This is a genomic window from Verrucosispora sp. TAA-831 (assembly GCF_050780145.1).
Classification (GTDB): Bacteria; Actinomycetota; Actinomycetes; order Mycobacteriales; family Micromonosporaceae; genus Micromonospora.
Genome location: NZ_CP192240.1, coordinates 2803471 through 2861141, shown reverse-complemented (window position 1 = coordinate 2861141; position 57671 = coordinate 2803471). Strand labels below are relative to the sequence as shown.

The window sequence follows — 57671 nt, the reverse complement described above, 5'->3', positions numbered from 1 at the left end:
ACCGAACAGGGCGGGCCAGCCGCCGTCGCGTTCCACGTGTGCCCCGACGACCACCGGAGGTCGGGTCGCCACCGACCGGACGGTGCCGCCGGGTCGCCGGGTCGCACCGGTCACGCGCAGCGGGGCGGTCGCCGAGAGCCGACCCTCCATCGTGCGCACCCGCACCTGACAGGGGCAGCCGTCCGGCGGGGCGGCGACGGTCAGCGGCGTGCCACCGGCGCCGGTGCCGGGCAGGTGGATCTGGGCCGAGGTGTCCACCGCGCAGCGGGACGGCGTACCGGTGTCGCACAGTTCGATCACGACGGTGCCGGCGGGCCAGCCGGTGAGCCGGACCAGCACCTGCTCCCCCGGGCTGGCCTCGGCCCGGTCCAGCGTCACCCGAGGCTCCGGCGTCGGCGCACCGGTCAGGGTGAGCGCGGCGAGCAGCGCGACGGCACCGTACGCGGACCACCTCATGCCGGCGTCGACCTACGCCGCCGGATCGCCCGTACCCGGCTGACCAGCAGCGCCCCCAGGGCGACGAGCAGCACCGCCGTCCACACCCACGGCACGGCCCAGGTCGCGGTGGTGCGGTGCACGGTGGGCAGCATCCGGTCCGGGGTGGCCGGGTCGACGGCCACGTCGGCGGCGAGCCGTCCGGCCGGCACCACGCCGTTGATCTGTTCGGTGACGGTGATCGCCGCGCCGGGCAGCAGCTCGGGCACGGTGACCGGTGCGGTGCGGGCCAGTCCGATGCCGAACGGCGCGGTCAGGCGTACCTGGGCGGTGCCGGTCAGCCGGGTGTTGCCGGTGTTGCGCAGCCGATAGCTGACCACGACCGGCCCGGTGCCGAACGGGTTGACCGGGTTGTCGTAGCCGATCCGCATCGCCTCGACCTGGAGGCCGGGGCGCACCGGGCCGGCCACCCGCAGGTAGATCCGGGCGGCGACACGGCGGTCCAGCCTGACCTGCCCGCCCGCGTCCGCCACGTGGGCGATCGAGGCGACCACACCACCGGCGTGGTCACCGGGGCTGGCGTTCGCCGGCACCTCGATCCGGAACGGCAGGATCACCTGCTCGCCCGCCGGCACCCGGTAGGTGCGTTCGGCGAACCGGGTCCAGGCTCCCACGTCCACCGCCGGACGGCTCGCCGGTTGCAGCGCGAAGCCGCCGTCATCGGTGGTGAAGGCGTCGGCGCCGTACACCGCGAACGTCATCGCGGTCGTGCTCAGGTTGGTCAACGCCACCCGGTCCTCGATCACCTGACCGGGGTCGGCGTCGTGGACGAAGTAGCTGCGGCCGGTGGGGCCGGACGGTCCGGACGGCTGCACCGCCCAGGTGAACCCGGCGTCGCTCGGCGACGGTGACGGGGCGGGAGCCGGCGCGGCGAGGGCGACGGCGGGTCCGCCCGCCAGCACGGTGACGAGCAGGACCACGGTCACGGCGACCAGGTGCGGGGAAGGGCACCTCGTCATCGATCTGCGCACAACAAGATGCCCTTCCACGCGTCAGGACAGGGTCAGGGTCAGGGTGGCGGTGTAGTCACCCGGACCGGTGGCGGCCGGGACCCCGAGGCCCAGGTCGGCACCGCACCGGAAGCTGCCGGCGCTGGCACCGGCGGCGGAGCCGCACAGGGTCCGGGCGCTGCCCAGTCCCGTGCCGTCACCCGGGTTGGCCCGTCCGCCCGGGGTGACCACCCCGGACGAGCCCACCAGCTCGTCGGCGAGCACGGACGCGTTCGGCGTCCAGCCGAGGTTGTCGGCGGCGATGGTGCCACCGAGCGCGCTGGTGAAGTCCTCCACCTGACCGACCACGTTCCAGCCGGCGTTGGTGCCGCGCAGGTCGTTGACGGTCACCGCGTTGAGCGCACCGTCGGCAACCGCGCCGGGGTGCACGGCCGACAGCGCCACGGCACTGCCGGACGAGGTCAGCGTCAGCGGACCGGACTGGAGCACCGTGGCGGTGATCTCCTGCTCGGCGCCGCTCGGGCCACCGGTGGCTCCCCGGAAGGTGACCGGGGTGAAGGTGTCCTGGCTGCGGTCGCTGGAGGCGTGTGCCGCGAACGTCAGCACGTAGCACTGGGTCACCGTGCAGTCGACCGTGTCGCCGTTGCCGTCGGTGTAGCTCGGCACCAGGTCCAACGTGGTGGAGAAGGTGCCGTCGGCGGCGAGCTTCACCTGCGCCGCGGACGACGAGGCGTTCTTGTGCACCCACTTCACCGGCTTGTAGGGGCGGGAGTTCGTCCAGTGGTTGTCGACCTTCGGGCCGAACGCCACGTAGACGCCGACACCGCCGTTGGCGTCCGGGTCGAACCCGGAGCCGGTGACGGTGACCGACGTGCCCTCGGGGTCGAGGGCGGCGGACGGGTCCACGGTCACCGACGGAGTGGCGGGGCCGCCGCCGCCCGTGCCGGTGGTGAAGGTGAACGACGTCGGGTCCAGTGCCGTGCCGGCGGTGAAGAAGCCGGCGAAGGCGCTGGCCCCGGTCTCGGTGAGCGTGGTGGTCAGGTTGCTCCAGCTCACCGAGTCGCCCGAGACGGTCGGGTTGGTGCCGCCGGTGCCGAGGGTGGCGATGGCGGCCTGCTCGATCTGCACCGGTTCGAACCCGCCGCCGCTGACCTCCAGGTCGACGTCGGCGAGCAGCGAGCCGCCCGCGCCGTCCACCACCACCGTGGGGTTGGCCAGGGTGATCTTGAAGAAGTGCGAGGGGTACGAGAACACGACCGTGCCGCCGTAGTTGACGGTGGTCGCGCCGGTGGCGCTGTCGTACGTGCCGCCGGCGACCGGGAACTTGAAGGTGCCGTCCGCGTTGCGGGTGGCACCGTCGGCGACCGCGATCGGCGGGTTGCCGTTACCGGTCGAGACGTACGCCCGGAACGAGCTCTTGAAGCCCCAGTCGAGGCTTCCCGCAGTGACGTCGGCGGGTGCCGCCGTCGCCGGGGCCACCACGGCCAGTGACGCGGCGGCGCCGAGCACGGCTGCCGACGCCCACCGGTACGACCGTCGGCGGATACCGCCGGGTCTGGGTACGGACATGAGTCTTCCTCTCGGAGGGGATAGGGCGTGATTAGGTTAGGCTCACCTAATCTTCTGGGAAATCCTCCGAACACCCTCTTGCGGATTCCACAAGATCTACTTAGGTTAGCCTAACCAATCTTCGGAGGTCACTCATGCCTGCCCGCCTCGCCGCCGCCCTGGTCAGCGTGGTGCTGCTGGTCATCGGCGCCCTCGCGGCCGGCCCCGCGTACGCGGACACGGTCGGCAGGGGCCCCGACGGTCAGCGGCTCTCCGTCACCCGGACGAGCGCGATCCCGCTCGCCGGTGCCACGGTCACCGTCTCCGGCTCCGGTTACGACACCGCCAAGGGCGTCTACGTGGCGTTCTGCGTCGACAACGGTGCCGGTGCGCCGCCCTCGCCCTGCGGCGGCGGCATCGACACCACCGGTGCCAGCGGCGCCTCGCACTGGATCTCGTCGAACCCGCCCGCCTACGGCGAGGGGCTCGCCGTCCCGTACGGCTCCGGCGGCTCGTTCAACGTCCAGCTCCGGCTGACCGCGACGATCGGCGACGTGGACTGCACCGTCCGGCGCTGCGTGGTGGCCAGCCGCAACGACCACACCCGCAGCTCCGACCGGTCGCAGGACGTCAAGGTCCCGGTCACCTTCGCCGCACCGGCGGCCAGCCCGACCACCCGGGCCGCCGCCCCGACGTCGCCGGTGCCCGGCGGCACGACCCGGACCTCCGCCGCCCCGGCACCGGCCGCCTCCGGCGTGCCCTCCGGCACGGCCCCCTCGACCGACGCCGTCGGCGGTTCGGCCGCGCCGGAGGTCGGCACGGTCACCGGCACCGGTGGCACCGGCACCGACCCGGTCAGCGGCGACCAGCAGTTGCTCACCACCCAGGTCAGCGACAGTGGACCGGCCGGGCGCTGGTTCACCGTCACGGTGGCCGGACTCGCCGTGCTGCTGGTCCTGCTGGTGGTTCTGCGGATCCGCCGACGTCGGCAGGCGCAGCGGTGAGGCGCGTACTGCCCGCGCTGCTGGCACTGCCCGCGCTGCTCGGTCTCGTCGCCTGCGACGCCACCGCCGGCACACCGGGCGCCACCCCGGCGACCGGCTGCGGACCGGCCACCGCCGTGGTGACCGACACCGACGTGGCCCCGGTCGGCGGCGACCCCGGCAGCAGTCTGCCGGCCACCGTGGACTCGGCCGACGGGACGACGGTCACCGTCACCGACGCCAGCCGCATCCTCGCGGTGAACCTGTACGGCTCCATCGCCGAGATCGTCTTCAGCCTCGGCCTCGGCGGGCGGGTGATCGGGCGGGACACCTCCACCACCTTCGCCGCCGCCGCGCACCTGCCGGTGGTCACACCGGCCGGACACGACCTGGCCGCCGAGGCGGTGCTGCGGCTGAACCCCACGGTGGTGCTCGCCGACACCAGCATCGGCCCGCCCGAGGTGCTCACCCAACTCCGTCGGGCCGGCATCCCGGTGGTCCTGATCGACGACGAGCAGAGCCTCGCCGCCATCCCCCGCAACATCCGGGCCATCGCCGCCGCCCTCGGCGTACCGGCGGCCGGGGAACTCCTGGTGTCCCGGGTCGAGGGGGAGATCGCGCAGGCCCGCCGCAGTGCCCCGGCGGACGGCCCTCCGCTGCGCATCGCGTTCCTCTACGTCCGGGGCACCGCCGGGGTGTACCTGATCGGCGGCAAGGGCGCCGGCTCCGACGAGATGATCCGGGCCATCGGCGCGACCGACGCCGGCACCGAGATCGGACTGTCCCGGTTCCGGCCGCTGACCAGCGAGGGTCTGATCAACGCGGCACCGGACGTCATCCTGGTGATGACCGAGGGGCTGGAGTCGGTCAAGGGCGTGGACGGCCTGCTCGCCCTGCCCGGCGTCGGCCAGACCCCGGCCGGTCAGCACCGCCGGATCGTGGACATGGACGACGGGATGCTGCTGAGCTTCGGGGCCCGGACCGGCCGCACCATCCAGGCCCTCGCCGATGCGGTCCACCGACCGTGCGCATGAGACGGCCACTGCTGCTGGTCGGGCTGGGCGTCGCCCTGGTCCTGCTCTGCCTCGTCGCGGCCGGCACCGGGCAGGTCCGGGTGCCCCCCGCCGAGGTGCTCGGCTCACTGCTGCACCGCATCGGGCTCGACGTGGGGCCACTGCCGAGCGCCCCGCACGGGGAGAGCGCACTCTGGGTGGTGCGCTTCCCCCGGGTCGTGCTCGCCGTCGTCGTCGGCGCCGCGCTCGGCTGCGCGGGCGCGCTGATGCAGGGACTCTTCGGCAACCCGCTGGCCGAACCGGGCGTCATCGGCGTCTCCTCGGGTGCCGCCGTCGGTGCCGCCACGGTCATCGTCACCGGTGTCGCCACCCTCGGCGGCTGGACCGTCGCGGTCGGGGCCTTCCTCGGCGGTCTCGCCGCCACCGCCCTGGTCTACTCGATGTCCCGCACCGGCGGACGCACCGAGGTGGTCACGCTGGTGCTGACCGGCATCGCGGTCAACGCGGTGGCCGGCGCACTGATCGGCCTGCTGATGTTCTTCGGTGACGCCGACGCCGTACGCGCCATCGCCTTCTGGCAGCTCGGCAGCCTGGCGCAGGCCAACTGGGCGGCCGTGGGGGTCACCTTGCCGTGCGCGGCGGTCGGCATCGCGATCGCCCTCGCCACCGCCCGCCGTCTGGACCTGCTGGCCCTCGGTGACCGGTCGGCCCGGCACCTGGGCGTCCACGTGGAACGGTTGCGGCTGGCCATGATCGGGGTGACCGCGCTGCTCGGTGCCGCCGCGGTGGCCTTCACCGGAGTGATCTCCTTCGTCGGGTTGGTCGTGCCGCACCTGGTCCGGATGGTCGCCGGGCCGGGCCACCGGCTGCTCCTGCCGGCCAGCGCGCTGGGCGGGGCCATCGTGGTCGTCGCCGGGGACCTGGCCGCCCGCACCCTGGTCGACTACCAGGAACTGCCGCTCGGCGTGCTGACCGCCGTGGTGGGCGGCCCGTGCTTCTTCTGGCTGCTGCGCCGGACCCGGGCCCGGGCGGGAGGTTGGGGATGAGGCGGCGTACGGCGGTGCCGGAGGTCGGTCGCGATCCGATCGGTCTGCGGGTGGAGCGGTTGGGTGTCCGGCGCGGCGGCCGACCGATCCTGACCGATGTCACCCTCGACGTCCGGGGCGGAGAACTGCTGGCGCTGGTGGGGCCGAACGGCGCCGGCAAGAGCACCCTGCTCGGCGCCATCTGCGGCGACCTGGCACCGGCGTGCGGCGACATCGCGTTCGCCGGTCGGCCGCTGCACGGGTGGGCTCCGGTCGAGCTGGCCCGGCTCCGCGCGATGCTGCCGCAACGCGCCACCATGACGTTCCCGTTCACCGTCGGCGAGGTGGTCGCGATGGGCCGCGCCCCGTGGGCCGGGACCAAGTACGCCGACGAGGACGACGACGCGGTCGGCGAGGCCATGCGGCTGACCGGCACGGCGTCCTTCACCGACCGGGTCTTCTCCGCGCTCTCCGGTGGCGAGCAGGCGCGGGTGGCGCTGGCCCGGGTGCTCGCCCAACGGACCCCGGTGCTCCTGCTGGACGAGCCGACCGCCGCGCTCGACCTGCACCACCAGGAGTTGGTGCTCCGGCTGGCCCGCGAGCGGGCCCGCCAGGGCGGCGCGGTGGTGGTCGTCCTGCACGATCTGGCGCTGGCCGCCGCGTACGCGGACCGGATCGCGTTGCTGGCCGGTGGGCGGCTGGTCGCCGACGGGCCACCGGCCGAGGTGCTCACCGCCGACCGGCTCAGTGAGGTCTACCAGCACGAGATCGAGGTGCTGCCGCACCCGCGCACCGGAGTACCCCTGGTGCTGCCGGTCCGCACCGACGGGTGACGGCCCGCCGGTGGTGACCGGCGGGCCGTCGTACGTCGCACGAATCAGCTCGCGTCGGGACGCGGGGTCACGCCCAGCGCCGCGCACGCCTCCCGGTACATCCGGGCGGCCTCGGCCCGGATCTGCCGCCGCTCGGTGAGCGGGGCACTGAAGGGCACCCGTACCGGGACCTGGTCACCGTCCACAGTGGCCGTGAAGTACATCGCCTCGGCGTCCATGCCGGACATGGTCGCCGCGGTGGCGGCCGACGCACCGCCCAGCCCCTGGCAGATCAGCCGGCAGTCGTCGGCGTGGTCGGTGTTCATGTGCCGCATGACGGCCGACACCACGTCGGGCGGGAACGGCTCCGCCGCGCTCACGCCGCACTCCCCCGCACCACGTCGCGGCCCAGTTCGGCGATCATCTCGGTGTTCAGCCGGTACGCCCACGACACCTCGTCCAGGAAGCGTTGCCGCTCGACCTCGTCCCACGGTGCCGTGTCGAGCAGTTCGCGGTAGTGCTGCTTGAAGTCCTTCGCGTCCAGGTCCGGGAAGAGGAAGAAGCGGACACCGTCGGTGTCGAGCGCGAACGTGCGGCGTACCGCCCGCACCATGACCTGCCCCCCGGAGAGGTCACCCATGTACCGCGTGTAGTGGTGGGCGACGAAGCCCGCCGGCCAGGTGAACGCGACCTCGCGCAGGCGTTCCCGGTACTGCCGGGTGGCGGGGCTCGGCGCGATCCGGGTGGCCCAGTCGGGGCCGTGCAGGAACCGCAGGTCGTCGACGATGCGGGGTAGGCGGTGCAGTTCCTCGACGACGAACGGCCCGGCCACCGGGTCGTCCCGCATCGCCTCGGCGGCCTCCTCCAACGTCTGGTAGACGACGTGGAGTTGCTCCAACAGCGCCGCGTACCCGGCCCGGTCGAGCTGCCCCGACAGCAGGGCGTCGAAATACGTGGCGTGCTGCGCGGCCCGGTGGTCCGCCCTGGTCAACTCGCGCACCTGTGCGGCGAACCCCATGAACACCTCCTGTTAGGTAAGGCTAACCTATCATGATCACGACCTGGTGGGGAGAGGGCACCAGGTCAACATTCCAGGAAGGTAAACCCTTGCACCGCTTGGTCGGCTGGCCTGGCGCGGTCCACGACATCTTGCGACGCTAGTGATCGTGTATGACTACGACCTGTTGGTACTGGGCTCAGGGCCGAGCGGTCAGAAGGCCGCCATCGCCGCCGCCAAACTCGGCCGACGGGTGGCCGTCGTGGATCGGCGCGACATGCTCGGCGGAGTCTGCATCAACACCGGCACCGTCCCCTCGAAGACCCTACGCGAAGCCGTGCTCTATCTGACCGGACTGAGCCAACGAGACCTCTACGGCAGCAGCTACCGCGTGAAGGACGAGATCACCGTCAGCGACCTGGCGGCCCGTACCCAACACGTGATCAACCGACAGACCGACGTCATCCGCAACCAGTTGACCCGCAACCGGGTCACCCTGATCACCGGCACCGGCCGCTTCGCCGACCCGCACTCGGTCTGGGTCGACGGCGGTTCCGGACGGGACTCGAAGATCACGTTCGACAAGGCCATCATCGCCGCCGGCACCCGCCCGGCCCGGCCGGACAGCGTCGACTTCGACGACCGGACCATCGTCGACTCCGACGGCGTCATCAACCTCCAGGCCGTACCGCGCAGCATGGTGGTGGTCGGCGCGGGTGTGATCGGCATGGAGTACGCCTCCATGTTCGCCGCGCTGGGCACGAAGGTGACCGTGGTGGAACGCCGCGAACGGATGCTCGACTTCTGCGACGAGGAGATCATCGAGTCACTCAAGTACCACCTGCGCGACCTGTCGGTGACGTTCCGCTTCGGCGAGGAGGTCGCCGCGGTGGAGAAGCACCAGAACGCGGCGCTGTGCGTACTCAAGAGCGGCAAGCGGATCGTCGCGGACACGGTGATGTACTCGGCCGGACGGCAGGGCCAGACCGACGGGCTGGCCCTGGAGGCGGCCGGGTTGACCGCCGACCGGCGCGGCCGGATCGAGGTCGACGCGAACTACCGGACGTCGGTGGAGAACATCTACGCCGTCGGTGACGTGATCGGCTTCCCGGCGCTGGCCTCCACCTCGATGGAACAGGGCCGGCTGGCCGCCCAGCACGCCTGCGGCGAGCCGGAACGCCCGATGCACGAGTTGCAGCCGATCGGTATCTACACGATCCCGGAGATCAGCTTCGTCGGGAGGACCGAGGACGAGCTGACCGAGAGCGCCACCCCGTTCGAGGTGGGCATCGCCCGCTACCGCGAGCTGGCGCGCGGCCAGATCGTGGGCGACTCGTACGGCATGCTGAAGCTGCTCGTCTCACCGGACGACGGTCGACTGCTGGGCGTGCACGTCTTCGGCACCGGCGCCACCGAGATCGTCCACATCGGACAGGCGGTGATGGGCTGCGGCGGCACGGTCGACTACCTGGTCGACACGGTGTTCAACTACCCGACGCTGGCCGAGGCGTACAAGGTCGCGGCACTGGACGCGTCCAACAAGTTCCGCAACATCACCCGGATCGACAACTGACCGTCCGGCCCGGTCTCGCCGCCGTCCCTCCGACGGCGGCGAGACCAGGCCACCGGTGGGTGGTCGACCCGCGCCCCTCGTCCGCTCCTGCGCGGCGCCGTCATCTGACGTTCGGGCCCCGATGGTTTCCGGTGCGGCGCCTGTCGAGCTGAACCGTTCACGCCGTCGCCCATCGTGACCAACCGACCGGGCAGCCACCGACCGGGCAGCCACCGACCGGGCAGTCCACTGAGTCAGCTCGACAGCGGCCCGACCGGAGCAGGGCCCGCACCGGCGAGATGACGGTCCACGGCGGAGGTGACTCAGGCGGCGACCGGCGTCGCAGGGCGCACCGGGCTGAGGTGTCGGGCGTACGCGCCGGTGGTGAAAAAGGCCGGCAGGTCCTCGCCGAGCGCGGTTTCCTCGACGATGCGCGCCGCGTGCCCGGCGCGCTCGCGCCCGGCGGCGTCGCCGCGCCCCGCGACCAGGGCGGCCGACTCCTCGGCGAGGATGGTCCGGACCCGGTCGTGGGTCACGCTGCCGCCACCGGCCAGCGGTGTGCCGTGGTGCAGCCACTGCCAGACCTGGCAGCGGGCGATCTCGGCGGTCGCCGCGTCCTCCATCAGGTTCCACAGCGCCACCGCACCGGCCCCGGCGAGCCAGGCGTCGACGTAGTGCAGCGCCACCGCGATGTTGGACCGTAGCCCGGACTCGGTGACCCGGCCGGGGGTCTTGTCCACGGCGAGCAGGTCGGCGGCGGTGACCTCGACGTCGTCGCGCTGCCGGTCGAGTTGGTGCGGGCGTTCGCCGAGCACCGCGTCGAAGACCTCGCGGCACGTCGGCACCAGGCCGGGGTGGGCGACCCAGGAGCCGTCGAAACCGGCGGCGGCCTCCCGTTGCTTGTCGGCCCGCACCCGGCTCAGCGCCGTCTCGTTGACCTCCGGGTCCCGGCTGGGCACGAACGCGGCCATTCCGCCGATCGCGTGCGCCCCGCGCCGGTGACAGGTCCGCACCAGCAGCTCGGTGTACGCGCGCATGAACGGCACGGTCATCGTCACCTCGGCGCGGTCCGGCAGGACGAAGTCCGGCCACTGCCCGAAGTTCTTGATGATGCTGAAGATGTAGTCCCACCGGCCGGCGTTCAGCCCCGCCGAGTGGTCCCGCAACTCGTAGAGGATCTCCTCCATCTCGAAGGCGGCGGTGATCGTCTCGATCAGGGTGGTCGCCCGGATCGTGCCCTGCGGCAGCCGCAGGTAGTGCTGGGCGAAGACGAAGATGTCGTTCCACAGCCGCGCCTCGCGGTGGTCCTCCAGCTTCGGCAGATAGAAGTACGGTCCCGCACCGGCCGCGAGTTGCCGCCGGGCGCAGTGGAAAAGGTAGAGCCCGAAGTCGACCAGGCTGGCCGAGATCGGCCGCCCGTCCACCACGATCCCCTTCTCCACCAGGTGCCAGCCGCGCGGGCGGACCACGATGGTGGCCAGGTCGTCGCCGAGGGCGTATCGCTTGCCGCGCGCGTCGGTGAAGTCGATCCGCCGGTCCAGGGCGTCCATCAGGTTGAGCTGTCCCCGGATGACGTTGTCCCAGGTGGGGGCCGTGGCGTCCTCGAAGTCGGCGAGCCAGACCCGGGCACCGGAGTTCAGCGCGTTGATCGTCATCTTGCGGTCCGGCGGGCCGGTGATCTCGACCCGCCGGTCCTCCAGCCCGGGGGCGGGTGGCGCCACGCGCCAGCTCGGATCGGCGCGGACGCCGATGGTCTCCGGCAGGAAGTCGGGCAACTGGCCGGTGGCGAACCGGTCCCGGCGGGCCCGCCGGGTGTCCAGCAGCGCCACCCGGCGGGCGGCGAACTCGCTGTCCAGCGTGACCAGGAACTCCAACGCCTCGGGGGTGAGCACCTCGGCGAAGCGCTCCGCCACCGGGCCGATGATCTCGTATCTCATGCGAACTGCTCCTCCTCGGTCGACCCGCGCAGCGCGGTGGTCTCGGCGGCCGGGTTGAGCACCGTGCTGATCAGGTCGAAGTAGCCGGTGCCCACCTCGCGCTGGTGCTTGACCGCGGTGTAGCCGGCCGACTCGGCCGCGAACTCCCGCTCCTGGAGCGACACGTACGCCGGCATCCCCTCGGCGGCGTAGCCCCGGGCCAGGTCGAACATCGAGTAGTTCAGCGCGTGGAAGCCGGCCAGCGTGATGAACTGGAACCGGTATCCCATGTGGCCGAGTTCGCGCTGGAACTTGGCGATGGTGGCGTCGTCGAGGTGCTTGCGCCAGTTGAACGAGGGTGAGCAGTTGTAGGCGAGCAACTGGTCCGGGTACTCGTCCTTGACCGCCTCGGCGAAGCGGCGGGCGACCTCCAGGTCCGGCGTGCTGGTCTCCATCCAGATCAGGTCGGAGTGCGGGGCGTACGCGAGCCCTCGGGCGATGCACGGCTCGATGCCGTTGCGGACCCGGTAGAAGCCCTCCGGGGTGCGCTCGCCGGTGACGAAGGGGCGGTCCCGCTCGTCCACGTCGGTGGTGAGCAGCGTGGCCGCCTGCGCGTCGGTACGGGCCACCACCACGGTCGGCACCCCGGCCACGTCGGCGGCGAGGCGGGCCGCCTCCAGCGTACGGATGTGCTGCCCGGTGGGGATGAGCACCTTCCCGCCGAGGTGGCCGCACTTCTTCTCGGCGGCGAGTTGGTCCTCCCAGTGCACCCCGGCCGCGCCGGCCGCGATCATGGCGCTCATCAGCTCGTACGCGTTGAGCACGCCACCGAAACCGGCCTCGGCGTCGGCGACGATCGGGGCCAGCCAGTCGATGCCCGAGGTGTCGCCCTCGGCGGTGGTGATCTGGGCGGCCCGCAGCAGGGCGTTGTTGATCCTGCGCACCACCGCCGGCACCGAGTTGGCCGGGTAGAGGCTCTGGTCCGGATAGGTGTGTCCGGCCAGGTTGGCGTCGGCGGCCACCTGCCAGCCGGACAGGTAGATCGCCTTGAGTCCGGCCCGGACCATCTGCACCGCCTGGTTGCCGGTGAGCGCGCCCAGCGCGTGGACGTAGTCCTCGCTGGTGAGCAGCCGCCACAGCCGGTTGGCGCCGTGCCGGGCCAGGGTGTGCTCCTCCTGGATGGCGCCGCGCAACCGGATGACGTCCTCGGCGCGGTAGCTGCGCCGTACTCCGCGCCAACGCGGGTTGGTCTCCCATTCGTGCTGCAACTGCTCGACCGCGGAAAGCATCGTATTCATCCCCTTCGGGTTTCCGATTGACCTGTCGGCGCGTCGACGGCGACGCCGTTCACCGATGTGCCACAGACGGTCACACGGCTTGTCGGGGCCGGTCGAGAGACGGAAACAGCCAATTATTGAAAAGCCGGAGAGCGATTTTGCAAAGTTGCGAAAGCACCTATTCGCAGCAGTGCTAATGTGGCCCGACCCAGTCCGCCGATCGGGAGGTGCGGCGATGACCAAGACCTTCGCCGGCGCTCGCCTGCGCCGGCTGCGCGAGGAGCGTGGGATCAGCCAGACGGAGCTGGCCCGGCACCTCGGCATCTCCCCGAGCTACCTGAACCAGATCGAGCACGACACCCGCCCGTTGACCGTGCCGGTGCTGCTGCGGATCACCGAGCTGTTCGGTGTCGACCCGACCGTGTTCGCCGCGCACGACACCCCGCGCCTGGTCGCCGGGCTGCGCGAGGCCCTGCCCGCCCGGGCCGGAATCACCGAACTCACCGAACTCGCCACCCGGCTGCCCGACGTCGCCGCCGCCGTCATCGACCTGCACCGGCGCTACCAGCAGGTCGACGAGCAGCTCGCCGAGCTGGTCGGTGACCGGGAGCGGATCGGGCGCAGCCCGCACGACCAGGTGACCGAGTTCTTCTACCGCCGGCAGAACTACGTGCCGGACCTGGACGAGGAGGCCGAGCGACTGGCCGCCCGGATGGCGTTGCGCCGGGGCGAGGTGCGCGTCCTGCTGCGCGACCGGTTGGCGCAGCGACACGGGGTACGCGTCACCCGCGAGGAGCCCGGCTCGCTCGGCGGCGACCTGCACCGCTACCGCCCGCAGACCCGCACGCTGCACCTGTCCACCTCACTGCGGGGCGGGCAGGAGGCGATGCGGATGGCCGCGCAGATCGCGTTGCTGGAGTTCGCCGACGTGATCGACGAGATCGTCGAGTCGGAGAACTTCGACGACGTGCAGACCCAGATCCTCACCCGGGTCGGCCTGGCAAACTACTTCGCGGCGGCGCTGCTGCTGCCGTACGAGCACTTCCTGGCCGCCGCCGAGCAGCGCCGCTACGACATCGACCTGCTGACCCAGCACTACGCCCTCGGCTGGGAGACGGTCTGCCACCGCCTCAGCACCCTGCAACGCCCCCGGGCGCGCGGCGTGCCGTTCTCCTTCGTCCGGGTGGACCGGGCCGGCAACATGTCCAAACGGCAGTCCGCCACCGGTTTCCCGTTCTCCCGCACCGGCGGCACCTGCCCGCTGTGGAACGTCTACGAGGCGTTCGGCGCGCCCGGACGGGTGGTCACCCAGGTCGCCGCGATGCCCGACGGGCAGCGCTACCTCTGGATCGCCCGCACCATCACCCGCCACCACGGCGGCTACGGCCAACCCGGCAAGGTGTACGCGATCGGGCTGGGCTGCGAGACGCGGCACGCCGGGCGGTTGGTCTACTCCACCGGGATGGACCTGCACGCGGCCGAGGCGGCCATCCCGATCGGGCCCGGCTGCAAGACCTGCGAGCGGATGAGCTGCCCGCAGCGGGCCGCCCCGCCGATCAGCCGGCACCTGGACCTGGACGAGAACCGCAGCACGTTCATTCCGTACCCGCTGCGGGACTGAACCCGGCACCGGCGCGCGTAGCCCGACCCGCCGACGGCCTGCTATAGATGGTGGTTGATGTCGATGTGATCCGCCCACCCCCGTCGCGCGGGGCCACCACCACGCCGCCCCACCGACGGGCCGTCCACATCGGAGACCGCATGACACGTCACGCTCGCGTCCTGTCCCCCCTGGCCGTACTCGTCGTGCTGGCCGCGCTGCTCACACCGGTCTCCCCCGCCCGGGCCGTGCCGCCGAAGACGCCCCCGCTCACCACCCCCTGGACCAGCCAGGCGCTGGTCGGCACGCCGCTGCCGGAGTACCCGCGACCGCAGATGACCCGACCCGACTGGCTCAACCTCAACGGCGAGTGGCAACTGCGCCAGTCCGCCACCGACGACGCCCCGCAGTTCGGCGTCGACCTGCCGGAGCGGGTCAACGTGCCGTTCCCGGTGGAGAGCGCCCTGTCCGGGGTGCAGCGCGCCGCCGCCGACAACCGTCACCATCTGCACTACCGCCGCACCGTCACGGTGCCGGCCGACTGGTCGGGCCGCCGCGTCCTGCTGCACTTCGGCGCGGTGGACTGGCAGGCCACGGTCTGGGTCAACGGCACCCGGGTCGGCACCCACAGCGGCGGCTACGACGCGTTCAGCTTCGACGTCACGCCGCAGTTGCGCACCGGCCAGAACGAGATCGTGGTCAAGGTCTGGGACCCCACCGACAGTCGGCAGAACGGCAGCCTTCCGCCGATCGGCAAGCAGACCAGGACACCGAACGGCATCTTCTACACGCCGGTCTCCGGCATCTGGCAGACCGTCTGGCTGGAACCCGTGCCCGCCGCCTCGATCAGCCGGGTCGACACGTACCCGAACCTCGCCGACGACACGCTGCGGGTGCGGGTGCACACCCGCGGCACCGTCACCGGCCACCGCGTGCTCGCCGAGGCCCTGACCGGCGGCACCGTGGTCGGCACCGCCACCGGCGGTTTCACCGAGTTCACCGTGCCGGTGCCGAACGCCCGCCGCTGGTCCCCCGACGACCCGTTCCTGTACGACCTGCGGATCACGTTGCGCAACGCCGCCGGTGCGCCGGTGGACCGGACCACCCACTACTTCGGCATGCGGGAGATCACCACCCGGATGGTCGGCGGTGTGCTGCGTCCGCTGCTCAACGGCGAGTTCGTCTTCCAGGCCGGCACTCTCGACCAGGGCTACTGGCCGGACGGCCTCTACACCGCGCCCACCGACGAAGCCCTCGCCTTCGACCTGCGGAAACACAAGGACCTCGGGTTCAACATGGTGCGCAAGCACATCAAGGTCGAACCGCAGCGGTGGTTCTATCACGCCGACCGCCTCGGCCTGCTGGTCTGGCAGGACATCCCGTCGCTGACCGCGCAGGAGGTCGACGCGACCGACGCCCAGCAGGCCCAGTTCGAGGCGGAGGCCCGGGAGATCGTCGACGAGCACCGCAGCAGCCCGGCGGTGGTCGCCTACACGGTCTACAACGAGGGTTGGGGTGAACGGGCGCTCGCCGACACCCGACGGGTCGGTCAGAACGTCAAGAACCAGGACCCGACCCGGCTGGTCAACACGCACAGCGGCTACAACTGCTGCCAGTCGCTCGGCGACCCGGGCAACGGCGACATCGACGACTGGCACGTCTATCTCGGGCCCGCCTCCCCCGCTCCGTCCGCCTCCCGGATCGCGGTGCTCGGCGAGTTCGGCGGCCTCGGACTGCGGGTACCCGGGCACGAGTACAGCCCCAGCGGCGGCTTCTTCGCGTACGAGTGGCATCCCACCTCGACGGCGCTGACCGACCGGTACGTCGGACTGGTGGAGGGCACCCGGAACCTGATGGTCGGCACCGGTCTCAGCGCCTCGGTCTACACCGAGATCACCGATCTGGAGGGCGAGCTGAACGGCTTCCTCACCTACGACCGCCGGGTGGTCAAGATGGACGAGGCCCGGGTACGCGCCGCCAACCGCGCCCTGATCGACGCGTCCCGGTCGATCACGCCCCGGCAACCGGTCGCGCTGCCGGTGGGCGCCCGCCGCTCGTTGCAGGTGACCACGCCCGGGCACACCGGGCGGTACCTGCGGCACCAGAACGGGCTGGCGTACACCGAGATCGTCACCGAGGGCAGCGCGGCGCTGCTCAAACAGGACGCCACGTACACGATCCGGACGGGCCTGGCCGATGGGAGCTGCTACTCCTTCGAGTCGGTGAACTACCCGGGGCAGTACCTTCGCCACGCCGACTCCCGGGTACGCAACTCGCCCGACGACGGATCCGCGCTGATGCGCGCGGACGCCACCTGGTGCGCCCGTACCGGGCTCACCGGCAGCGGCGTGTCGCTGGAGTCGTACAACTATCGGGGGTCCTTCCTGCGCCACTACGACTCGCAGGTGTGGTTGAGCAACGGCGCGGGTGGTGCCGCGTACCAGTCGCCCGCGCTCTGGGCGGTGGACAGCACCTGGCAGGTCGCGAGTCCCTGGGCGCCCTGACCCGCCGTCCGCGACCCGGTGGTCCGGACCGACCGGTCCGGACCACCGGCGTGGCCACCCGCCCCGATCATGCCGGTCGCGCAGCGTCACGACCGCGACGGAGCTGCCGATACACTTGCCACCCCTCCGCACGTCCAGGACAGGTGCATTGGCTCGTCGTCGCTTCCGCGTCCCCCGTCCGCTGCGCGCCGCCCTCGGCCTGCTGTCGGCCGCCGCGCTGCTGGCCGGCTGCACGGCGACCGCCCCGCCCACCACGCCCACCCCGCTGCGGGTGCTCCAGATGAACCTCTGCAACAGCGGCATGGCCACCGGCTGCTACACCGGGCGGGCGGTGGACCAGGCCGCCGAGGTGATCCGCGCCGAACGCCCGGACATCGTCACGCTCAACGAGATCTGCTCCGGTGACGTGGACGCGTTGGAGCACGCCATGACCGGGGTGCACTCCGGCACCGTGGTCGCGGCCTTCCAGCCCGCCCGCAACGGTCGCACCGGAGAGCCCTACCGCTGCGTCAACGGCCAGCAGTACGGCGTCGGCCTGGTGACCCACATCGCCGACCCGTACCGGGGGCACGAGCTGCACCGGGGGGTCTTCCCGGCGCAGGACCCGGCCGACCCCGAGCAGCGCGCCTGGCTCTGCGTGGACGCCAGCACCGTGTTCTACGCGTGCACCACGCACCTGGCCTACACCAGCTCGACGCTGGCGTTGGCCCAGTGCGGGCACCTGCTCGGGGTGGCCGTACCCGAGCTGCACGCCGGTGCCGGCTACCAGCCGACGGTGGTCAGCGGCGACCTCAACCTGCGGCACGGCGGCACGCCCGACGTGCGGTCCTGCGTACCCGCTGACTACCAGCACCTGCACGACGGCGGGGTGCAGCAGTTCATGGCCACCCCGGACCTGACGATCACCGCCAGCAGGTCGATCGACATGCGTGGCACGACCGACCACGCGGCGTTCCTGGTCACCCTCACCACCGAGCGGGCCGAACACCCCGCTGCCTGACGACCCCGACCGTCAGTCCCACCAGAACGCCCAGGTCGGGGCGTTGACGATGCGGTCCGCGTAGCCGGCTAGCGTGCACGGGCTCTGCCCCTGCCAGATGTTGTCCGGGCAGAAGGCGAAGTGCTCGGCGGCGATCGGCAGCGCCTCGTCGACGGTCGTCGGCGGGGCGGCGACCGACAGGTACAGCTCGGCGAAGCCGAGGCCGATCACGCGTACCCCGAACCGATCCTCCCAGCTGCGCAGCACCGCGGAGAGTCGGCCGGTGTCGTTGGTGTAGTTGACCGGCCCCTGCCAGCCGACGACGGCGAGCGCGTCGCTGCCTCGCTCGGCGGCGACCAGACCGAGCCGCATGTCGGGCTGGGCCAGCGACAACTGCTCGGCCCAGTGGTCGGCGTGCTCCTGCGGCGTCACCCGGGGCGACGCCGGTGCGGCCAGGCCGGGCCAGTCCTGGCCGTAGGGCGCGGTGACGGCGAGCTGGCGGCTGGTCGGCTCACCGCCCTCGTAGTCGGTGGTGTGGTCGGACCACCATCCGGCCAGCAGCCGCTCGGGGTCGTGCTCCGCCGGGTCGGAACTGCTCGCCGGCCACAGCTCGCCGTCGGCCCAGGGGCGGTCCGGGTCGCCGTGCAGGTGGTCGAGGAGCAGCGGCCACAGCCCCGACCCGGCGTGCGCCGCGTGCAGCTCCGGCCACAGTCCGGACGGGGCCGGGCCGTCGCTGAGCCACAACGCGGGACGCTCGTCGGGTGCCTCCTCGCTGCGGACCGTCCGGCCGGGCGGGAGCGACACGGGCAGGGTGCGGCGGCGCGGCTGCGCGTCGGCGAACAGCTCCGCCAGATCGGTGGGAAGGTCGTTCAACTGCGAGGTCACGAGGCGTGAGGATAGTCGCCGACACCGACAACTCCGGCCGACGAGCCGGTCACTCCGACCCGCACCGCTCCCGCCGTCAGTCGGCCAGGATCTGCTCGCGCAGGATGTCGGCGTGACCGCAGTGCTCGGCCAGCTCGCGCAGCACGTGCAGGTAAACCCAGCGCAGCGGGATCGGGCCACGTCGGTTGCCGGTGAGCACGTCGTCCAACCCGATGGAGGCGGTGGCGCGACGGGACGCCGCACACGCCTGCCGGTGTGCCTCCTGGACGCTGGCGACGGTGTCACCGTCGTCGAGCAGGAACGACTCGTCCGGCGTGGCCGGGATGCCGATCTCGGCACGCGACCGGCGCGTCACCGCCTCGTCGAACCAGACCTTCTCCACGAAGGTCGCGTGCTTGACCAGACCCAGCAGGGTCGTCCGGGACGGCACCAACGATCGACGCGCCTGCTCCTCGGTCAGCCCGTCGAGACAGTGCTGGAGCTCGGCGCGGTGCTGGTCGACGAAGACCTCGAACTGCTCCCGCAGTGGCGCGTCGATGACCCGCTCGAAGTCGGGCACGGACGGTGATGACATGAGTGAAGCATGTCAACACCGTGACGGCGGGGCAAACAGGTCGGCGGATCCTCGCCGCGTGCTGCCGTCAGCAGAATGCCTTGGCCGGTCGCGGCCGGTCCGACCACCGACACCGACAGCCGACGCCGGTACGCTGACGCACTCGCCCGGCACGGTTACCACGTCACCGAGACCGTGGTCGAATGAACCGACGAGATCGACCTGGACGCTCTTCTCGGCGGCGTCTACTCCAGCTTCCCGGTCGACGCCCTGCCCCCGGAGGAGCAGCGGACGGAGCTGTCCACGATGATCCGCGACGCGCTGGGCCCGGCCACCCGGTTCCGCGAGCACGTCCGCGTCTGCGTGCTGACCGGCCGGATCGGATAGTCCCGACCCGGCCGGTCGCAGGTCAGCGTTGCACGCGGGCGCCGGCTCCGCGCACCAGTGCCTCCACCTCGGCGAGGTTGGCCATCGACGTGTCGCCGGGGGTGGTCATCGCCAGGGCGCCGTGCGCGGCGCCGTACTCCACGGCCTGGGCCAGGTCGCCGTCGCGTTCCAGCAGTCCGTAGATCAGCCCGGAGGCGAAGCTGTCGCCACCACCGACCCGGTCCATGATCTCCAGGCCGGGCCGGTGGGTCGCCTCGGCGAACGCGCCGTTCGCCCACGCCACCGCACCCCAGTCGTTGACCGTCGCGCTGTGCACACCGCGCAGCGTGGTCGCCACGACCTTGAAGTTCGGGTACTCCCGGACGACCGACTCGATCATCGTCTTGAAGTTGCCGGTGTCCAGCGCGCCGCTGTGGATGTCGGTGTCCGGCACCTCGAAGCCGAGGCAGGCGGTGAAGTCCTCCTCGTTGCCGATCATCACGTCGACCAGGGCGGCGAGCCGACGGTTGACCTCGCGGGCGCGGTCCTGGCCGCCCACCGCCTTCCAGAGGCTGGGCCGGTAGTTCAGGTCGTAGGAGACGATCGTGCCGTGCCGGCGGGCGGCGGCCATCGCGGCCTCGGCGGTTTCGGCGGCCGTCTCGGACAGCGCGGCGTAGATCCCGCCGGTGTGCAGCCACCGCACCCCGAGCGTGCCGAAGAGGTGGTCCCAGTCGACGTCGTCCGGCTTGAGCTGGCTGGCGGCGGAGTGGCCCCGGTCGGAGGTGCCGACCGCCCCGCGGACGCCGAATCCGCGCTCGGTGAAGTTCAGTCCGTTGCGGACGCTGCGGCCGATGCCGTCGTAGGGCAGCCAGGTGACGAAGCTGGTGTCCACGCCGCCCTGCAGGATCAGGTCCTCCAGCAGTCGGCCGACCTCGTTCTGGGCGAACGCGGTGACCACCGCGGTCCGCAGACCGAAGCAGCGGCGCAGACCCCGGGCGACGTTGTACTCGCCACCGCCCTCCCAGGCCCGGAACTGACGCGCGGTGCGGACCCGGCCCTCACCGGGATCGAGCCGCAGCATGACCTCGCCGAGCGAGACCAGGTCGTACCGGCACTCGTCCTTCGGCCGAGGGGTCAACTCGCTCATGCCGTCACTCCGTTCCGCCGCGTGCCGCCACGAGGTCCCGCCGCACTGAACCCGATGATTCGCTCGCTCATGCCCGACCTCCCGCCGCCGCCACCGCCGCAGCGGTCCGGTCGGTGATCTCGTCCCACCGCTCACCGGCGACCAGGTCCGACGCCACCATCCAGGTCGCACCGACGGCCAGCACGGCGGGCAGGGCCAGGTACTCGTCGATCACGGCGGGCGTGATGCCGCCGGTGGGGATGAACCGGACGTCGCGGAACGGCGCCGCCAGCGCCTTGATCATCGGCGCGCCGCCCAGTAGTTGGGCGGGGAAGAACTTGACCACGTTCAGGCCGGCGTCGAGAGCCATCTGGATCTCGGTCGCGGTGGCCACGCCGGGGAAGACCGGCACGCCCGCCTCCTGGCAGAAACGCACCACGGCGGGCGCGAAACCGGGGGTCACCACGAACCGGGCACCGGCGGTGACCGCCCGCTCGGCCTGCTCGGCGGTGAGCACGGTGCCGGCACCGACCGTCAAGTCTCCGCGCCCGGCCACCGCCTTGATCGCGTCCAGCCCGGCGGCGGTACGCAGCGTCACCTCGATCGCCGACAGACCGCCCTGCACCAGAGCCGAGGCGAGTGGATCGGCGTGCCGAGCCTCCTCGAGGACCACCACCGGCAGCACCCGTCCGACATCAGGCTGTCCAGATCCTCGATCAGGTTGTTCAGATCCTTGAACGATAGTCACGTACGTGACCTTACTGGAGGCGTACCGGCTTCGCTAGAGTGGGCCGGTGCCCACCGCGCCAGAGGAGTTCCAGCCCGTCAAGTCGGCCGGGCGCACCCTCGACCTGCTCGAACTGCTCGCCGACCAGCCGCGCTCCTGGGCCCTGGGCGACCTGGCACGCGCCCTCGGCATCCCCAAGAGCAGCCTGCACGGGCTGCTGCGCACGCTGACCAGTCGCGGCTGGGTACAGACCGACGACACCGGCACCCGGTTCCGGCTCGGTCTGCGGGCCCTGCGGGTCGGCGCCGCCTATCTCGACGGGGACGACCGGGTCGGTCTGCTCGGCAGCGTCCTCGACGAACTGTCCCGCCGGTTCGGCGAGGCCGTCCACCTCGGTCGGCTCGACGGCGACCAGGTGGTCTACCTGGCCAAGCGGGAGTCGGTACACCGGCTGCGGCTCTACAGCGCGATCGGCCGACGGTTGCCGGCGCACGCCACCGCCCTCGGCAAGGCCCTACTGGCCGGGCACCCGGAGCAGGCGGTCGACACGATGCTCACCTGGCCGCTGCCCCGCCTCACCCCACACACCGTCTGCGACCGAGAGGCCCTGCACTCGGCGCTGGCCGACGTCCGGGCAGTCGGGCACGCGGTGGACCGGGAGGAGAACGCCGAGGGCATCGTCTGCTTCGCGATGGCCGTCCCGCTGTCGTCCCCGGCGGTGGACGCGGTGAGCATCTCCGTTCCGGTCTCCCGGTTGCGGCCGGAGATCGAGTCGTCGATCGTCGCGGCGCTGCGGGAGATGGTCGGTGGTCTCACCCAGGCCCGCAGCATGGTGGTCGCGTAGCGGGGCTCGGGGCGGCGATGCCGCCCCGAGCCCTTCGACGCCGGTCAGCCCGGCCGGTGCCGAACGTCGGCGCTGGTCAGGCCGGCAGCCGCCAGACCTGGTTGGCGCCGCCGAAGCAGTCCCAGATCTGCAACCGGGTGCCGTCGGCGGAGCTGTTACCGGTGGCGTCCAGGCACCTGTTGGAAGCCGGGTTGCGCAGCGTGCCGTTGGACTGGGCCTGCCAGACCTGGGCGGTGGTGCCGTTGCAGTCCCAGAGCTGGACGGGCGTGCCGTTGGCGGTGCCCGCACTGGTCACGTCGAGGCATTTGCCGAGCGCCCGCAGGGTGCCGCCGGAGGCCACCGTCCAACTCTGCGCATTCGTGCCGTTGCACGTATAGAGCTGCACGGCCGTGCCGTTGGCGGAGCTGGCCGCGGCCACGTCCACGCACTTGCCGGCGATGCCGGTGATCGGGCCGGTCCGGCCGGTCGGCGGCGGGGTGCCACCACCCATGACGGTGTCGTAGATCGCGCTGACCAGCGAGGTCGAGCCGCTGGTGTCCTGGGTCAGCTCCCAGTTCATCATGCCGCCCGCGTTCGCCATCGCCCACTGGGTCTTGCGCTTGACGGTCGGGATGCCGTTGTAGCACTGCTGGACGCCGCCTACCGTGGTGCAGTCCCGGTTGGCGTTGGCCGGATCCATGCCGACGAGCTGGGTGTAGGTGTAGTAGCCGGGTCGGCTGTAGAAGGGCACGCCGAGGACGGCCTTGGCGGCCGGCAGTCCGCGCGCCTTCCACCCGTTCACCGCGTTGATCGACCAGTCGTAGTTGGCGTGTGGGCTGCCGCCGTCGTACGCCATGATGTTGAGGAAGTCGACGTGGTTGAAGACCGAGGTGGGCACGCCGTCGCGGTAGTAGCCCTCGGCGACCACGGCGGCGGTCAGCAGCTTGCCCTGCGGGCGCAGCGCGTTGCCGAGTTGCTGCATGAGCAGCGCGTAGTTCGCGGCCGAGGCGCCCGGGTCCGGGTACTCCCAGTCCATGTCGACGCCGTCGAGGCCGTACTGGTTGACGAAGGAGACCAGGCTGTTGACGAACGTGGTGCGGGTGCCGGCGTTGGCGGCGAGGGCCTCGAAGGCGCTGTCGTCGCCGTCGTTCCAGCCGCCGACGGCGATGGAGACCTTGACGTTGTTGGCCCGGGCCAGCGACACCAGTGAGGAGAGCTTGCTCGGGTTCTCCACCGGCCGCAGGGTGCCGTTGCTGTTGGGCAGCACGAACGCGTAGTTGATGTGGGTGAGCTTGCCGTACTGGACCGAGTTGACGTTGCCGGTCCAGGAGGGCATGTAGCCGACGCTCTTGAAGTTGTTCGGCAGGACCACGGCGTGCGCGGCGGTCGGGGTGACGGCGAGAGTCGCTCCGGCGGTGACCAGGGCGAGCAGGCCGGCGGCCAGGGCCGAACGGGGGCGGGGACGTGGTGCGGACATCGAGGGCCTTCCCGGTACGGATCACGGCGCCGTGCCGCCGCCCGGCGCCGGTGGTCGTGGGCGCCGGACGAGCGTACGGGTGGACAGGGTGGTTTCCTCGAGGCAGCAGAATCTTAAAGAGTGTTAACCGTTTAGGTCAATGACACCTTTCGATGGTGGCGCCGAAAGTCGGCCGACCGGGAGCGAAACTCGCCAAGCACACCACCGTCCCGGCGACAGCCGCTAGGTTCATCACCGATGCCGCCGGTGAACGCCGTACACGGCGTGGCTCGACGACGGGAGCAGGTCGTGCCGACAGCACAGCACGCCGACGCACTGCGGGACGCCGCCGTCGTGCTGACCGGTGCGACGAGCGGGATCGGCCGTGCCACCGCGCTGGCCATCGCCGACCGGCCCGGCAGTCTCGTCCTGCACGGGCCGGAGCCGGAGAGCCAGGTCGCCGACCTGCTCGACCAGGTGCGGTCCCGGCAACGCCGGGGTGCCGAGCTGACGTACGTGGCGGCCGACTACCACGACCTCGCCGAGGTCACCCGGCTGGCCGAACGGATCCGCGTCAAGGTCGACCCGATCGACGTGCTGATCAACAACGCCGGCCGCCCCGCGCCGGCCACCCGCACGCTCAGCGACGCCGGGAACGAGATCACCTTCCAGGTCGACTACCTGGCACCGTTCCTGCTCACCACCGACCTGATCGACCTGGTCGTGGGCCACGACCGGGGACGGATCGTCAACATCGTCTCCGCCACCCACCACTCGGCCACGTTGCACCTGGACGACCTCGACCTGAGCCGGCAGGCGTACACCCCGTCGGTCGCGTACGCACACGCCAAGCTCGCCCTGGTCACGTACACCGGATGGCTCGCCCGGAACCGGCCGTCACCCTCGCTGGACGTGGTCAGTCTGCACCCGGGCGTGATCTCGACCGGCCTGCTGCACGCGATGTTCCCGGTCCAGGGACAGCGCCCGGAGCAGGCCGCCGAGACCATCGTGCGGGTCGCCGCGCAGCGCGAGGACAACGGCACCTACTACGACGAGCGGGTCCCCGGCAGACCCCATCCGCAGTCCGTCGACCCGGAGGTCCAGGACCGGCTCTACGAGCGCACCGTGGAGTTGCTGCGGGGCCACCTCCCGGAGTGACGGGTGGGCCACCCGGCGACGCATAACATCGACCGGGATGGCTGATTCGCCCAGACGACGAAGGGTGACCCCGAGGTGTCCGCTGCCCCCACGTTCCGCAATCCCGTCGTCGCCGGATTCCACCCCGACCCCAGTGTCTGTCGGGCCGGCGAAGACTACTACCTGGTCTGTTCCAGCTTCGAGTACTTCCCCGGCGTACCCGTCTTCCACAGCCGGGACCTGGTCACCTGGCGGCAGATCGGCAACGTGCTGGACCGCCGCAGCCAGCTCGACCTGCCTCCGGACGCGCACGCCTCGGGCGGTGTCTTCGCGCCGACCATCCGTTACCACGACGGCCGGTTCTGGATGGTCACCACCAACGTCAGCATCGGCCGGCACCTGATCGTCACCGCCACCGATCCGGCCGGGCCCTGGTCCGACCCGGTCTACTTCGACCTGCCACACATCGACCCCTCGCTGGCCTGGGACGACGACGGCGACTGCTGGCTGACCCTGTCCGGGGTGGCGTCCTATCGGATCGACCCCGAGGGGGGCAAGGTCCTCGAAGGACCGGTCCCGATGTGGTCCGGCAGCGGCGGGCAGTACCCGGAGGCGCCGCACCTCTACCGCATCGGCGAGTGGTGGTATCTGCTGGTCTCCGAGGGCGGTACGCACACCGGGCACGCCGTCTCCGTCGCCCGCTCGCGCAGCGTCCGTGGCCCGTTCGAGCCCGCCCCGGGCAACCCGTTCCTCACCCACCGCAGCACCGGTCACCCGGTGCAGGCGACCGGGCACGCCGACCTGGTGCAGGCGACCGACGGTAGTTGGTGGATGGTGCTGCTCGGCATCCGGGCCAAGGGGCAGTGGCCGCCCTACCACGTGCTCGGACGGGAGACCTTCCTGGTGCCGGTGCGCTGGGAGGACGACTGGCCGGTGGTCGATCCGGTGCAGGAGGTGACCGTCGCGCCGGCCGGCAGTCCGCCCGCCCTGGCCGCGCCGCCCGGACCGGCCGCGTACCGGGACGACTTCGACGCCGCCGTGCTCGCCCCGGAGTGGATCTCGCTGCGTGACCGACCGGCGGACGCCTGGTCGCTGACCGAGCGGCCCGGCTGGCTCACCCTGCGGGCCGCCGGTACGACCCTGGACCGGGCCGGCGTCACCATGATGGTCCGCCGTCAGCAGCACCACGACTGCCGCGCCGCCGTGCGGGTCGACCCCGGCGCGGGTCGGGCCGGGTTGACGGTACGCATCGACGAGGCCCACCACTACGACATCGAGGTCGGTGACGGTCTGGTCCGGGTGGTCGGCCGGGTCGGGCCGTTCCGTCAGGTCTTCGGTGAGCGGCCGGTGCCCGCCGGTCCGGTGACCCTGACCGTCGCCACCCGGACCGACGACCTGCTCCCGCCGACCGTGACCGCCGCCGACCAGGTCACCGCCGCCGGTGCGCCGTTCGGCGTACGCGCCGCCGCCTGCGACACGGTCGGCTTCGCGGTGCTGACCGAGCAGGGGCCGGTCGTACTCGCCGAACTCGACGGGCGTTACCTGTCCACCGAGGTCGCCGCCGGCTTCACCGGTCGGGTGTTCGGCCTCTATGTGACCGAGGGCAGCGCGGCCTTCGACTGGTTCGACTACCGCCCGACCGGTCACGCCTGACCCGCACGGGCGAGCGCCCGCCCCCGGGTCTCGGGGACGGGCGCTCGCGTGGTGGTGGAGGTCGGCCGTGCGGCTCGTCGTCAGCCGACCGAGCAGGACCGGATCTGCGGACGGGCCGAGGAGTTGCCGTTCGTCATGGTGGTGAAGCCGAACGTGTTGCCGCTGCCGTTGGAACGCATCGTCATCACGTTGCCGCTGCTGTCCCAGGTGGGGTTGCCGCTCCAGGTGGCGGAGACGCGCTGCGGCGAGGTGATCGCGACGACCACCGACCAGGTGCTGGCACCGCTGACCGTGACCGAGGTGTTGTAGCGGTCGCCCCAGACCTGACCCGGGGTGATCGTCGCGGTGCAGCCGCCCGGCGCCGGGGTGGTCGGCGGGGACGTCGGGTCGCCGCCGCCGGGGCTGCCGTTGTTCAACGCGGTGAGCACGGCGTCGTAGGCGGCCTTCTTGTTGCCGTTGCCGTCGAACAGCAGCGGGCTCTCGTTGGAACGCCACGAGTCGGAGTCCCGGATGCCCCAGACGGTGATGCCCTTGCAGCGCGCCACGGCGAGGCAGTCGTTGACCACGTTGCGGTACGCGTCGGTCGGCGCGTTGCGGATGTCCAGCTCGGTGATGTGCACGTCGACACCGAGGGCGGCGAAGCTGGACAGCGTGGTCCGGTAGTTGCTCGGGTAGTTCGAGCCGCCGGTGAAGTGCGACTGGAGGCCGACGCAGTCGATCGGTACGCCCCGGTTCTTGAAGTCCTGGACCATCCGGTAGACGGCCTGGGTCTTGGCGTCGTTCCAGTTGTCGATGTTGTAGTCGTTGTAACAGAGCTGCGCGTTCGGGTCCGCCTGGCGGGCCGCGCGGAAGGCGGCCTCGATCCAGTCGTTGCCGGTGCGCTGGAGGTTGGAGTCGCGGCGGGCCCCGCTCGACCCGTCCTGGAACGCCTCGTTCACCACGTCCCACCAGGCGATCTGGCCCCGGTAGTGGGTGGCCACCTGGGTCACGTGGTTGAGCATGGCGTTGCGCAGTGTGGTGCCGGACATGTTCTGCATCCAGCTCGGCTGCTGCGAGTGCCAGGCCAGGGTGTGGCCGCGGACCTGCATGCCACGGCTGAGCGCGTGCTGGACGAGCCGGTCGCCGTTGGCGTAGTTGAACTGGCCCTGGTTGGGCTGGAGCGCGTCGATCTTCATCTCGTTCTCGGCGGTGACCTGGTTGAACTCGCGGTTCAGGATGGTCGTGTACGCCGAGTCGTTGAGCCGGTTCACCGCGACGGCGGTGCCGAAGTAGCGGCCGCGTTCGGCGGCCGAGGCACCCAGGGTGCTCGCCGCGCTGGCGTTGCCCGGCAACACCACGGCACCTGCCACGGCCAGCATGCCGACGGCGGACAGCACGAGGGCCGCCCGCAGTCGTCTCGGCCGCTTGGGTGCGGGGGAAGAGTCGTTGCTCATCTCATGCTCCTTCCGGGTCCGGTGGCCCGACGGTGGGCAGCAGGAATCCGGACGCGCGGGATAGGGATGATGCCCGCGATCCCTGACAAAGGGACCGCATCGGCCTTACTGGACGGGAGTATTTCAGCGGGGTTTCACGCCCGTCAATGGTTTCCGGAAGTTTTCCGCAAGTTCCGATGACGGCTCGGCGTGTCCAAGGCCGACCCGCCGGGCCCCACACACCCTTCCGGCCCTGCACGGAGCGACGGAGAGGGGCCGGCGGGCCCGGCGACTGAAACTTCCGGAGATCGAGACGCCACATCGGACACACCGTAGGATTCCGGTCGCGCCCGCGCGGCCACCCGTCGATCTCCCGTCACCGTGGGCAACGGCCCGACCAGCAGCGACGCCCCCGCAGCACGCCCGGTGAGCCGTCGGCGGACGACGACCATCACCCACCCGGACCACGCCACCCACGGCGGCACCCACCCACGGCGGCACCACTGACCAGCGCCGACGCGCCACTGCGGTCGATCGACAGCAGACACCGCTCGCCGACCGCAACCGGGGAAGACACGGAGAGTTATTGACCCGCTTCGATATCGCGGTCTAATATTCCCGAACTACTTCCGGCAAGTTCACCGGAAATTTCAGAGGCGTTCGGCTGGCCCTGCACGACGCGTCGGAGGTGTCGTGGCCGGTCGCCGGCCGACGCGGTGGCGATCCAGGAGGAACGTACGAGATGTCGCAGCTCATCCTGTTCGCGATCGACATCGGCGCGGTGGCCCTGCTCGTCTTCGGGCTCTACTTCCCCCGGCACCGCCGCCGCGATCTCGTCGTCGCCTATCTGGGCGTCAACGTCGGCGTCCTGGCGGTGGCCAGTGCCCTGAGCGCCAGCAACGTCGGTGCCGGACTCGGGCTGGGCCTGGCCCTGTTCGGCGTCCTGTCCATCATCCGGCTGCGCTCGACCGAGCTGGACCAGCACGAGGTCGCGTACTACTTCTCGGCGCTGGCCCTGGGCATCCTCGGCGCGCTGAGCACCACCCAGCTCTGGCTCAGCGCCGGGCTGATGGGTCTCATCCTGGTGGTGATGTTCCTCGGCGACCATCCCCGGTTGCTACGCCACTACCGGCACCAGATCCTGGTGCTCGACTCGGCCGTCACCGACCATCTCGCGCTCGTCGCGCAACTCGAACAGCTCCTCGGCGGCCGGGTGCACGTGGTCACCGTGCAACGGCTCGACCTGGTCAACGAGACCACCGTGGTGGACGTCCGGTACTCGGTGAAGGGCCGGGCCAGCGCCGTGTCCCCGGCCGGCACCGCCGCACCGGCGGGAGCCCAGCGGTGAGCGGGGCGTCCGTCATCCCGGTCGTCTCGGCGATGACCCCGGTCGGTCTCGCCGACGTCCTCGGGCAGGCGGCCCTCCAGACCAGGGTGGACCGCAAGTACGTCGTGCCGGTCCACGCACTGCCCGACCTGCTGGACCGGCTCACCGCGTACGCGCAGGTGTTGGAGATCGACGGGGCGCGCAGCTTCCGCTACGAGTCGGTCTACTTCGACACCCCGCTGTTGGCCAGCTACCACTGCGCGGCCTACCGGCGACGGCGACGGTTCAAGGTGCGGACCCGCACCTACCTGGACTCCGCCCAGTGCTGGCTGGAAGTCAAGATCAGCGGGGCACGCGGCAACATCACCAAGCACCGGCTGCCGTACCTCCCGCAGGACCGGGCCACCGTCGACCCGGGCCGCGCGTTCGTGGACGAGGCGCTGGTCCGCGAGGCGGTCGCGCCCGCCACCGCCGGCAGCAGCCTGGAGCCGGTCCTGGTCACCGGCTACCGGCGTACCACGCTGCTGCTACCGGCCACCGCCAGCCGGGTCACCGTCGACACCGGCCTGACCTGGCAGGACGGCGACCTCGTCCTGCGATTGCCCGACCTGGCGGTGGTCGAGACCAAGACCGGCTCCGCCGCCACGCAGGCGGACCGGCTGCTCTGGCGCGCCGGGCTGCGTCCGGTCCGCATCTCCAAGTACGCCACCGGTCTGGCCGCCCTCCGTCCGGACCTGCCGGACTCACCGTGGCGACGCACGCTGCGGCGGCACTTCCAGGGCGGCTTCGCACCGGTGGGCACCACACCGACCATCACCCCCCACCGATCCGTTCAGGAGGCATCGTGCGTCTGACCGTCCGCACCGCGGCGGCACCACTGCGCACCGCCGCGATCGCAGCCGTCGCCGTACTGGTCGCCGGGTTGCTCGCCCCCTCACCGTCACCCGCCGGCGCCGAGCCGATCGCCGACGCCGCCATCTCCAGCGCCGCCGAGGCGGCGGCCACCGTCGCGGCCGACGACCTGGTCGGCGACATCGGCTTCTCGGTACCCAGCGGCACCTTCCAGGGCGCGGTGACGGTGGCGTTGAGCACCACCGTCAGCGGCGCGCAGATCCGCTACACCACCGACGGGAACCTGCCCACCGCACAGTCGCCGCTCTACTCGGGCAGCGGGCTGCGCTTCACCCGGACCACCCAACTGCGGGCCCAGGCGTTCGTCGGGCAGACCGCCTCCGGCGCGCCGGGCACCGCCATGTACGTCGCCCAGAACACCACCACCGCCCACGACCTGCCGGTGGTCCTCATCGACTCGTACGGCGCCGGGCGGCCGGACCGGGAGTACTTCGACGCCGCCACCATGATCTTCGAGCCGCGCGGAGGCACCACCTCGCTGGCCGCCGCGCCCACCGTGGCCACCCGGGCCGGGTTCCGCCTTCGCGGCCAGTCCTCGGCCACGTTCGAGAAGACGCCGTTCCGCCTCGAATTCTGGGACAACGATGACGACGACGCGGACTACCCGGTGCTCGGCATGCCCGCCGACTCGGACTGGGTGCTGCGCGGGCCGTTCACCGACAAGGCGCTGATCCGGGAGGCGTTCGTCTACGACCTCGGTCGCGAGATGGGGCTGCCCGCCCCGCGCTACGCCTTCGCCGAGTTCTATCTGAACACCGACGCCGGGCCGGTCGGGGCCGACGACTACATGGGCGTCTACATGATCGTCGAGACGATCAAGAACTCCAAGAACCGGCTCGACCTCAAGCAGTTACGCGCCGACGACCGGACGCTGCCGAGGATCACCGGCGGCTACATCTGGAAGTTCGAGTGGATGGCCGCCGAGGAACCGATCCTGCCGTGCACCGGTCCGGCCGCGAACTGCTGGAACTATCTGGAGGTGGCCGACCCGTCGCCGTTGCAGCCGGAGCAACGGGACTGGTTGCGCAACCACATCCAGGAGTTCCACAACGTGCTGCGCGCGCCGAACTTCGCCGACCCGGTCAGCGGCTACCGGGCGTACATCGACGTGGGCTCCTTCATCGACCAACTCATCCTCAACGAACTCAGCCGCGAGATGGACTCGTACGTCCGCAGCGCCTACTTCTACAAGGACCGGGACACGAAGATCTTCGCCGGTCCGCTCTGGGACTACGACCTGAGCTTCAGCGTGGGCGGATTCTTCGCCAACGACCAGACCGCCGGGTGGCAGCACCAGCAGGTCCGCCAACCGGTGGCGAACGACTGGTTCACCCAGTTGCTACGCGATCCGGCCTTCGTCAACGAGGTGCGGCAGCGCTGGCAGACCCTTCGCCGGGGGCTGCTCTCCGACGCGTCGTTGCAGGCCCGGATCAACACCCTGAGCGCCCCCCTGGCCAACGGCGCCCAGCGCAACTTCCAGCGCTGGCCCAACCTGACCAGCCGGATGGTCAGCTTCTTCGTCACGCCGACCGCCCCCACCTGGCAGGGCCAGGTGCAGGTCATGCGGGACTGGATGCTGCGCCGGGCGGCCTGGCTCGACTCGACCGCCGGTTGGGGTGGCACCACCACGCCCCCGCCGACGACTCCCCCGCCGACCACGCCGCCCCCGACCACTCCCCCGCCGAGTGGTGGTGGCTGCACCGCCACGTACACGGTGACCAGCCAGTGGACCGGCGGTTTCCAGGGCGAGGTGCGGGTCACGGCCGGCAACCGGGCGATCAGCGGCTGGACGGTGACCTGGACGTTCGCCGGTGGTCAGACGGTCAGCCAGGCGTGGAACGCGACCGTCACCAGCCAGGGCGCGGCGGTCACCGCGCGCAACGTCAGCTACAACGGCACGCTGGCCGCCGGGGCCAGCACCACCTTCGGCTTCCTCGGCTCCACCACCGGCACGCCCAGCGCGCCGACACCGACCTGCACGGCGAGCTGAGTGCAGGCGTCCCTGGCACCGGGTCCCGGCCCGGTGCCAGGGACGTACCGGTCAGCGCGGGTGGTGGAGTTCCCCCGAGACCGGGTCCGGCGGCGGTTGGGGCAGTGGCCGGGCACCGTTCGGCCCGAGCCCGTCGAAGATGATCGCCAGATAACGTCGCCACAGCTCCGGTGACGCCTGCGGCACGAAGCTGACGACGTGGCTCGGCGCGCACATCAGCAGGATCACGTCCGTCCCGGTGACGTCGTGCCGGACCGCGCCCGCCGCCTGCGCGCGTTCGACCAGGGCGGTGATCTCCACGAAGAGGCGTCCTCGGGCTTCGGCGAGGTGGTCGTTGAGCGTGCCGGACTCACGCAGGAACGACAGGTCCAACTGCTGCTGCCGACTCGCCGCGGCGTCCAGGAACTCCAGGAGTGCGGCACCGGCGTCGGAAGCGTCCCCGAGCCGCCGCGCCAACTCGGCGAGCCCGTCGATCCGGTCGAGCACCACCGCCGCGAGCAGATCGTCCTTGGTCGGGAAGTGGCGGAACACCGTGCCCTTACCGACGCCGGCCCGCCGGGCGATGTCGGCCACCGAAGCGTCCGGGCCGCGCTCGGCGAACTCCGCCTCTGCCGCGGCCAGCAACGACGCCCGGTTGCGCGCGGCGTCGGCGCGGAGCGGTCGGATCGAGGCGGTCACCGGCCCAGCCTACAAGTTGACCACACGGTCCGTTTATCGCTAACCTGACCGCACGGTCCGCTTTGGACCGGCCTGCCGAACGGGGGGATCATGAAAGCCGTCGTCGCCACCGGATACGGGCCACCCGAACACCTCACCGTCGCCGACATGCCGATCCCCCGGCCGGGGCCAGGGCAGGTCCAGGTACGGATCGCCGCCGCTTCGATCAACCCGATGGACGTACGGCTTCCCGCCGGTGACTTTCGGGACGCCGCCGAGCTGGCCTTCCCGCACGTCCTCGGCAACGACTTCGCCGGTACGGTCAGCGAGGTCGGCGCGGGCGTCGAGGCGTACCACGTGGGCGACGAGGTGTTCGGGCACGCCGTGCCCCGGGCGCTACGGGCGATGGTCGACGCCGGACGGCCCAGCCTGACCACCGGCACCCTCGCCGAGTACGCCGTCTTCGAGGCGGACACGCCGTTCATCGCGCACCGGCCCGCGGCGCTGGACGTCGCCGAGGCCGCTGCGCTGCCGACCGTCGGCCTCACCGTCCAGGCCCTGCTCGCCACCGCGGCACCGCAGCCCGGGGAGACCGTCCTGGTCGTCGGGGCCAGCGGCGGCGTGGGCACCACCCTGCTGCCCAGACTCACCGGCACCACGGTGATCGCCACCGGCCGCCCGCCGGACGCGGACCTGCTGCGGGCGAAGGGCGCCACCGAGGTCATCGACTACGCCGACGAGTACCCCGACCAGGTCGACCTGGCGTTCAACCTGGTGTTGCCCAGCGACCGCCTCCAGCGGGTCGGACGGGCGCTGCGGCCCGGTGGACGGCTCTACACGATCACCTTTCCCCAGCCGGATCCGGCCTTCCTCGACCGCCGTGACGTGCGCTTCGATTTGGTGCTCGACGTGGAGGGCCGGTTCGGCGGGATGCGCGAGGTCGCCGCCCTCACGCCGACCGTCGGCCGCCGGTACCCACTCGCCGAGGGCGTACGCGCGCTCACCGACTTCGTCGGCCGGCACACCCTCGGCAAGCTCGTGCTGACCGTGTGAGTCGACGCCGGGCTCACCGCCCGGCGTCGGCCAGCATCGCCACGAGGTCGTCCAGGGTGTCCAGCCGACGGCCGGTGCCGGTCAGCTCGACCTCGACGCCGTACTCCAGCTCGATCGCGTCGACCAGGCGCAGCAGTCCGAGGGAGTCGACACCCAACGCGATCATGGACCCGCCGGCGAGGAGATCGGCCGCCTCGACCTCCCCTGCGGTGGCCTCGCTGACCATCTGGGCGATCCGGGCCCGCAGTTCGGGGTCCGCCGTCATCAGAACTCCTTCCCGGACTGCCGCACGATGTCGGCGATCTCGGCGATGGTGGGGGTGTCGAAGAAGGCGTCGAGCGGTACCTCGACCCCGAGCCGCTGCTGGATCCGGCCGCTGATCCGGGTCACCGTCAACGAGTGTCCGCCGAGGTCGAAGAGGTCCTCGTGCACGCCGATGTCGGGGATCCGCAGCACCTCCTGCCAGATCAGCCGAAGCTGCGCCACCACCGGATCGTCACCACCGTCGCCCTCCGCGCCGCCGGGCGCCTGGGTCCCCGCGCCGCCGGGTGCCTCGCTCCCCGTGCCGCGCGAGTCGGTCGCGGCGTCGCGGGGGGCCGGTGCGGGCAGGGCGGCGCGGTCGACCTTGCCGCTCGGGTTGTGCGGCAGCCGGTCGAGCGTCACGTAATCGGTGGGCAGCACCGCCGTCGGCAGGCTCGACGCCAGGTGCCGACGCAGCTCGGCCGGCTCCGCGACGGCGCCCGGCCGGGGCACCACGTACGCGACGAGGCGGGGCTCGTCGGCGTCGCGCCGCAGCACCGTGGCCGCGGCGGTGACCTCGGCGTGCTCCAGCAGCCGGGCCTCGATCTCGCCCAACTCGATCCGGTGCCCCCGGATCTTGACCTGGTCGTCGGCGCGGCCGAGGAACTCGATCCGCCCGTCCGGCAGCCACCGGCAGCGGTCACCGGTGCGGTAGAGCCGGTCGCCGGGCGCGCCGAACGGGTCGGGGACGAACCGGTCGGCGGTGAGGTCGTCGCGCCCCCGGTAGCCGACGGCCACCCCGGCACCGCCCAGGTGCAGCTCACCGGGGAGCCCGACGGGCGTGGGCCGACCCGCCTCGTCCAGCAGGTACGCCCGGACGTTGGGCAGCGGTCGGCCGATGGTGACCTCGGCGGGGTCGGCCGGGATCTCCGCCATCGTCGCGTACACGGTCGCCTCCGTCGGACCGTACCCGTTGATCAGGCGGGCGGTGCGGGACCGCAACTCCCGGGCGAGGGCGACCGGTAACGCCTCCCCGCCGGTGACCGCGACCAGCGGGACGTCCCCGTCCGCCGACTCCGTCGGGTCACCGAGGCCGGCCTCCAGCAGCACCCGCCAGCCGGACGGGGTGGCCTGGGCGTGGGTGACACCGGCGGTGCGGATCAGTCGCCGGACAGCCGCGCCGTCCAGTGCGCTGACGCCCGAGGCCACGACCACCGTGCCGCCGGTGACCAGCGGCAGGAACACCTCCACCGTGGAGATGTCGAACGACGGCGAGGTCAGGTGCAGCCACCGGTGCGTCGGACCGCCACCCACCAGGTCGCGGACGCCGAGCAGCAGGTTGGCCAGCGACCCGTGGCGCACCGCCACGCCCTTCGGGTGTCCGGTCGATCCGGAGGTGTAGAGCACGTAGGCGAGGTCGTCGGCGGTCGGCGGCGGGCCGGCGACGGGCGTGGTCGGGGCGGCGCGCAGGTCGCCCTGGTCGAGGGCGAGCGTGGGCCAGGCGGGGTCCGGCGCGGCGACACCGGTCACCACCAGCGTCGGCGTGGCGTCGGCGAGCACGGCCTGCTGGCGGGCCGGCGGGTGGCCGGGGTCGACCGGCAGGTAGGCGGCCCCGCAGCGCCACACCGCCAGCATGGTCACCACCGCCTCCCAGGAACGGTCCAACGCGACCGCGACGACCGAGCCGGGACCGACGTCCCGCTGTCGCAGCAGTGCGGAGAGTCGGGCGGCGGCGGTGTCGAGCTGGGTGTAGCTCAGCGTCCGGTCACCGTCGACCACGGCCGCCGCGTGCGGGTCCGCGGCGACCCGGGCGGCGAAGAGGGCCGGCACGGTGGCGTCGACCGGGTACGCCCGGGCGGTGTCGTTCCAGGCCCGGGTGACCTGGTCGAACTCGTCGGCGGTCAGCAGCGGCAGTTCCGCCACCGGTCGGTCGGGGTCGGCGACCACGGCGTCCAGCAGGGTGCGCAGGTGTGCACCGATGCGGCCTACGGCGGCGCTGTCGATCGCCGCCGGGCTGTGCTGGAGGCTGACCGTGAGGCCGGTGGACGCGTCCACCACCTGGACGTGCAGCGCGTTGCGGGCGGCACCGCAGAACATCGTCCAGTCGACCTCGCTGGCCACCCCGGAGAAGACCGGTGCGTCGGCGCGCTTCCGGTAGCCGATGCTGACCGGGGTCGGCGCCGGTGCCGGACGCAGGCCGGGGACGGCCTGGGCCAACGGCACCGCCCGGTACCGGTACACCTCGCGCAGCCGGGCCCGGACGGTGCGCGCGTGCGCGCGGAACGTCGTGTCGGCCGGGTCGGCGGCGACCGGCAGTTCGTTGACGAACAGTCCGATCCGGTCGGCCTGGTCGGGGGTACGGGTGGAGAGCGCCACCCCGACCGGGGTGTGCCGGTTGCCGTAGCGGGCGAGCAACGCGTGCAGCACCGCGAGCAGCAGTTCGAAGCGGGTCACCCCGAGCGACCGCGCGGTCCGGTCGAGCCCCTGCACCAGGTCGGTGGGCAGGTCCACGGGGACGGCGGCACCGGGCTCCGCGGCGGTGGGCAGCCGCCGCAGTCCGGGCAGGACCACGTCGCCGGGCCCGGACCAGTGCCGCGCCCAGTGGTCGCGGGCGGCGGGCAGGTCGGCGGCGAGGCGTTGCTGTTCGGCGGCGGCGAGGCCCGCGTACTCGTCGGGTCGGGGTGCGGGGTCCAGGATGGCGCCCTCGCGGGCGGCGGCGTACGCGGCGGCCAGGTCCCGGACCAGGATGTCCTTCGACATGCCGTCGAAGACCAGGTGGTGGGCGGTGACGAGCAGCAGGTGCGTGTCGTCGGCGTCGGTGAGCAGGGTGAAACGGGCCAGCGGACCGGCCGTCAGGTCGTACGCCCGGGCGATCTCCTCGGCCACCCGGGCGTCGGTCAGTTCCCCGAATCCGACCGCCGGACGGCTGTCGGCCGGGGCCAGGTGCGGGGTGCCGTCGTCACCGACGACGATCCTGGCCGCGAGGATCGGATGCCGGTCGGTCACCGAGGCGCAGGCCGCGACGAGGGCCCGACGGTCGAGGGCGGCGCCGAACCGTACGCCCACCGCCATGTGGAAGGCCGTGCCGGCGACCCCGGCCCGCTCGGTGAACCAGACGGCGTGCTGTGCGGAGGTCGCCTCGGCGGTGCCCACATCTGCTCCCAGGGTTGTGCGGGTGGTGGTCAGTTCTCGAAGAGATCGACGAGTTGCCGCTTGAGCACCTTGCCGCCCTCGTTACGGGGCAGTTCGTCGAGCAGCAGGAGCCGGGCGGGCAACTGGTAGTCGGCCAGCCGGTCCGCGAGGAATCCCCGCAGCACGGGCAGGGACAGCCCACCCGGCTCGGTCTGCGGTCGGGGCACCACGGCGGCGGCCACGGCGGAGCCGAGCACCGGATGCGGGACACCGACGACGGCGACCTGGGCGACCAGCGGATGGTCGTGCAGCGCCGCCTCGACCTCCAGGGTGGAGACCTTGAACGCGCCGGTCTTGATCACGTCCTGGTGCCGGTCGGTGAGGTACAGGTAGCCGTCGGCGTCGATCCGGCCGACGTCGCCCATGCGGACCCATCCGTCGCTGAAGGTGGCCCGGTTGGCCGCCTCGTCGCGGTAGTAGGCGCGGGGAAACGGCGCGCGCAGCCAGACGTCACCGGTCGTGTCGGCGGGCAGCGGATTGCCGTCGGCGTCGGCGACCATGAGCCGGCCGCCGACCGGCCGACCGACCGCGTCCCGCCGGGACGGGTCCCAGATCATCGTGGTCTGGGCCGGTGCCGCCTCCGTGGAGGTGTAGTAGTTGACGATGGTGGCCTGCGGAAACGTCGCGGCGAGCCGGGCCGCGACCGCCGGTGCGAGGAACGCGGCGGTGGAGCCGATCAGGTGTACGCCGCTGGTGTCCCGCCCGCGCAGGGCACCGGAGTCGAGCAGTTCGACGGCGATCGACGGGACGACGAAGACGGTGCCGGCGACCTCGACCAGTCGGGCGAACCGGGCCGGGGTGAACCGGGGCAGGGTGAGCGCGGCGGCCTGCGCGGTCACCGCGTTGAGCAGCATGGTCTGCCCGGCGTTGGTGCCGATCGCGAAGGCGTGCAGGAACCGTTCCGAGTGGGCCAGGGCCAGCCGGCGCGGATGGTGCGGCGCACCGGCGGTGAGGTTGGCGTGGCTGGCGGCGACTCCCTTGGGGCGTCCGGTCGTGCCCGAGGTGTAGAGGATCTGCGCGAGGTCACCGGGTCGGGCGACGGACTCGCCGTCCCAAGGTGGCTCGGCCAGCAGTTCGGCGCAGGTCCAGACCGGCAGGCCGGACGGCACCGGCGGGGCCGGGGTGTCGTCGCCGTGCAGCACGGCGGTGGCCGCGCAGTGCTCCAGGGCGTAGCCGAGCTGCCCGGCGGCGAGCCGGTCGGAGAGCGGCACGGCGACGCCACCGGCGCGCAGCACCCCGACGTACGCGACGGCGAAGCCGGTCCAGTCCCGGGCGCCGAAACAGAGGCCGACGCGGTCGCCGCGACGCAGGCCGCGCCGGGACAGCGCGGCGGCGACGGCACTCGCCCCGGCGGACCAGTCGGCGAACGTCAGCCGGGCCACCCCGTGCACCTCGACCGCGACCCGGTCGGGATGCAGAGCGGTACGCCAGTCCAGCAGCTCGGGAACGGTACGCCCGGCAGCCGCCGTACTCACCTCGGCCCGCCTTCCCCACCGGTCGCGGCGACCGGTTCCCGTTCGTCCCCGGCCCTCGCCGACCGGGCCCGGCGTTCCTCAATGCCGACCAGGTCGTCCGGGGGCGCGTCGGGCACCTCGTCGTCGAAGCGGGACAGCACCGGCGTGGCCAGCGACACCAGCGCCGTCACCGCGATGCAGAGCCCGAACAGGACATAGAGCAGCCCGTGGCCGCGCCCCGGCCCGACCCCGATCACCGCGCCGACCGTGCCGGCGAGCACGCCGTCGGCCAACAGCATCGGCTCGGTCACCCGGGCGGCGAACGGGGCGACCAAACCCCAACCCAGCGGCAGCGTGGACTGCGCCACCATCTGGTTGAGCGCGAAGACCCGCCCGTGCACCCGGGGTGGCACCTTGGTCTGGATGATCGTGTGGTAGACGCCGTTGACGATGGCGAGCGCGAGGTACATGCCGAACGCGCCCGCGCCGATCACCAGCAGGTTCGGCCGCAGCCCGGTCACCACGGCGGCCACCGCGATGCCGAGCGTGCCGAGCAGCACCGCCCGCATCCGGCGCTTGCGGGGGCCGCCCCAGAGCAGCATCACCAGGCCGCCGGTGGCGGCGCCGACCCCGCCGGTCAGCGCGATCCGCGCCACCTCGTCCAGGTCGGCAAAGCCGAGCACCAGCGGGGAGAGCAGGAACAGCACCGGGAAGAGGAAGAAGTTCAGCGCGGCGAAGAACGCCAGCATGGCGCGGAACTCCCGGCGGCGCAGCGCGTACCGCAGCCCGGCGACGATCTCCGCGCCGATGCTCTCGCGGCGTTGCAGGGCGAGCGTACGGGGGAACCTCACCACCGCCAGCACACCGACCGCGAAGAGGTACGACGCCACGTCGATGAGCAGGATGCCGCGCAGCCCGACGACCTGGAGCAACGCCACGGCGATCAGCGGCACGGTGAACTGGGTGAGGCCGACGGCGGTCTGGGCGAGCCCGTTGGCGTGGCCGAGGAAACGCTTGGGCACGAGTTGCGGCACCGCCGAGACGAACGCGAGCCGTTGGAAGGCCAGCGCCACCGACAGCCAGGCGGTGAACGGGTAGAAGTGCCAGACCTCGGCCAGGTCGGTCAGCACCAGCGCGGCCATCACGGCGTTGCCGCCACCGGCGGCGAGGCAGGCACTCAACAGGACGCGCCGTCGGCTGAACCGGTCGATCACCGCACCGGCCAGCGGCGCGACGAGCAGACCGGGCATCAGCGCGAGCACTGCGAAGAGGGCGAAGCGGGCGAGCGAGCCGGTCTGCGTGTAGATCCACAGTGGTACAGCGAAGGTGGTGAGCGCGGTGCCCATGCCGGAGACGATCTGCCCGGCCGCGACCAGCCCGAAGCGCCGCATGCTCGGCGGCGGCGCGGCGGCCGTCGGGCTGGTCGCGCCGGAAGGTCCGTCCGGTCCCCGGTGGGAGACGGCGGCGAGCTGCCAGGCGGGCTGCGGGCCGTCCGGCTCGGCGGTCGCCGGCACGCCGTCCGGGCGCGGTGCGGCGGCGAGGTGCCGGTGTACGGCCGTGACGATCTCGGCGAGTTCGGCGGCGCGGTATCGGAGGAAGTAGTGTCCGGCCTCGTCGATCACGGCGAGCGCGGTGCGGTCGCTGAGGAAGTGCCACTCGCGGTAGCGCTCCTCGTGGAAGTCGGTGCTACGGTCGCGCTCGCCGACGACGGAGACGACCGGCGCGCGCAGCCGGTCGACCCGCTGCCGCATCAGTTCGGTGAAGTACTCCTCGGAGACCTCCGCGTCGTGCCGCATGGCGCGGATCAGGAACGCGACCTCGTCCGGTGCCAACGACCCGACGGCGGTGCCCTGCGCCTGCAACCAGGTGCGGTAGATCCGGTCACTGCGCAGGCGCTCGGCCAACCGCAGGCGCAGCAGCGGGCCGAGCAGGCCGCCGACGGGGCGGGCGAACGGGAAGACCGCGCCGAGGTACACCGCCTCCAGGTCCCGGCCGGCGGCCTCCAGTCGGCGGGCGACCTCCACGGCCAGCGCCCCGCCGGGGCCGCAGTGACCGTAGAGGATCAGCGGCCCGGGGACCCGACGCAGAATCTCCGCGACGACGTCGGCGGCGACCTCCGCGACGGGTGCCGGGTCGTCGGCGAGGCCGATGTCGTGCCCGGGCATGGCCACCGACAGCAGCCGGTACCCGGCCGGCAGGGCGTCGGCCAGGGGCTGGTAGACCACCGCGCTGCCGCCGCCGTACGGGACGCAGACCAGGGTGGCGATCCGGGTGGCGGCGGGCGTCGGCCGGGTCAGTTCGTGCAGCAGCCCGCCTTCCCCGCCGTCTCCGGCGGCCAGCCGGGCCAGCTCGCGTACGGTGCGGTGGCGGAACAGGTCCATCACGCTGACCGGCGGCGCGCCCGAGCCGACCACGTCGGGCAGTTCCCGACGCAGCCGGGCCACCACCTGGGTGGCCAGCAGGGAGTGCCCGCCCAGCTCGAAGAAGTCGTCGGTGGCGCCGACCTGGGACACCCCGAGCACGGCCCGCCAGACCTCGGCCACCAGGCTCTCCACCGGCCCGGTCGGCGTCTCCCGCTCGCCGGTCGGCGTGTCGTCGACCGGCTCGGGCAGGGCCCGCCGGTCCACCTTGCCGTGCTCCTGCAACGGCAGCCGCTCCAGGCACACCCACCGGCTCGGCACCATGTGCTCGGGCAACCGGTCGGCGAGCCGGCGACGCAACTCGGCCGGCTCGGGCGCGGCCACGTCGGGCACCGGTTCCAGGTACGCCACCAGCCGGTCGTCGCGCAGCAGCACCGCCGCCTGCCGTACCCCGGGTGAGTCCCGCAGCGCGGCCTCGATCTCGCCGAGCTCGACCCGGTAGCCACGGATCTTGACCTGGTGGTCGCGGCGGCCGAGGAAGACGAGTTGGCCGTCGGCGCGCCAGCGGCCCAGGTCGCCGGTGCGGTAGAGGCGCGCGCCGGGTGGACCGTACGGGTCGGGGACGAAACGCTCGCCGGTCAGGTCGGGCCGGTTCAGGTAGCCGCGCGCCAGCCGGTCACCACCGAGGTACAGCTCGCCGGGTACGCCGACCGGCACCGGGTGCATCCGCTCGTCGAGCACGTACACCCGGGCGTACGGCAGGGGTCGGCCGAGCGGCACCGGCCCGGTCCTCGGCCCGTCGGCGGTGACCTCGTACGTGGTGACGCCGACGGTGGCCTCGGTGGGCCCGTAGTGGTTGAACACCCGGGCCGACCCGGCGGCGGCGAGCGGGCCGACCCGGTCCAGTTCGGACGACTCGCCGCCGAGGACGAGCGCGCGGGCGGGCAGCAGCTCCCCCGGCTCCACCTCGGCGGTCAACGCCCACAGATGCGACGGGGTGATCTTCAGGTAGTCGATGCGCGCGGCCCGGAGCCGCTCGGCGAGTTCGGCGCCGGTGCACCGACGTGGCAGCAGGTGCACCGCGCCACCGGTGGCCAACGCCAGATAGAAGAGGGTGACGCTGAAATCGAACGACATCGACTGCATCAGCCCGTGCCGGGCGGCCGGGACGACCGCGAGGCGGTCGGCCACCCCGTCGAGGTACCGCAGCACCTGCCGGTGTGCCACGGCGACCCCCTTCGGGGTGCCGGTGGACCCGGAGGTGTAGATGACGTATGCGAGGTCCCCGCCGGTGGTGGCGGTCTCCGGTGTGCGGGCGGGCTGAGCCGCGACCTCGGCGGCGATCTCGTCCAGCACCACCGTGGTCGTCCCGGCGGGCAGCCGGTCCCGCAGGTCGGGGCTGGTCAGCACCAGGGCGGGGCGGGCGTCGGCGAGCATCAGGCCCAGCCGGGCGGTGGGCTGTTCCGGGTCCAGCGGCAGGTACGCCCCACCGGCCCGCAGCACCCCGAGCAGCGTCGCGGCCAGGTCGACCGACTGGTCGAGCAGCACCCCGACCAGCCGGTCCGGACCGATCTCCCGGCCGCGCAGCCAGTGGGCGAGCCGGTTGGCCCGCCGGTCCAGCTCCCGGTAGGTGAGCGCGTCCGCGCCGAGCACCACCGCCGGTGCGTCGGGGGTGGCGGCGACGTGCGGGCCGATCAGCTCGGCCAGCGTGGTCGCCGGCCCGGTGACCCCGGCCACCGCATCGTGCTCGGGTCGGCCCAGGGCCAGCATCCGGTCCCGTTCGTCCGCGTCGAGCAGGTCCAGGTCGACCACGGGTAGGTCCGGCCGGGCGACCGCGGCGCGCAGCAGGGTGGCGAGACTCGCGGTGAGCCGGCGTACGGTGGCGGTGTCGAAGAGGTCGGTGTTGTGGACGACCATGCCGCGCAGTCCGTCGGCGGTCTCGCCGACGTACAGCGACAGGTCGAAGCGGGCGCTGGCCGTGTCGGTCCCGACGCCCTCGACGTGCAGGTCCTCGGGCCACCGGGCGCCGCCGGGCGCGTAGTTCTGCAACGTGAACAGCACCTGGAAGACCGGGGAGCGGCTCACGTCCCGGGCGACGTTGAGGTCCTTGACCAGGCGTTCGAACGGGATCTCCTGGTGGGCCAGGGCGCGCACGACGGTGGTCCGGGTCCGCCGCAGCAGGGTCGCGAAGCTGGGTTCGGTGCCTGCGGTGTCGGCGGTCGCGGCGACCGGGGACAGGTCGGCGCGCAGGGCGAGGGTGTTGACGAACAGACCGACGAGGTTCTCCAGCTCCGGCACCACCCGGCCGGCGACCGGCGAGCCGATGGCGAAGTCCCGCTGGCCGCTGTAGCGGAACAGCACCGCCTGTAGGCCGGTGAGCAGGGTCATGTAGAGGGTGGCCCGGTAGGCCCGGCTGAGCCGGCGGAGTCCGTCGGTGAGGTCGGCGTCGAGGGCGAAGCGGTGGACGCCACCGGCGTACGACTGCACCGCCGGGCGAGGCCGGTCGGTGGGCAGTTCCAGCGCGGGTACGCCGGCCAGTGCCCGGGTCCAGTAGGCGAACCCGTCCCCGGTGGCCGGTCCGTCGAGCCGGTCCCGCTGCCAGGCGGCGTAGTCCAGGTAGCCGGTGGCCGGTGCCGTGGGCGGGGGCGTGCCGTCGCGCAGTGCGCCGTAGGTCGCGGCGATCTCGTCGAGCAGCAGGTTCAGGGACCAGCCGTCGCTGACGATGTGGTGCATGGCGAGATGCACCAGGTGTTCCCGGTCGGCGAGCCGGACCACGAGCACCCGCAGCAGTGGGGCGGTGCCGAGGTCGAACGGAGTGCGTACCGAGGTGGCCACCAGCTCGCGGGCGGCGGCCTCGTCGGGTGCGGCGGTGACGGTGACCGGTACCCGGACGTCGGAGGCGACGTGCACGACCGGTTCGCCGTCGGCGTTCTCGGTGAACCGCATGCGGAGGCTGTCGTGCCGGGCGGCGGTCGCGTCGACGGCGGCCCGCAGCAGCTCGACGTCCACCGCTCCCCGGAGCCGCACGGTCGAGTGGACCAGGTACGCGGCGGTACCCGGGACGAGTTGCTCGGTGAACCAGATCCGTTCCTGGCCGAAGGAGAGTCGGGGCGCGGCGAGGCGCGAAGTCGTGGTCGGGATGGTGGTGTCTCGGGCCGGCACGTCGACGTTCGTCACGCTATGCCTCAATCCGATGACGGACGGGAGTCAGTAGTCTGCATCCCGCCTCCCACATGGTGGATCGGCTGATCGGTCCACTGTGTGGACTCGATCGATCGATCCGGCGGCGGAACGGACCGTCGTACCGTCGGGAATGCGATTCGCGGAAACGGTGATCCCCGCCGAGTGGGCGTCAGAGCCGCTGCGCTACGCCGAGTTCTCCGGCGGCGGTGCCGGGACGGCACCGCCCACCTGGGCCCAGCAGGTCCTCCTGCGCTCGATCGCCCGATTCGGTTCCAACCACCGCTTCCTCAACCTGCGGCGGACCGTGCCGGTCTCGCCTCGCGCCGGGGTGGACGTGGCGACCACGACCCGGGCGGTGGGTGCGCTGGTCAGCCGACACTCCGCGTTACGCACCCGGCTCCCGGTCGTCGACGGCGAGCCCCGCCAGGAGATCACCCCGGCCGGGCTGGTTCCGCTGTTGGTCCAGGCCGGCACCGGCGACGGCGCGGCGACCGCACGACAGGTCGCCGACCGGCTCGGCGACGTCGCGTTCGACCATGCGGCTGAGTGGCCACTGCGGGTCGCGCTGGTGACGGCGGCCGATCGGGTACGACAGATCGTGTTGGTGTTCAGTCACACCACCGTCGACGCCCACGCCGTCGAGATCGTCCTGCGTGACCTGCGGTTGCTCCTGCTGCGCGGCAGCCTGTCCACCCCGGCCGGACCCCAGTCGGCGGACGTGGCCCGGCTCCAGTGCGGGCCCGACTCGCCGCGCTCGCAGCGGGCGGTGGCGTACTGGCTGCGCGAGTTCGACCGGCTCCCCCGACAGCCGCTGGTCCCGTCCGGGCCGGGCCTGGAGCCGCACCTGCGCCGGGGCGTCCTGGTCTCCCCCGCCCTCGACCGGGCCGCCCGGCTCGTCGCCGCCCGCTATCGGGTCAGCGTCTCCGCCGCGCTGCTCGCCGGCTACCACGCGATGGCCGTACGCACCTGCGGGCGCGAGCTGTCCGGTCTCTTCCCGATGTCCCACAACCGGTTCCGCACCGAGTACGCCCAGGCGGTGGCGAACCTCGGTCAGATCGGCTTCGGTGCGGTGGACCTGGCCGGATGCGTCGACTTCGCCGACCTGCTGCACCGGGTCTGGGCGGCGTCGCTGAACGGCCTGCGGCACGCGTACTACCAGCCGTCCGCGCTGCGGCACGCCTTCGAGGAGCGGGGCATCGACCACGAGACGGCGTTCCACCCGCACCACTACTTCAACGACGTCCGGCTGCCGCTCGGCGGCCTCGACCAGACTCCCGAGGTGACCCGGGACGCGCTGCGGGCCGCCACGGCGGAGAGCACCTTCTCCTGGACCGCCGGGCTGAACGCCGCCTCCTGGCACCTGCTGGCCCATGTCGTCGACGAACCGGACGCGGTGGGCGTCACGCTCACCGTCGACACCCGGCACCTCACGATGGACTCGGTCGAGCCGTTCCTGCGGGGCATGGAGGAGTTGCTGGTCGAGGCGGCCTTCGGTGACGTGCGGTGGCCCTGGTCGCCGACGTCCAGCGCCGCCAGCGGGCCGGTCCCGCCCGGTGCCGGGGACGTCGAGGCGACCACGTACGCGGACTTCGCCGGTGGGCGGGCCGCCAGCGCACCGCTGACCTGGGGACAGCGCGCCATGTGGCGGACCGTCGAGGAGTTCGAGTCTCCCGCCGCGTACCGGGTGCTGAGCCTGGACCGCACCGTCGCCGTGTCGGCACGGACCGAGGTGACCGTCCCCGAGGCGGTGCAGGCCCTCGGCGCACTCGTCTCCCGGCACGGGTCGTTGCGCACCCGGTTCCGTCGCCGCGACGACGAGGTGCACCAGGAGATGGCGGCGACCGGGCGGCTTCCCGTCGGCGTGCACGACGTACCCCGGCCGGTGGACGACCCCGACGGCCGCGCCCTCGCCGCAGAGCTGGCCGTCCGGCTGCGCGCGTCGCGCTTCGACCACGTCGCCGAGTGGCCGCTGCGGGTCGCCCTGGTCACCGTCGGCGACCGGGTACGCCAGGTCGTGCTGGTGTTCAGCCACGCCACCGTCGACTTCCACGCCACCGACGTCGTCCTGCGCGACCTGCGCCGGCTCCTGCGGCGCGGCACGCTGGACACGCCGGTCGGACTCCAGTCGGTTGACCTAGCCGGGCGGGAACGCGACGCCGGACGACGACGGTCGGAGCGGGCGGTGGCGTACTGGCTGCGGCAGCTCCCGGGCCTCGGGGCGAACCTCTCCGAGCCGGTCGGCGCCGCGCCGGCACCCCGTTACCGGCGTGGGTCGCTGGTCTCCCGCGCCGTCCATCACGCGGCGTGCCTGATCTCGACCCGCAACGCCGTCAGCACCTCCAACGTCGTGCTGGCGGCGACCGCCGCCGGGCTGACCGGAGCCGCTGGGCAGGACTCCTGCGGCATCGTGGTGATGGCCAACAACCGCTTCCAGCCGGGGCACCAGGACGCTGTCGGCACCCTCAACCAGATCGGGCTCTGCCGCCTCGACCTGGCCGACCGGCCCGGCTTCGCCGAACTGCTGTCCCGGGCCCGGCGGGGCGCACTGGACGCCTACCGGCACGCCTACTACGACCCGGCCGCCTGGGAACGCACCTTCACCGACCTCGGCCACGACCACCGGACCTTCCTGTCCCCGTACTGCTACCTCAACGACGCCCGGTTGGCGCGCGACGTCGACCCGACGGACGTGGCCCCGGACGAGACCGCGTTGCGGGCGATGGTCGGTGACAGCGGTTTCCACTGGTTGCCGGAGTTGGCACGGTTCCCGTGGCGCTGCCGGGTCCAGGTCCTCGACGCCCCCGGTGCGGTCGAACTGGTCGTCACCGCCGACACCCGCTACTTCCCGGCCGAGCGGGTCGAGCCGTTCCTGCGCGGCGTCGAGGCGCTACTGGTCGAGGCGGCCTTCCGCGACGTGCCCTGGCCGTGGTCCCCGGCGGCGGTCGGCCCGTACGCCACCGGTTGACCGTCACGCCCGGTACTGCCGGCGGGAGAAGCCGAATCAGGATTCTCGGCGCGGATCTTGGCGGTCGGCCGGTTCCATCGCGCCCTGTCGGGTCAGACCGGCGAAGGTGGCGAGTCGGGCCATGCCAGCGGAGGCGGGGCTACTGCGGGCTACCTCGGCGATGACCGTACGCGCGACCGGACGATAGCGGGTTTCGGCGGGTGCGATGGTGTCGGCGTCGACGAGTGCCCGCTCGGCTGCGGCGTAGTTGCCGACGTGGAGGTAGGCACGCGCGGCGTCGATGAGGTGTGCGGCCCGGTGTTCGGAGGACAGGTGCCGCCAGCCGTCGCGGCGGACAACACTCTCGTGGCGGCACACCGCTTCCGCCATGTCCCCGAGGTGCAGGGCGGCGAGGAAGCGGGCCAGGCGCACGGTCGTGGTGCCGAAGCCGGTGTGGTGCGGGTCGGTGTCGTCAGCATGTCGGCCGGCGAGGTCGGCGGCGTGGTCGATGAGGTCGTCGGCGTTGCGACGGTCGTCGCCACCGGCGGCGGCGATTCCGGCCTCAAGGAGCAGAGTGCCTCGTACGGCGTGGTGTGCTGGCAGGTCGGCGGCGGTGACGGCGGCGGTGAGCGCGAGATGGTCGCGGCCGAGTGCGCGTAAGGCCTGGCTGACGGAGATGGTGGCGGCGCCGGTGGCGTCGGGATCGCTCGCGGAGGCGGTGACGGCCCGGTCGGCGGCGAGCCAGGCGAGGTCGGCGGCGTCGAGCTTGGTCAGCATCGAGGCGGTGATCCGGTAGGCGGGCACCAACAGCGCCGGAGTGCGGTGAACCGTGTCGAGCAGAGCCGGCAGGGCGCGCAACAGTTGGGCGTAATGGGCGTGCTGATAGGTCATCCACGCGTGCGCGATCTGCTGCCGCGCCTGGTCCGGCGGCGTGGTCCGGCCGGGTCGATGGTGGCAGCGGACGAGGGCGGCGCGGATCGCGTCGATCCCGTCAGGACGGGGTGCTGCTGGCGAAGAGCCTTGTCCGGGGCCGAGCAGGGTCGCCGGATCGAGGCGCAGGACTGCGGCGATGTCCTGGATGACCGAGTATCGGTCCAGCCTCCGTACGCCACGTTCGACCTTGTCGACCCAGCTCTTCGACTTGCCGATCCGATCGGCGAAGACCTGCTGACTCATGCCCCGACGAACGCGCAACTCTGCCACCCGGCGTCCGATCGGCACCGAGTTGTGATCGCGTCGCTCGCGGCCGGTCACGGCTGCCGTCCTGCTGGCGGCGGGCTCGACATGGTGGACCCTCCGCAGCGGGGACACCACCGGGACTTGACCCGGAACGCGAACAGCCCGAGCAAGAAGCCCGGCACCAGACCACCGAACAACGCGACCGACACGAAATCGACGACCACGAGCATTCACCTCCTGTGTCGTAAGGTCTACGTACAGTGAATGGGCTCGCTACGTCGTCCGGAAGCGGGACGAACCATCGGGCATGTGGAACGCGTTGAACGGCAGATACAGCACGGAAGGCCAGCGGATGGCGCGGGCACCGAGGCAGCGCAACGAGAAACTGCTGACAGTCATCAGAGAGTGTCGGTGGTCCTATGACGCCTGCGCCGCAGCCGTCCGTGCGGTCGCTCGCGAGCATGATGAGCCTCTCTCCTCCTGCGACCGCTCTCACGTGGGTCACTGGGTCGCCGGAGTCAAGCCGAGCGGCAGAACCGCGCGATTCCTGGCAGAGGCGATCTCCCGCCGGCTCGGCCGCGTCGTCCATCCCATCGATGTCGGGCTTTTCAAAGGCGGTAGTGTGGAGCCTGACCTCGGCGGCCTGGATTGGTGGGAGCACGCCCCGGCTACCGATCTCCTGACAATCGGGAGGGCCGACTTGGAGCGACGAGAACTAGGACGCGCCGCCCTGTACTCGCTGGCAGCGCTCGCGGTTCCACTCGACTCGTGGCAGGAGATAGCGGAGCGGGGGCGGCGCGCTCAAGGGGGAACCGTCCCCGTAGGTCGCAGCGAGATCGAGGTCGTACGGGACATGCTCGCGGTGTTCAGCAGAGCCGACGAGCGGTTCGGTGGAGGCCATGCCCGCCTCGCCGTTGTCCAGTACCTCACGTCTGACGTGGCCGGATACCTTCAAGGGCGCTTCGCCACCGACGATGATCGCAGGGCCATGTTCAGTGTCGCGGCCGAGATGACCTACCTCGCCGGCTGGAAGGCCTTCGACTCGTCGCTGCATGGGCTGGCGCAGCGCTACTACGTGCAGGCATTGCGCCTGGCCAACGAAGCAGACGACCGGCCCCTGGCCGGGTTCACCCTGCGAGCGATGGCGCACCAGGCGGTTGACCTCGGCCATGGTCACGAGGCCCTACGACTCGCTGACGCCTCCCTCGAATGGTCGCGGGGACGAGCGACTCCGGCCGCGACCGCGCTCTTCACCATTCTCACCGCACGTGGGTACGCTGCGACGAACGACAAGTCCCGTGCCTCGGCGGCTATACATGCGGCTGAAACGCACCTCTCGAAGGCGCTGCCCGACGACGAGCCGACGTGGATCCAAACCAGCGGGTTCACCGAGACATCCCTGGCAAGTCAAGCTGGTCAGGCCCTCCGCGACCTGGGCGACCTTCCTGCTGCCGAAACCCAACTCCGCCAGTCGATCGCCACTCGCAATCCTGAGGCGCACCGACGCATCCATACCCTGACGCTTGCCAACCTCGCCGATGTGCAATGCAAACAAGGGCGACTGCGCGAGGCGACCGAAAACTGGAACCACGCCCTGGACGCCATGGCCGGCGTCAGATCCGGTCGGGCATCCTCGGCCGTGAAGAACATGCGTACTCAACTCAGCAGCTTCGGCACTCGCCTTCCGGCCTTCGCCAGGCAACTCGACACCCGGGCAACGGCGTTCCTGCACCACAACGGTGCGCTCGCCCACCCACACCCCTCCTGAGGGTGGACGCACCGACGGAACTGCCTCGACAGTTCCGTCTGCCGCGTGGAGGATCGCCGGATGCCGTCTTCCCGTCGTGACCTGCTGCGCTGGCAGTTCGACCTGACCTGGTCGTTGTTCGAGTACCACCTGGAGCGGCTGGAGCCGGGGCACTTCCGCCGCGAGGTCGCCGCGCTCTCCTGGACGGTCCGCCCGGACGCCGCCGGCCGGTGGGTGCCGGACTGGGCCGACACCGAGCCGGACCCGGTGCCGGTCCCGACCATCGCCTGGCTGACCTGGCACGTCGGCTGGTGGTGGAGCGTGGCCACCGACCATCTGAAGGGCCGCCCGCCACGGGACCGGACCGAGGTGCACTGGCCGGGTGACGGTGAGCCCACCATCGCCTGGTTGCGGAAGCTGCGGGCCGAGTGGTCGGAGGTGTTGGACCGGCTCGCCGACGCCGACCTCGACGAGGTCGCCCCCTTCCCCTGGTCGCGCGACCCGGAGCACACCGTCGCGCACCTGCTCGCGTGGGTCAATGCCGAGCTGATGAAGAACGTCGCCGAGATCGGCCAGCTCCGGTTGGTGCAGGACGCCTCGTCCTGACCGGTGCTCGGATCGGCCGAGCCGTGGCCGAAGCTGAGGGCAGGTGACCTACAGCGGGGGCCATGTCGAGCTGAACCGTTCGTGCTCTCAGCTCGACAGCCTCCGCGCACCCTGTGCGCCGGCCGCAGCGGACCGCCCACCGGACCGACCGCGAAGCACTCCGACACGTACCCGCAGACGCCTCAGCGATGGGCGGACCTCGACCTCTGGTTCCGGGGCCACGGTAGGCCGGTCAGTCGTGTTCGGGGGTTCCGGTCACCCGGTGGGAGGCGGCGTGCAGCGTCTCCGCGACCAGTCGGCGGACGTGGCCGTCACGGGCACGGTAGAGGGCGCGACGGCCGTCCCGGCGTACGCTGACCAGCCCGGCGAGGCGGAGTTTGCCGAGGTGCTGGGAGACCGCCGGGCGGGCCGCCCCGACTGCCGTGACCAGTGAACCGACGTCGTGTTCGTCGGCGCTGAGCAACCACATCAGGCGGAGCCGGGTGCCGTCGGCAAACATCCGCAACATCTGTACGGCCGCCTCGACCTCATCGTCGCCAGGGGTGGGTTGTTGCCGCTCACTGGCTCCTGCAACGTTGTCGCGTGCGTACATGAGCACATATTATGCCCGGGACCACAGGCCCCGCTCTCCTCCGGGAGGACACGTGACCCAGGGCCGGCACGACCATCACCACGATCACCACGACCACGGCAGCCCCGGTCGGTGGCACCGGCTGCGGCACGCGGCGGTGCCGCATTCGCACGATGCGCGTACTCGGGTGGACCCCGCGCTGGAGACCTCGCGCGAGGGGCTGCGGGCACTGTGGATCTCGCTGGTCGGGCTCGGTGTCACCGCCTCCGCCCAGGCGCTCATCGTGGCGTACTCCGGCTCGGTGGCCCTGCTCGGCGACACCCTGCACAACGTCACCGACGCGCTGACCGCCGTTCCCCTCGCCATCGCCTTCCTGCTCGGACGCAAGGCGGCCACCCGCACCTACACGTACGGGTACGGGCGGGCCGAGGACATCGCCGGCATCGTCATCGTGGCGGCCATCGCCGCGTCGGCCGTCGCCGCCGCGTGGACCGCAGTCGACCGGCTGCTGCACCCCACCGACATGACCCACATCCCCTGGGTGGCCGGTGCCGGTGTGGTCGGGTTCGTCGGCAACGAGTTGGTCGCCCGCTACCGCATCCGGGTCGGCCGACGGATCGGATCGGCCGCCCTGGTCGCCGACGGCCTGCACGCCCGCACCGACGGCTACACCTCGCTGGCGGTGGTCGCGGCGGCGGGCGGTGCCGCCCTCGGCTGGCGCTGGGCCGACCCCGTGGTCGGTCTCGCCATCGCCGTCGCCATCACCGTCGTGCTCGCCGACGCCGGGCGCCAGATCTATCGCCGACTGATGGACGCCGTCGACCCGACGCTGGTGGACCGAACCGAACGTACGCTGCGCGACGTGGACGGCGTCCGGGACGTGACCGCCGTACGCCTGCGGTGGATCGGCCATCGTCTGCACGCCGAGGCGGACCTGGTCGTCGACGCCGACCTCAGCCTCGTCGCCGCGCACGAGATCGCCGCCGACGCGGAGCACCGACTCACCCACGCGGTGCCCCGGCTGACCAGCGCGACCGTGCACACCGACCCGGACAGCCACCCCGGCGGGCACCACCACGCCGACCTCTCCCACCGGCGACGGCAACCGGCCGGCTGATCCGCTCCGGCCCGTCGCAATGAGAGGCTTACCCGGCTCAGGATCCGCCGCACCACCACGCTCCGGCTCCGTGCCCTGGAAACGGCCCGCGCGGCACACCGTCCGCCGGACCGTGCCGTTCTCGTACCGTCGTCCGCACCATGAGGAAACCGCCATGTCATCTACCGCTCTCCGGCGTCGGCTCGCCAGTGTGGCCGTCGTCGGCGTACTCGTCGCCACGGCCGTCGGCGGCGCACCCGCCGCGGCCGAACCGACCTCCGCGCCGAGCGCCCCGGCTGCGGTCGCAACGCCGACCGCACCGGCTCCGGCCGCCGCCGACCGGACGGCCCCACCGCGAAGCGACATCCGCCTGCACAGCGTCACCGTCGCTCCCGGCGTCGGACGCAAGTGGATGTCGGTCCAGCAGTGGGGCGGGAACTACGCCACCACCTACCGGATGCGGGTGGACCGCAGCGACGTGATGGCGTTCGCCGACGTCCGGCACGCGGAGGGCCCTCCGATCTGCACGACGACAGGCCCCGTGCTGGACTGCGCGGTGACGACCGACACCGACTGGGGCACGGAGCTGTTCAGCCTGCTCGTGACGGCGGCGGCGGACGCGAAGCCGGGCCGACGCGGTGAGGTGGTCGTCACCGTCACCGAGCCCCGCTTCGCCGCCGGGACCTACCGGGCCACCGTCACCGTCGGCGAGGGCGTCGACCTCGTCAGCGCGAACGGACGCGACCTGCGCCTCGACAGCAGTCTCGGTGCCCGCGTCGGCGTCCCGCTGGCGGTGTCGAACCGTGGCACGACGACCGCGCACGGACTGCGTCTGCACGTGCACGGTTCGCTCGGCTTCACGCCGTCGAAGCGATACCGCAACTGTGAGTACGAGGATCCCGCGCAGGACAGCAGCCAGTTCGTCTGCACGTTCGACGACTCGCTGGAGCCCGGGGAGACGATGCGGGTCGACTCGACCTTCGGCGGGACCGTGCCGACCGACAGTTGGGCACCGAACCGGCACCACAGCCACTACACCTGGTTCACCCCGGCCGACTGGGAGGAGTACCAGGACCTGATCCGGAAACCCGGGTCGATCGGCCCCCGGGGGACCGACGAGGAACTGACGCTGGTGACGGTGGACGGGATGCGGGCCCGCTCGCTCCCCCAGACCGACATCGACGGATTCAGCAACGAGATCTCGGTACGGCTGGACGTCGCCGGTGACCTGCGGGGCGACGTCGCCGCCGAGGGCGCGACCGTCCGAGGCGCGGTCGGCGTCACCGTCCCGATGCGGGTCGGCTATCTCAACAACGGTCCGGCGCGGGCCGGGGCCGACGGCCAGGGCGGTCTACAGGTCCCGACGCACGTGACCCTGCCGGACGGCGTCACCGCCGTCACCGTGCCGACGTCCTGCCTCGACCTCGACTCCGAGGAGTACGCGCCCGGCAAGCCCGGCGGGCGGCGCTACGTCTGCCAGGCGGGCGGCACGGTCGGCACGGGTGAGCGGGTGGGTTTCGAGTTCGGTCTCCGGATCGACCGGGCCGGCGGTCAGACCGGCAAGGTCACGCTCAAGACCAGGTCGGGTGACGGCCCGACGGCGGATCTGGACCCCGGCAACGACACCGCCGCGATCCGGGTGAACCCGAACGGCGGCGGAGCGGGCGGTGAGTTGCCGATCACCGGCGCCTCCACCGGCCTGCTCGCCGGGGCGGGCCTCCTGCTGGTCGCCGCCGGAGCGGGCGGCTTCCTGCTGGCCCGTCGCCGACGAACCCGCTTCGTCGCCTGATCCGACCGACGTGGTGAGCACCGGCCCGGAGGACACGTCCTCCGGGCCGGTCTCGCTGTCTCGTGCCTGCTCCTCGCCGGAACAGTGCGACTGACAGAGGGAGATGCCGCAACTCTGTGTGATAGTTCCGAGACTCTGGGCAAGGTATCGGTCAGGCGACGCGGCTCGGTGGGGGTCCGCCCTCGTCGCCCGGGGGCCGCCGCCGGGCGGGCGCCACCCCCCGCCGACGGAGGAGGAATGCCGTGCCCGCGACCAGAGCGGCGAACGTCGCACCCACCGCGCACCACCGCGACCACGTGGCGTCGCGCCCCACCTGGCGGTGCCGAGGCTGCGGGACCGCTTGGCCGTGCGGACGGGCCAGGGCGGACCTCGTGGCCGAGTACGGCACCCGGCGCACCGACCTGCTGGTGTACCTGGCGACCCTATGGGAGGAGGCGCTCCGGCAGCTCACCGAACGACACCCGGGGACGAACCCGGCCGAGTTGCACGAGCGGTTTCTCGGCTGGCTGCCACCTCGACCACGCCCCCGTTGACCGTCCCGCCGTCCGACCTGGACGAACCAGGCGTCACCGGCAATTGACAGGAGTCTTGACAGTTACCCTTGACATCGACATGCTTGATCGTGAGAGCGCTCTCTTGGCCGTACTCCCGGCGATGCCCCCGCGTCGCCCCACCCCCGTAGGAGGAGTCCCATGCCACGAGCGCCACGCGTCCTGCGCGCGGCCCTGGCCGCCGTCCTGGTCGCCGGTCTCGCCCCACTCGCCGCCCCGCCGGCCGCCCTCGCCGCCGACACCACCGGCACTCCCACCGCCGCCGACACCTCGGTCACCGGCCTCGCGCCGGAGATGGTCCGCGCCATGCGCCGCGACCTCGGCTTGACCGACGCGCAGGTGCTGACCCGGCTGCGGGTCGAGGCCGGCGCCGCCACCGTCGAGCGTCGGCTGCGCGCCCGACTCGGTACGGCCTTCGCCGGTGCCTGGATCCCGCCCGGCGGAACGCGGCTGACCGTGGCCGTCACCGACCCGTCGCTGGCCGCCGCCGTACGCGCCGAAGGTGCCGAGGTGACCACCGCCGCCCGCAGCGAGTCCACCCTGGACGGGGTGAAACGAACGCTCGACCGGCACGCCGGCAAGGCGCCACCGGCCGCCGTCCACGGCTGGGCGGTCGACGTGCCGACCAACCGGATCGTGGTGACCGCCGGCCGGGGTGCGACCGCCGAGGCCGCCGCCTTCGTCAAGGCCAGCGGCGTCGACGCGGCCCTGGTCCGGATCGTCGAGTCCGCCGAGGCGCCCCGGATCAACTACGACATCCGGGGCGGGGACCAGTACGTCATCAACGGCAACACGCTCTGCTCGGTCGGCTTCGCGGTGCACGGCGGCTTCGTCACCGCCGGCCACTGTGGCCGGGTCGGCAGCCCGACGCTCGGTTACAACAACGTCTCCCAGGGCACCTTCGCCGGCTCGACGTTCCCCGGCCGTGACTACGGCTGGGTGCGGACCAACAGCAACTGGACCCCGCAGCCGTGGGTGAACAACTACTCCGGCGGCAACGTGGCGGTGGCCGGTTCCCAGGACGCCGCGATCGGCAGCTCGGTGTGCCGGTCCGGCCGGACCACCGGTTGGCGGTGCGGCACCCTGCTGGGCCGCAACCAGACGGTCAACTACTCGCAGGGCGCGGTGCACGGGCTGACCCGCACCAATGCCTGCGCCCAGGGCGGCGACTCGGGCGGTGCCTGGCTCAGCGGCAACCAGGCGCAGGGCGTCACCTCCGGCGGCTGGGGCGACTGCTCCACCGGCGGGGAGACCTGGTTCCAGCCGGTCAACGAGATCCTCGGCGCGTACGGGCTCACGCTGGTCACCAGCGGCGGTGGCGGCGGGACCCGGCTGATCAGCAACTGGAACAACAAGTGCATCGACGTGCCGAGCTCGAACTTCTCCGACGGCGTACCGCTGCAGACCTGGAACTGCAACGGCACGGCGGCGCAGTCGTGGAGCTTCGTCAACGGCACCCTGCGTACGCAGAACAACATGTGCATGGACGTGGCCTGGGGTTCCCGGGACAACGGCGCGGTGATCCAGATCGCGACCTGTAGCGGCAACCCGGCGCAGCAGTTCGTCCTCTCCGCCGCCGGTGACCTGGTCAACCCGCAGGCGAACAAGTGCGTCGACATCAGCGGATGGGTCAACGCCGACGGTGCCCGCCTGGCCCTCTGGGAGTGCCTCGGCGGCGCGAACCAGAAGTGGCGGCGCGGCTGAGAGCCCGCTCCGGGATGTAAGGAAGGGTCCCCTGCTATCGCCTGGGGTATAGCAGGGGACCCTTCCTTACGACTACTACGACGACGGCGCGGCACCGTTGTCGTTGAACCGGAAGCTGTCGAACGGGGCGGCGTCACCCAGTTCCTCAAGGATCAGGCCGTTGTTCTGCGAGTTCCGCAGGAACGCCGAGTTGTTGCTGATCAGGAAGGTCTCCGCGTTCTCCGGGTTCGGCGCGATGGTGAAGATCTGACGCGGCTCGCTCTCCTGGCACTCGGCGCCCTGCACCCGCAGCGGCTGCGAGTTGCCCGGGTTCTGCACCTGCCAGCAGACCGGCTCGCCGGTGCCCGGACCACCACCGGCACCCCGGTACGACTTGATCAGGAACGTCTGCCCGTCGACCGGGGTCGGCACGAACAACTGCCGGCCCTCGTCGCCGTCGACCTCGGCGAGCCGCTCGTCGGTCAACGACAGCCCCGACTCGACCGCGTCGACCCGGGTGATGGTGACCTGACGGTCACCGGAGAGCACCGGCGGGTTGGCGGTGGTCGGTGACGGCGACGCCTCCGTCGGGCTGGGCGCGGCGGAGGTCGCGCTGGCGGCCGGCGTGCCCGTGACGTCGGGTGTCGCGGCGGCGTCCGGGGTCGCCTCACCGCACGCCCCCGTCGAGACCACCAACGCCGCCACGCCCGCACCGGCGAGCCACCTACGCATCGACATCATCCACTCCTCCTCCGGCGGCGGGGATTCCCGGTCGGGAGACCGGCGCACCATCCCCGCCACGGTCGCTGAAGATCGACGTACCCCGGACATCGGCGCGATATGCGGGAACTCGGCAGCTAGGTCGATTTCCGACAAAGGTCGTAGGCCGATTGCCGTCCTCCGCCAGATGGCACCACGTCCCCGTTCCCGCAGGCTTTCCCCAGGCGCCGGGTGACGCCACACGGATCCCTCCGGACACCCGATCGGCCTGGAAGGTAGCAGCCTGTCGTGCCTGTCCAAGATCCCGCCCGATCCCGGGCCTCCCGCCTGCGCCGACTCGGCGCGACCCTGGTGGCGGTCGTCGCCGTCGCCGCCACCGCCGCCGGGTGCGGCACCGCGCCGACCGTCGCGCCCGTCCCCACGCCACCCGCTCCGGGCGCGCCGGGAGACCCGGCCGCGCTGAACGCCACCGACGTCGACGCCTGGCTCGACGGCCTGCTGCCCGCCGCGCTCCAGCGGACCGGCATCCCGGGCGCCACCGTCGCCGTCGTCCGCGACGGCGAGATCCTCACCGCCCGTGGCTACGGCCACGCGGACACCGGCTCCGGCACCAGCCAGCCCGTACCGG

The 57671-nt window shown here is 72.1% G+C and carries 45 protein-coding genes (2 of these 45 only partly in view); 23 read left to right on the top strand and 22 right to left on the bottom strand.

Annotation, left to right across the window (positions count from 1 at the left end; translation table 11 throughout):
• The 3 genes in view from ACQVFL_RS12940 to ACQVFL_RS12930 are tightly spaced (at most 33 nt apart) and all read right to left on the bottom strand, a layout consistent with a single transcriptional unit that may run on beyond the window.
• Positions 1 to 456, bottom strand: the 5' portion of a protein-coding gene (locus tag ACQVFL_RS12940; protein ID WP_431729457.1) for a hypothetical protein. 354 nt of this gene lie to the left of the window's left edge; 456 of the gene's 810 nt are visible here — the first part of the coding sequence; the start codon lies at positions 454 to 456; its stop codon lies beyond the left edge, outside the window.
• Entirely contained in the window at positions 453 to 1454 is a 1002-nt protein-coding gene (locus tag ACQVFL_RS12935) for a WxL protein peptidoglycan domain-containing protein (protein ID WP_431729456.1), read from the bottom strand. Before ACQVFL_RS12935 ends, ACQVFL_RS12940 begins: the two co-directional genes overlap by 4 nt.
• Positions 1455 to 1487: 33 nt before the next feature.
• A complete protein-coding gene (locus tag ACQVFL_RS12930; protein ID WP_396693930.1) occupies positions 1488 to 3014 on the bottom strand; it encodes an HtaA domain-containing protein in 1527 nt (508 codons plus the stop codon).
• 134 nt (positions 3015 to 3148) lie between these two features.
• Between ACQVFL_RS12930 and ACQVFL_RS12925 the strand changes: the two genes are divergently transcribed.
• From ACQVFL_RS12925 to ACQVFL_RS12910, 4 genes are read left to right on the top strand one after another with little or no spacing between them, the layout of a single operon-like run.
• Positions 3149 to 3997 carry a hypothetical protein gene (locus ACQVFL_RS12925; RefSeq protein ID WP_431729455.1) on the top strand — a complete coding sequence of 283 codons (849 nt, stop codon included), beginning with the start codon at positions 3149 to 3151 and terminating at the stop codon, positions 3995 to 3997.
• The gene (locus tag ACQVFL_RS12920; RefSeq protein ID WP_396693934.1) at positions 3994 to 5010 is read left to right on the top strand and encodes a hemin ABC transporter substrate-binding protein; all 1017 of its coding nucleotides are present in this window, start codon (positions 3994 to 3996) and stop codon (positions 5008 to 5010) included. Before ACQVFL_RS12925 ends, ACQVFL_RS12920 begins: the two co-directional genes overlap by 4 nt.
• Positions 5007 to 6035, top strand: a complete 1029-nt coding sequence (locus ACQVFL_RS12915) for a FecCD family ABC transporter permease (RefSeq protein ID WP_396693936.1) — start codon at positions 5007 to 5009, stop codon at positions 6033 to 6035. Before ACQVFL_RS12920 ends, ACQVFL_RS12915 begins: the two co-directional genes overlap by 4 nt.
• Positions 6032 to 6847 carry a heme ABC transporter ATP-binding protein gene (locus tag ACQVFL_RS12910; RefSeq protein ID WP_431729454.1) on the top strand — a complete coding sequence of 272 codons (816 nt, stop codon included), beginning with the start codon at positions 6032 to 6034 and terminating at the stop codon, positions 6845 to 6847. Before ACQVFL_RS12915 ends, ACQVFL_RS12910 begins: the two co-directional genes overlap by 4 nt.
• Positions 6848 to 6891: 44 nt before the next feature.
• Here ACQVFL_RS12910 and ACQVFL_RS12905 read toward each other — a convergent pair whose 3' ends face one another.
• Complete coding sequence (locus tag ACQVFL_RS12905; RefSeq protein WP_431729453.1) at positions 6892 to 7206, bottom strand: DUF2470 domain-containing protein; 315 nt, start codon at positions 7204 to 7206, stop codon at positions 6892 to 6894.
• Positions 7203 to 7844 (bottom strand): heme oxygenase (biliverdin-producing), encoded by a 642-nt coding sequence (locus tag ACQVFL_RS12900; RefSeq protein WP_396693942.1) that lies wholly within the window; start codon positions 7842 to 7844, stop codon positions 7203 to 7205. The genes ACQVFL_RS12905 and ACQVFL_RS12900 overlap by 4 nt, the downstream gene beginning before the upstream one ends.
• Positions 7845 to 7992: 148 nt before the next feature.
• Between ACQVFL_RS12900 and sthA the strand changes: the two genes are divergently transcribed.
• Positions 7993 to 9396 carry a Si-specific NAD(P)(+) transhydrogenase gene (sthA, locus tag ACQVFL_RS12895; RefSeq protein WP_396693944.1) on the top strand — a complete coding sequence of 468 codons (1404 nt, stop codon included), beginning with the start codon at positions 7993 to 7995 and terminating at the stop codon, positions 9394 to 9396.
• Between the two features lie 302 nt (positions 9397 to 9698).
• Here sthA and aceB read toward each other — a convergent pair whose 3' ends face one another.
• On the bottom strand, positions 9699 to 11312 hold the full coding sequence (gene aceB, locus ACQVFL_RS12890) for a malate synthase A (RefSeq protein WP_396693946.1): 1614 nt from the start codon (positions 11310 to 11312) through the stop codon (positions 9699 to 9701).
• Complete coding sequence (gene aceA / locus ACQVFL_RS12885) at positions 11309 to 12580, bottom strand: isocitrate lyase (protein WP_431729452.1); 1272 nt, start codon at positions 12578 to 12580, stop codon at positions 11309 to 11311. The genes aceB and aceA overlap by 4 nt, the downstream gene beginning before the upstream one ends.
• A gap of 223 nt (positions 12581 to 12803) precedes the next feature.
• Here aceA and ACQVFL_RS12880 point away from each other — a divergent pair, with 223 nt between their 5' ends.
• The 3 genes from ACQVFL_RS12880 (at position 12804) to ACQVFL_RS12870 (ending at position 17672) form a co-directional block, all read left to right on the top strand.
• Positions 12804 to 14189 (top strand): short-chain fatty acyl-CoA regulator family protein, encoded by a 1386-nt coding sequence (locus ACQVFL_RS12880; RefSeq protein ID WP_396693950.1) that lies wholly within the window; start codon positions 12804 to 12806, stop codon positions 14187 to 14189.
• Positions 14190 to 14329: 140 nt separating this feature from the next.
• Positions 14330 to 16672 carry an AbfB domain-containing protein gene (locus ACQVFL_RS12875; protein ID WP_431729451.1) on the top strand — a complete coding sequence of 781 codons (2343 nt, stop codon included), beginning with the start codon at positions 14330 to 14332 and terminating at the stop codon, positions 16670 to 16672.
• A 148-nt stretch (positions 16673 to 16820) separates the two neighbouring features.
• The gene (locus tag ACQVFL_RS12870) at positions 16821 to 17672 is read left to right on the top strand and encodes an endonuclease/exonuclease/phosphatase family protein (RefSeq protein ID WP_431729450.1); all 852 of its coding nucleotides are present in this window, start codon (positions 16821 to 16823) and stop codon (positions 17670 to 17672) included.
• Between the two features lie 12 nt (positions 17673 to 17684).
• On the opposite strand, the gene ACQVFL_RS12865 is transcribed toward ACQVFL_RS12870, so the two are convergent.
• From ACQVFL_RS12865 to eda, 4 genes are all read right to left on the bottom strand, one after another.
• Positions 17685 to 18536: a DUF4253 domain-containing protein gene (locus tag ACQVFL_RS12865; RefSeq protein ID WP_431729449.1), complete on the bottom strand. Its 852-nt coding sequence runs from the start codon at positions 18534 to 18536 to the stop codon at positions 17685 to 17687.
• Between the two features lie 76 nt (positions 18537 to 18612).
• A complete protein-coding gene (locus ACQVFL_RS12860) occupies positions 18613 to 19110 on the bottom strand; it encodes a DinB family protein (protein WP_431729448.1) in 498 nt (165 codons plus the stop codon).
• A 388-nt stretch (positions 19111 to 19498) separates the two neighbouring features.
• Positions 19499 to 20602, bottom strand: a complete 1104-nt coding sequence (locus ACQVFL_RS12855) for a sugar kinase (protein WP_396693964.1) — start codon at positions 20600 to 20602, stop codon at positions 19499 to 19501.
• A 67-nt stretch (positions 20603 to 20669) separates the two neighbouring features.
• On the bottom strand, positions 20670 to 21329 hold the full coding sequence (eda, locus tag ACQVFL_RS12850) for a bifunctional 4-hydroxy-2-oxoglutarate aldolase/2-dehydro-3-deoxy-phosphogluconate aldolase (protein WP_396693966.1): 660 nt from the start codon (positions 21327 to 21329) through the stop codon (positions 20670 to 20672).
• A gap of 46 nt (positions 21330 to 21375) precedes the next feature.
• On the opposite strand from eda, the gene ACQVFL_RS12845 reads away from it, so the two are divergent.
• Complete coding sequence (locus ACQVFL_RS12845) at positions 21376 to 22152, top strand: IclR family transcriptional regulator (RefSeq protein WP_431729447.1); 777 nt, start codon at positions 21376 to 21378, stop codon at positions 22150 to 22152.
• A gap of 76 nt (positions 22153 to 22228) precedes the next feature.
• On the opposite strand, the gene ACQVFL_RS12840 is transcribed toward ACQVFL_RS12845, so the two are convergent.
• A complete protein-coding gene (locus ACQVFL_RS12840) occupies positions 22229 to 23608 on the bottom strand; it encodes a glycosyl hydrolase family 18 protein (protein ID WP_431729446.1) in 1380 nt (459 codons plus the stop codon).
• A 288-nt stretch (positions 23609 to 23896) separates the two neighbouring features.
• Here ACQVFL_RS12840 and ACQVFL_RS12835 point away from each other — a divergent pair, with 288 nt between their 5' ends.
• Together ACQVFL_RS12835 and ACQVFL_RS12830 are read left to right on the top strand one after the other, a co-directional pair.
• Entirely contained in the window at positions 23897 to 24745 is an 849-nt protein-coding gene (locus tag ACQVFL_RS12835; RefSeq protein WP_396693971.1) for an SDR family NAD(P)-dependent oxidoreductase, read from the top strand.
• Positions 24746 to 24820: 75 nt separating this feature from the next.
• Complete coding sequence (locus tag ACQVFL_RS12830; RefSeq protein ID WP_431729445.1) at positions 24821 to 26377, top strand: glycoside hydrolase family 43 protein; 1557 nt, start codon at positions 24821 to 24823, stop codon at positions 26375 to 26377.
• Between the two features lie 80 nt (positions 26378 to 26457).
• On the opposite strand, the gene ACQVFL_RS12825 is transcribed toward ACQVFL_RS12830, so the two are convergent.
• A complete protein-coding gene (locus ACQVFL_RS12825; protein ID WP_396693975.1) occupies positions 26458 to 27810 on the bottom strand; it encodes an endo-1,4-beta-xylanase in 1353 nt (450 codons plus the stop codon).
• A gap of 721 nt (positions 27811 to 28531) precedes the next feature.
• Here ACQVFL_RS12825 and ACQVFL_RS12820 point away from each other — a divergent pair.
• From ACQVFL_RS12820 to ACQVFL_RS12810, 3 genes are read left to right on the top strand one after another with little or no spacing between them, the layout of a single operon-like run.
• The gene (locus ACQVFL_RS12820; protein WP_396693977.1) at positions 28532 to 29137 is read left to right on the top strand and encodes a DUF4956 domain-containing protein; all 606 of its coding nucleotides are present in this window, start codon (positions 28532 to 28534) and stop codon (positions 29135 to 29137) included.
• Complete coding sequence (locus ACQVFL_RS12815; RefSeq protein WP_431729444.1) at positions 29134 to 29970, top strand: polyphosphate polymerase domain-containing protein; 837 nt, start codon at positions 29134 to 29136, stop codon at positions 29968 to 29970. Before ACQVFL_RS12820 ends, ACQVFL_RS12815 begins: the two co-directional genes overlap by 4 nt.
• Positions 29961 to 32018 (top strand): CotH kinase family protein, encoded by a 2058-nt coding sequence (locus ACQVFL_RS12810; RefSeq protein ID WP_431729443.1) that lies wholly within the window; start codon positions 29961 to 29963, stop codon positions 32016 to 32018. Before ACQVFL_RS12815 ends, ACQVFL_RS12810 begins: the two co-directional genes overlap by 10 nt.
• A 51-nt stretch (positions 32019 to 32069) precedes the next feature.
• On the opposite strand, the gene ACQVFL_RS12805 is transcribed toward ACQVFL_RS12810, so the two are convergent.
• Positions 32070 to 32696: a TetR/AcrR family transcriptional regulator gene (locus ACQVFL_RS12805; protein ID WP_396693983.1), complete on the bottom strand. Its 627-nt coding sequence runs from the start codon at positions 32694 to 32696 to the stop codon at positions 32070 to 32072.
• 90 nt (positions 32697 to 32786) lie between these two features.
• On the opposite strand from ACQVFL_RS12805, the gene ACQVFL_RS12800 reads away from it, so the two are divergent.
• Positions 32787 to 33728: an NADP-dependent oxidoreductase gene (locus ACQVFL_RS12800; protein WP_431729442.1), complete on the top strand. Its 942-nt coding sequence runs from the start codon at positions 32787 to 32789 to the stop codon at positions 33726 to 33728.
• Between the two features lie 13 nt (positions 33729 to 33741).
• Here ACQVFL_RS12800 and ACQVFL_RS12795 read toward each other — a convergent pair whose 3' ends face one another.
• From ACQVFL_RS12795 to ACQVFL_RS12780, 4 genes are read right to left on the bottom strand one after another with little or no spacing between them, the layout of a single operon-like run.
• Positions 33742 to 33993: a phosphopantetheine-binding protein gene (locus tag ACQVFL_RS12795; RefSeq protein WP_396693987.1), complete on the bottom strand. Its 252-nt coding sequence runs from the start codon at positions 33991 to 33993 to the stop codon at positions 33742 to 33744.
• Positions 33993 to 37121 (bottom strand): non-ribosomal peptide synthetase, encoded by a 3129-nt coding sequence (locus tag ACQVFL_RS12790; RefSeq protein ID WP_431729441.1) that lies wholly within the window; start codon positions 37119 to 37121, stop codon positions 33993 to 33995. Before ACQVFL_RS12790 ends, ACQVFL_RS12795 begins: the two co-directional genes overlap by 1 nt.
• A gap of 29 nt (positions 37122 to 37150) precedes the next feature.
• Positions 37151 to 38635 carry a class I adenylate-forming enzyme family protein gene (locus ACQVFL_RS12785; RefSeq protein WP_431729440.1) on the bottom strand — a complete coding sequence of 495 codons (1485 nt, stop codon included), beginning with the start codon at positions 38633 to 38635 and terminating at the stop codon, positions 37151 to 37153.
• Positions 38632 to 44151 (bottom strand): amino acid adenylation domain-containing protein, encoded by a 5520-nt coding sequence (locus ACQVFL_RS12780; RefSeq protein ID WP_431729439.1) that lies wholly within the window; start codon positions 44149 to 44151, stop codon positions 38632 to 38634. The genes ACQVFL_RS12785 and ACQVFL_RS12780 overlap by 4 nt, the downstream gene beginning before the upstream one ends.
• Positions 44152 to 44287: 136 nt before the next feature.
• On the opposite strand from ACQVFL_RS12780, the gene ACQVFL_RS12775 reads away from it, so the two are divergent.
• Positions 44288 to 47122 carry a condensation domain-containing protein gene (locus ACQVFL_RS12775; protein WP_431729438.1) on the top strand — a complete coding sequence of 945 codons (2835 nt, stop codon included), beginning with the start codon at positions 44288 to 44290 and terminating at the stop codon, positions 47120 to 47122.
• Positions 47123 to 47158: 36 nt separating this feature from the next.
• Here ACQVFL_RS12775 and ACQVFL_RS12770 read toward each other — a convergent pair whose 3' ends face one another.
• Both ACQVFL_RS12770 and ACQVFL_RS12765 read right to left on the bottom strand, forming a co-directional pair.
• Positions 47159 to 48355: a helix-turn-helix domain-containing protein gene (locus ACQVFL_RS12770; protein WP_431729437.1), complete on the bottom strand. Its 1197-nt coding sequence runs from the start codon at positions 48353 to 48355 to the stop codon at positions 47159 to 47161.
• Positions 48356 to 48553: 198 nt separating this feature from the next.
• Positions 48554 to 48679, bottom strand: coding sequence for a hypothetical protein (locus tag ACQVFL_RS12765; RefSeq protein WP_431729436.1), 126 nt, complete (start codon positions 48677 to 48679; stop codon positions 48554 to 48556).
• A gap of 454 nt (positions 48680 to 49133) precedes the next feature.
• Between ACQVFL_RS12765 and ACQVFL_RS12760 the strand changes: the two genes are divergently transcribed.
• Positions 49134 to 50048 carry a hypothetical protein gene (locus ACQVFL_RS12760; RefSeq protein ID WP_431729435.1) on the top strand — a complete coding sequence of 305 codons (915 nt, stop codon included), beginning with the start codon at positions 49134 to 49136 and terminating at the stop codon, positions 50046 to 50048.
• A 60-nt stretch (positions 50049 to 50108) separates the two neighbouring features.
• Complete coding sequence (locus tag ACQVFL_RS12755) at positions 50109 to 50633, top strand: DinB family protein (protein ID WP_431729434.1); 525 nt, start codon at positions 50109 to 50111, stop codon at positions 50631 to 50633.
• Between the two features lie 232 nt (positions 50634 to 50865).
• On the opposite strand, the gene ACQVFL_RS12750 is transcribed toward ACQVFL_RS12755, so the two are convergent.
• Positions 50866 to 51225, bottom strand: coding sequence for an ArsR/SmtB family transcription factor (locus ACQVFL_RS12750; RefSeq protein ID WP_431729433.1), 360 nt, complete (start codon positions 51223 to 51225; stop codon positions 50866 to 50868).
• 52 nt (positions 51226 to 51277) lie between these two features.
• Between ACQVFL_RS12750 and ACQVFL_RS12745 the strand changes: the two genes are divergently transcribed.
• From ACQVFL_RS12745 to ACQVFL_RS12730, 4 genes are all read left to right on the top strand, one after another.
• Positions 51278 to 52321: a cation diffusion facilitator family transporter gene (locus tag ACQVFL_RS12745; RefSeq protein ID WP_396694001.1), complete on the top strand. Its 1044-nt coding sequence runs from the start codon at positions 51278 to 51280 to the stop codon at positions 52319 to 52321.
• A 154-nt stretch (positions 52322 to 52475) separates the two neighbouring features.
• Entirely contained in the window at positions 52476 to 54089 is a 1614-nt protein-coding gene (locus ACQVFL_RS12740) for an LPXTG cell wall anchor domain-containing protein (RefSeq protein ID WP_431729432.1), read from the top strand.
• Positions 54090 to 54331: 242 nt separating this feature from the next.
• Entirely contained in the window at positions 54332 to 54622 is a 291-nt protein-coding gene (locus tag ACQVFL_RS12735) for a flavin reductase (protein WP_396694005.1), read from the top strand.
• 159 nt (positions 54623 to 54781) lie between these two features.
• Positions 54782 to 56344 (top strand): ricin-type beta-trefoil lectin domain protein, encoded by a 1563-nt coding sequence (locus tag ACQVFL_RS12730; RefSeq protein WP_396694007.1) that lies wholly within the window; start codon positions 54782 to 54784, stop codon positions 56342 to 56344.
• A gap of 75 nt (positions 56345 to 56419) precedes the next feature.
• Here ACQVFL_RS12730 and ACQVFL_RS12725 read toward each other — a convergent pair whose 3' ends face one another.
• Complete coding sequence (locus ACQVFL_RS12725; protein ID WP_431729431.1) at positions 56420 to 57064, bottom strand: hypothetical protein; 645 nt, start codon at positions 57062 to 57064, stop codon at positions 56420 to 56422.
• Between the two features lie 267 nt (positions 57065 to 57331).
• Here ACQVFL_RS12725 and ACQVFL_RS12720 point away from each other — a divergent pair, with 267 nt between their 5' ends.
• Positions 57332 to 57671, top strand: partial view of a serine hydrolase domain-containing protein gene (locus tag ACQVFL_RS12720; RefSeq protein WP_431729430.1) — the 5' portion only. Its footprint extends 1670 nt past the window's final position; the window shows 340 of its 2010 coding nt (coding positions 1–340); its start codon is at positions 57332 to 57334; its stop codon lies off the right edge, out of view.

Coding starts and splice junctions, on each gene's coding strand:
- ACQVFL_RS12935 (WP_431729456.1), bottom strand. CDS start 1,454: ATGACGAGGTGCCCTTCCCCGCACCTGGTCGCCGTGACCGTGGTCCTG.
- ACQVFL_RS12930 (WP_396693930.1), bottom strand. CDS start 3,014: ATGTCCGTACCCAGACCCGGCGGTATCCGCCGACGGTCGTACCGGTGG.
- ACQVFL_RS12925 (WP_431729455.1), top strand. CDS start 3,149: ATGCCTGCCCGCCTCGCCGCCGCCCTGGTCAGCGTGGTGCTGCTGGTC.
- ACQVFL_RS12915 (WP_396693936.1), top strand. CDS start 5,007: ATGAGACGGCCACTGCTGCTGGTCGGGCTGGGCGTCGCCCTGGTCCTG.
- ACQVFL_RS12910 (WP_431729454.1), top strand. CDS start 6,032: ATGAGGCGGCGTACGGCGGTGCCGGAGGTCGGTCGCGATCCGATCGGT.
- ACQVFL_RS12900 (WP_396693942.1), bottom strand. CDS start 7,844: ATGGGGTTCGCCGCACAGGTGCGCGAGTTGACCAGGGCGGACCACCGG.
- aceB (WP_396693946.1), bottom strand. CDS start 11,312: ATGAGATACGAGATCATCGGCCCGGTGGCGGAGCGCTTCGCCGAGGTG.
- aceA (WP_431729452.1), bottom strand. CDS start 12,580: ATGCTTTCCGCGGTCGAGCAGTTGCAGCACGAATGGGAGACCAACCCG.
- ACQVFL_RS12880 (WP_396693950.1), top strand. CDS start 12,804: ATGACCAAGACCTTCGCCGGCGCTCGCCTGCGCCGGCTGCGCGAGGAG.
- ACQVFL_RS12875 (WP_431729451.1), top strand. CDS start 14,330: ATGACACGTCACGCTCGCGTCCTGTCCCCCCTGGCCGTACTCGTCGTG.
- ACQVFL_RS12860 (WP_431729448.1), bottom strand. CDS start 19,110: ATGTCATCACCGTCCGTGCCCGACTTCGAGCGGGTCATCGACGCGCCA.
- ACQVFL_RS12855 (WP_396693964.1), bottom strand. CDS start 20,602: ATGAGCGAGTTGACCCCTCGGCCGAAGGACGAGTGCCGGTACGACCTG.
- ACQVFL_RS12840 (WP_431729446.1), bottom strand. CDS start 23,608: ATGTCCGCACCACGTCCCCGCCCCCGTTCGGCCCTGGCCGCCGGCCTG.
- ACQVFL_RS12825 (WP_396693975.1), bottom strand. CDS start 27,810: ATGAGCAACGACTCTTCCCCCGCACCCAAGCGGCCGAGACGACTGCGG.
- ACQVFL_RS12820 (WP_396693977.1), top strand. CDS start 28,532: ATGTCGCAGCTCATCCTGTTCGCGATCGACATCGGCGCGGTGGCCCTG.
- ACQVFL_RS12800 (WP_431729442.1), top strand. CDS start 32,787: ATGAAAGCCGTCGTCGCCACCGGATACGGGCCACCCGAACACCTCACC.
- ACQVFL_RS12795 (WP_396693987.1), bottom strand. CDS start 33,993: ATGACGGCGGACCCCGAACTGCGGGCCCGGATCGCCCAGATGGTCAGC.
- ACQVFL_RS12775 (WP_431729438.1), top strand. CDS start 44,288: ATGCGATTCGCGGAAACGGTGATCCCCGCCGAGTGGGCGTCAGAGCCG.
- ACQVFL_RS12765 (WP_431729436.1), bottom strand. CDS start 48,679: ATGACTGTCAGCAGTTTCTCGTTGCGCTGCCTCGGTGCCCGCGCCATC.
- ACQVFL_RS12760 (WP_431729435.1), top strand. CDS start 49,134: ATGCTCGCGGTGTTCAGCAGAGCCGACGAGCGGTTCGGTGGAGGCCAT.
- ACQVFL_RS12755 (WP_431729434.1), top strand. CDS start 50,109: ATGCCGTCTTCCCGTCGTGACCTGCTGCGCTGGCAGTTCGACCTGACC.
- ACQVFL_RS12750 (WP_431729433.1), bottom strand. CDS start 51,225: ATGTACGCACGCGACAACGTTGCAGGAGCCAGTGAGCGGCAACAACCC.
- ACQVFL_RS12740 (WP_431729432.1), top strand. CDS start 52,476: ATGTCATCTACCGCTCTCCGGCGTCGGCTCGCCAGTGTGGCCGTCGTC.
- ACQVFL_RS12730 (WP_396694007.1), top strand. CDS start 54,782: ATGCCACGAGCGCCACGCGTCCTGCGCGCGGCCCTGGCCGCCGTCCTG.
- ACQVFL_RS12725 (WP_431729431.1), bottom strand. CDS start 57,064: ATGATGTCGATGCGTAGGTGGCTCGCCGGTGCGGGCGTGGCGGCGTTG.